The organism is Labrenzia sp. 011, from assembly GCF_003075075.1.
In the GTDB taxonomy this organism is placed as follows: Bacteria; Pseudomonadota; Alphaproteobacteria; order Rhizobiales; family Stappiaceae; genus Roseibium.
Map to the genome: position 1 here is coordinate 1 of NZ_QCYM01000013.1, position 56,141 is coordinate 56,141.

General features: G+C 60.3%; 60 protein-coding genes, 1 tRNA gene and 1 pseudogene (1 of these 62 running past the window's edge). 53 read left to right on the top strand and 9 right to left on the bottom strand.

Features of this window, described 5'->3' with window-relative positions; all coding sequences use genetic code 11:
* Positions 1-3: 3 nt before the first annotated feature.
* From tuf (DCO57_RS14330) to DCO57_RS14550, 45 genes are all read left to right on the top strand, one after another.
* A complete protein-coding gene (tuf, locus tag DCO57_RS14330) occupies positions 4-1,194 on the top strand; it encodes an elongation factor Tu (RefSeq protein WP_116699613.1) in 1,191 nt (396 codons plus the stop codon).
* A gap of 107 nt (positions 1,195-1,301) precedes the next feature.
* Positions 1,302-1,377 (top strand) — tRNA-Trp (locus DCO57_RS14335).
* 103 nt (positions 1,378-1,480) lie between these two features.
* Entirely contained in the window at positions 1,481-1,678 is a 198-nt protein-coding gene (gene secE, locus DCO57_RS14340) for a preprotein translocase subunit SecE (protein ID WP_116699603.1), read from the top strand.
* 54 nt (positions 1,679-1,732) lie between these two features.
* The gene (nusG, locus tag DCO57_RS14345) at positions 1,733-2,263 is read left to right on the top strand and encodes a transcription termination/antitermination protein NusG (protein ID WP_116699604.1); all 531 of its coding nucleotides are present in this window, start codon (positions 1,733-1,735) and stop codon (positions 2,261-2,263) included.
* Positions 2,264-2,528: 265 nt separating this feature from the next.
* Complete coding sequence (gene rplK / locus DCO57_RS14350) at positions 2,529-2,957, top strand: 50S ribosomal protein L11 (RefSeq protein ID WP_116699605.1); 429 nt, start codon at positions 2,529-2,531, stop codon at positions 2,955-2,957.
* Between the two features lie 4 nt (positions 2,958-2,961).
* Positions 2,962-3,660, top strand: a complete 699-nt coding sequence (gene rplA / locus DCO57_RS14355; RefSeq protein WP_116699606.1) for a 50S ribosomal protein L1 — start codon at positions 2,962-2,964, stop codon at positions 3,658-3,660.
* A 323-nt stretch (positions 3,661-3,983) separates the two neighbouring features.
* Positions 3,984-4,502 (top strand): 50S ribosomal protein L10, encoded by a 519-nt coding sequence (gene rplJ / locus DCO57_RS14360; RefSeq protein WP_116699607.1) that lies wholly within the window; start codon positions 3,984-3,986, stop codon positions 4,500-4,502.
* A 60-nt stretch (positions 4,503-4,562) separates the two neighbouring features.
* Positions 4,563-4,940: a 50S ribosomal protein L7/L12 gene (gene rplL / locus DCO57_RS14365; protein ID WP_116699608.1), complete on the top strand. Its 378-nt coding sequence runs from the start codon at positions 4,563-4,565 to the stop codon at positions 4,938-4,940.
* 289 nt (positions 4,941-5,229) lie between these two features.
* Positions 5,230-9,369: a DNA-directed RNA polymerase subunit beta gene (rpoB, locus tag DCO57_RS14370; protein WP_116699609.1), complete on the top strand. Its 4,140-nt coding sequence runs from the start codon at positions 5,230-5,232 to the stop codon at positions 9,367-9,369.
* Between the two features lie 92 nt (positions 9,370-9,461).
* Positions 9,462-13,661 carry a DNA-directed RNA polymerase subunit beta' gene (gene rpoC, locus DCO57_RS14375; RefSeq protein ID WP_116699610.1) on the top strand — a complete coding sequence of 1,400 codons (4,200 nt, stop codon included), beginning with the start codon at positions 9,462-9,464 and terminating at the stop codon, positions 13,659-13,661.
* A gap of 84 nt (positions 13,662-13,745) precedes the next feature.
* Complete coding sequence (locus DCO57_RS14380; protein ID WP_116699611.1) at positions 13,746-14,039, top strand: regulator; 294 nt, start codon at positions 13,746-13,748, stop codon at positions 14,037-14,039.
* Between the two features lie 576 nt (positions 14,040-14,615).
* Positions 14,616-14,987, top strand: a complete 372-nt coding sequence (rpsL, locus tag DCO57_RS14385) for a 30S ribosomal protein S12 (protein ID WP_006936459.1) — start codon at positions 14,616-14,618, stop codon at positions 14,985-14,987.
* An 11-nt stretch (positions 14,988-14,998) separates the two neighbouring features.
* Entirely contained in the window at positions 14,999-15,469 is a 471-nt protein-coding gene (gene rpsG / locus DCO57_RS14390) for a 30S ribosomal protein S7 (RefSeq protein WP_068419973.1), read from the top strand.
* A 25-nt stretch (positions 15,470-15,494) separates the two neighbouring features.
* The gene (gene fusA / locus DCO57_RS14395; RefSeq protein WP_116699612.1) at positions 15,495-17,570 is read left to right on the top strand and encodes an elongation factor G; all 2,076 of its coding nucleotides are present in this window, start codon (positions 15,495-15,497) and stop codon (positions 17,568-17,570) included.
* 47 nt (positions 17,571-17,617) lie between these two features.
* Complete coding sequence (tuf, locus tag DCO57_RS14400) at positions 17,618-18,808, top strand: elongation factor Tu (protein WP_116699613.1); 1,191 nt, start codon at positions 17,618-17,620, stop codon at positions 18,806-18,808.
* A 72-nt stretch (positions 18,809-18,880) separates the two neighbouring features.
* The gene (gene rpsJ, locus DCO57_RS14405; protein ID WP_006936455.1) at positions 18,881-19,189 is read left to right on the top strand and encodes a 30S ribosomal protein S10; all 309 of its coding nucleotides are present in this window, start codon (positions 18,881-18,883) and stop codon (positions 19,187-19,189) included.
* A 23-nt stretch (positions 19,190-19,212) separates the two neighbouring features.
* On the top strand, positions 19,213-19,923 hold the full coding sequence (rplC, locus tag DCO57_RS14410; protein WP_116699614.1) for a 50S ribosomal protein L3: 711 nt from the start codon (positions 19,213-19,215) through the stop codon (positions 19,921-19,923).
* Positions 19,923-20,543: a 50S ribosomal protein L4 gene (gene rplD, locus DCO57_RS14415; RefSeq protein WP_116699615.1), complete on the top strand. Its 621-nt coding sequence runs from the start codon at positions 19,923-19,925 to the stop codon at positions 20,541-20,543. The genes rplC and rplD overlap by 1 nt, the downstream gene beginning before the upstream one ends.
* On the top strand, positions 20,540-20,833 hold the full coding sequence (locus DCO57_RS14420; protein ID WP_068416180.1) for a 50S ribosomal protein L23: 294 nt from the start codon (positions 20,540-20,542) through the stop codon (positions 20,831-20,833). The genes rplD and DCO57_RS14420 overlap by 4 nt, the downstream gene beginning before the upstream one ends.
* Positions 20,834-20,851: 18 nt before the next feature.
* Complete coding sequence (gene rplB / locus DCO57_RS14425) at positions 20,852-21,685, top strand: 50S ribosomal protein L2 (protein ID WP_116699616.1); 834 nt, start codon at positions 20,852-20,854, stop codon at positions 21,683-21,685.
* Between the two features lie 12 nt (positions 21,686-21,697).
* Positions 21,698-21,976, top strand: coding sequence for a 30S ribosomal protein S19 (gene rpsS, locus DCO57_RS14430; protein ID WP_116699617.1), 279 nt, complete (start codon positions 21,698-21,700; stop codon positions 21,974-21,976).
* Positions 21,977-21,978: 2 nt separating this feature from the next.
* Positions 21,979-22,359: a 50S ribosomal protein L22 gene (gene rplV, locus DCO57_RS14435; RefSeq protein WP_116699618.1), complete on the top strand. Its 381-nt coding sequence runs from the start codon at positions 21,979-21,981 to the stop codon at positions 22,357-22,359.
* On the top strand, positions 22,359-23,087 hold the full coding sequence (rpsC, locus tag DCO57_RS14440; protein ID WP_116699619.1) for a 30S ribosomal protein S3: 729 nt from the start codon (positions 22,359-22,361) through the stop codon (positions 23,085-23,087). Before rplV ends, rpsC begins: the two co-directional genes overlap by 1 nt.
* Positions 23,088-23,134: 47 nt before the next feature.
* Positions 23,135-23,548, top strand: coding sequence for a 50S ribosomal protein L16 (gene rplP, locus DCO57_RS14445; protein ID WP_103222488.1), 414 nt, complete (start codon positions 23,135-23,137; stop codon positions 23,546-23,548).
* 20 nt (positions 23,549-23,568) lie between these two features.
* The gene (rpmC, locus tag DCO57_RS14450) at positions 23,569-23,769 is read left to right on the top strand and encodes a 50S ribosomal protein L29 (RefSeq protein WP_116699620.1); all 201 of its coding nucleotides are present in this window, start codon (positions 23,569-23,571) and stop codon (positions 23,767-23,769) included.
* A 10-nt stretch (positions 23,770-23,779) separates the two neighbouring features.
* Positions 23,780-24,010 (top strand): 30S ribosomal protein S17, encoded by a 231-nt coding sequence (gene rpsQ / locus DCO57_RS14455; RefSeq protein WP_116699621.1) that lies wholly within the window; start codon positions 23,780-23,782, stop codon positions 24,008-24,010.
* 69 nt (positions 24,011-24,079) lie between these two features.
* A complete protein-coding gene (gene rplN, locus DCO57_RS14460; RefSeq protein ID WP_116699622.1) occupies positions 24,080-24,448 on the top strand; it encodes a 50S ribosomal protein L14 in 369 nt (122 codons plus the stop codon).
* Complete coding sequence (rplX, locus tag DCO57_RS14465) at positions 24,448-24,765, top strand: 50S ribosomal protein L24 (protein ID WP_116699623.1); 318 nt, start codon at positions 24,448-24,450, stop codon at positions 24,763-24,765. Before rplN ends, rplX begins: the two co-directional genes overlap by 1 nt.
* Positions 24,758-25,315 carry a 50S ribosomal protein L5 gene (gene rplE, locus DCO57_RS14470; RefSeq protein WP_116699624.1) on the top strand — a complete coding sequence of 186 codons (558 nt, stop codon included), beginning with the start codon at positions 24,758-24,760 and terminating at the stop codon, positions 25,313-25,315. The genes rplX and rplE overlap by 8 nt, the downstream gene beginning before the upstream one ends.
* A gap of 21 nt (positions 25,316-25,336) precedes the next feature.
* Positions 25,337-25,642, top strand: a complete 306-nt coding sequence (gene rpsN, locus DCO57_RS14475) for a 30S ribosomal protein S14 (protein ID WP_116699625.1) — start codon at positions 25,337-25,339, stop codon at positions 25,640-25,642.
* A 12-nt stretch (positions 25,643-25,654) separates the two neighbouring features.
* Positions 25,655-26,053 (top strand): 30S ribosomal protein S8, encoded by a 399-nt coding sequence (rpsH, locus tag DCO57_RS14480; protein WP_068416152.1) that lies wholly within the window; start codon positions 25,655-25,657, stop codon positions 26,051-26,053.
* A gap of 41 nt (positions 26,054-26,094) precedes the next feature.
* Positions 26,095-26,628: a 50S ribosomal protein L6 gene (rplF, locus tag DCO57_RS14485; RefSeq protein WP_068416150.1), complete on the top strand. Its 534-nt coding sequence runs from the start codon at positions 26,095-26,097 to the stop codon at positions 26,626-26,628.
* Between the two features lie 12 nt (positions 26,629-26,640).
* Positions 26,641-27,003, top strand: coding sequence for a 50S ribosomal protein L18 (gene rplR / locus DCO57_RS14490; RefSeq protein ID WP_116699626.1), 363 nt, complete (start codon positions 26,641-26,643; stop codon positions 27,001-27,003).
* Between the two features lie 41 nt (positions 27,004-27,044).
* Positions 27,045-27,611, top strand: coding sequence for a 30S ribosomal protein S5 (rpsE, locus tag DCO57_RS14495; protein WP_103222481.1), 567 nt, complete (start codon positions 27,045-27,047; stop codon positions 27,609-27,611).
* Positions 27,612-27,652: 41 nt separating this feature from the next.
* The gene (gene rpmD / locus DCO57_RS14500; RefSeq protein ID WP_116699627.1) at positions 27,653-27,850 is read left to right on the top strand and encodes a 50S ribosomal protein L30; all 198 of its coding nucleotides are present in this window, start codon (positions 27,653-27,655) and stop codon (positions 27,848-27,850) included.
* Between the two features lie 23 nt (positions 27,851-27,873).
* Complete coding sequence (gene rplO, locus DCO57_RS14505) at positions 27,874-28,341, top strand: 50S ribosomal protein L15 (protein WP_116699628.1); 468 nt, start codon at positions 27,874-27,876, stop codon at positions 28,339-28,341.
* Between the two features lie 50 nt (positions 28,342-28,391).
* The gene (secY, locus tag DCO57_RS14510; RefSeq protein ID WP_116699629.1) at positions 28,392-29,723 is read left to right on the top strand and encodes a preprotein translocase subunit SecY; all 1,332 of its coding nucleotides are present in this window, start codon (positions 28,392-28,394) and stop codon (positions 29,721-29,723) included.
* Positions 29,720-30,316 carry an adenylate kinase gene (locus DCO57_RS14515; protein ID WP_116699630.1) on the top strand — a complete coding sequence of 199 codons (597 nt, stop codon included), beginning with the start codon at positions 29,720-29,722 and terminating at the stop codon, positions 30,314-30,316. Before secY ends, DCO57_RS14515 begins: the two co-directional genes overlap by 4 nt.
* Positions 30,317-30,496: 180 nt before the next feature.
* Complete coding sequence (rpsM, locus tag DCO57_RS14520; RefSeq protein ID WP_116699726.1) at positions 30,497-30,865, top strand: 30S ribosomal protein S13; 369 nt, start codon at positions 30,497-30,499, stop codon at positions 30,863-30,865.
* A gap of 71 nt (positions 30,866-30,936) precedes the next feature.
* Positions 30,937-31,326 (top strand): 30S ribosomal protein S11, encoded by a 390-nt coding sequence (gene rpsK / locus DCO57_RS14525; protein ID WP_068416131.1) that lies wholly within the window; start codon positions 30,937-30,939, stop codon positions 31,324-31,326.
* A gap of 87 nt (positions 31,327-31,413) precedes the next feature.
* Entirely contained in the window at positions 31,414-32,436 is a 1,023-nt protein-coding gene (locus tag DCO57_RS14530; protein ID WP_116699631.1) for a DNA-directed RNA polymerase subunit alpha, read from the top strand.
* Positions 32,437-32,622: 186 nt separating this feature from the next.
* The gene (gene rplQ, locus DCO57_RS14535) at positions 32,623-33,048 is read left to right on the top strand and encodes a 50S ribosomal protein L17 (protein ID WP_116699632.1); all 426 of its coding nucleotides are present in this window, start codon (positions 32,623-32,625) and stop codon (positions 33,046-33,048) included.
* 363 nt (positions 33,049-33,411) lie between these two features.
* Positions 33,412-35,415, top strand: a complete 2,004-nt coding sequence (locus DCO57_RS14540) for a methyl-accepting chemotaxis protein (RefSeq protein WP_208977954.1) — start codon at positions 33,412-33,414, stop codon at positions 35,413-35,415.
* A gap of 165 nt (positions 35,416-35,580) precedes the next feature.
* Positions 35,581-37,008: a DegQ family serine endoprotease gene (locus DCO57_RS14545; protein ID WP_116699633.1), complete on the top strand. Its 1,428-nt coding sequence runs from the start codon at positions 35,581-35,583 to the stop codon at positions 37,006-37,008.
* Positions 37,009-37,080: 72 nt separating this feature from the next.
* Positions 37,081-38,322: a replication-associated recombination protein A gene (locus DCO57_RS14550; protein WP_208977962.1), complete on the top strand. Its 1,242-nt coding sequence runs from the start codon at positions 37,081-37,083 to the stop codon at positions 38,320-38,322.
* A gap of 42 nt (positions 38,323-38,364) precedes the next feature.
* Here the strand turns inward: DCO57_RS14550 and DCO57_RS14555 are convergent.
* Positions 38,365-39,207, bottom strand: a pseudogene (locus tag DCO57_RS14555) (adenylate/guanylate cyclase domain-containing protein); the annotation flags it as partial.
* 377 nt (positions 39,208-39,584) lie between these two features.
* Here DCO57_RS14555 and DCO57_RS14560 point away from each other — a divergent pair.
* From DCO57_RS14560 to DCO57_RS14585, 6 genes are all read left to right on the top strand, one after another.
* The gene (locus tag DCO57_RS14560) at positions 39,585-41,978 is read left to right on the top strand and encodes a patatin-like protein (protein ID WP_116699636.1); all 2,394 of its coding nucleotides are present in this window, start codon (positions 39,585-39,587) and stop codon (positions 41,976-41,978) included.
* Positions 41,979-42,088: 110 nt separating this feature from the next.
* Positions 42,089-42,868: a sterol desaturase family protein gene (locus DCO57_RS14565; protein ID WP_116699637.1), complete on the top strand. Its 780-nt coding sequence runs from the start codon at positions 42,089-42,091 to the stop codon at positions 42,866-42,868.
* The gene (locus DCO57_RS14570) at positions 42,865-43,647 is read left to right on the top strand and encodes a sterol desaturase family protein (RefSeq protein WP_208977955.1); all 783 of its coding nucleotides are present in this window, start codon (positions 42,865-42,867) and stop codon (positions 43,645-43,647) included. Before DCO57_RS14565 ends, DCO57_RS14570 begins: the two co-directional genes overlap by 4 nt.
* A 58-nt stretch (positions 43,648-43,705) precedes the next feature.
* Entirely contained in the window at positions 43,706-44,494 is a 789-nt protein-coding gene (locus DCO57_RS14575) for a sterol desaturase family protein (protein ID WP_116699638.1), read from the top strand.
* Positions 44,495-44,642: 148 nt separating this feature from the next.
* Complete coding sequence (crcB, locus tag DCO57_RS14580; protein WP_116699639.1) at positions 44,643-45,026, top strand: fluoride efflux transporter CrcB; 384 nt, start codon at positions 44,643-44,645, stop codon at positions 45,024-45,026.
* Positions 45,027-45,151: 125 nt separating this feature from the next.
* A complete protein-coding gene (locus tag DCO57_RS14585) occupies positions 45,152-46,171 on the top strand; it encodes an RluA family pseudouridine synthase (RefSeq protein ID WP_165814746.1) in 1,020 nt (339 codons plus the stop codon).
* Positions 46,172-46,199: 28 nt separating this feature from the next.
* Here the strand turns inward: DCO57_RS14585 and DCO57_RS23550 are convergent, their stop codons facing one another.
* The 3 genes from DCO57_RS23550 to DCO57_RS14600 all read right to left on the bottom strand — a co-directional run bounded on the left by DCO57_RS23550 (position 46,200) and on the right by DCO57_RS14600 (position 48,431).
* A complete protein-coding gene (locus DCO57_RS23550; RefSeq protein ID WP_165814747.1) occupies positions 46,200-46,370 on the bottom strand; it encodes a hypothetical protein in 171 nt (56 codons plus the stop codon).
* Between the two features lie 72 nt (positions 46,371-46,442).
* The gene (locus DCO57_RS14595; protein ID WP_133192684.1) at positions 46,443-46,937 is read right to left on the bottom strand and encodes a hypothetical protein; all 495 of its coding nucleotides are present in this window, start codon (positions 46,935-46,937) and stop codon (positions 46,443-46,445) included.
* Positions 46,938-47,141: 204 nt separating this feature from the next.
* A complete protein-coding gene (locus DCO57_RS14600) occupies positions 47,142-48,431 on the bottom strand; it encodes a DUF2778 domain-containing protein (protein WP_205756164.1) in 1,290 nt (429 codons plus the stop codon).
* 440 nt (positions 48,432-48,871) lie between these two features.
* Between DCO57_RS14600 and DCO57_RS14610 the strand changes: the two genes are divergently transcribed.
* Both DCO57_RS14610 and DCO57_RS14615 read left to right on the top strand, forming a co-directional pair.
* Positions 48,872-49,552: an HAD-IA family hydrolase gene (locus DCO57_RS14610; RefSeq protein WP_116699645.1), complete on the top strand. Its 681-nt coding sequence runs from the start codon at positions 48,872-48,874 to the stop codon at positions 49,550-49,552.
* On the top strand, positions 49,552-50,325 hold the full coding sequence (locus DCO57_RS14615) for an ATP12 family protein (RefSeq protein ID WP_116699646.1): 774 nt from the start codon (positions 49,552-49,554) through the stop codon (positions 50,323-50,325). Before DCO57_RS14610 ends, DCO57_RS14615 begins: the two co-directional genes overlap by 1 nt.
* A 116-nt stretch (positions 50,326-50,441) precedes the next feature.
* On the opposite strand, the gene mgtE is transcribed toward DCO57_RS14615, so the two are convergent.
* The 5 genes from mgtE to DCO57_RS14640 form a co-directional block, all read right to left on the bottom strand.
* On the bottom strand, positions 50,442-51,866 hold the full coding sequence (gene mgtE / locus DCO57_RS14620; RefSeq protein WP_116699647.1) for a magnesium transporter: 1,425 nt from the start codon (positions 51,864-51,866) through the stop codon (positions 50,442-50,444).
* Positions 51,867-52,096: 230 nt separating this feature from the next.
* Positions 52,097-52,828, bottom strand: a complete 732-nt coding sequence (locus DCO57_RS14625; protein ID WP_116699729.1) for a proteasome-type protease — start codon at positions 52,826-52,828, stop codon at positions 52,097-52,099.
* Positions 52,829-53,000: 172 nt separating this feature from the next.
* Positions 53,001-53,819: a transglutaminase family protein gene (locus DCO57_RS14630; RefSeq protein WP_116699648.1), complete on the bottom strand. Its 819-nt coding sequence runs from the start codon at positions 53,817-53,819 to the stop codon at positions 53,001-53,003.
* A gap of 30 nt (positions 53,820-53,849) precedes the next feature.
* The gene (locus DCO57_RS14635; RefSeq protein ID WP_116699649.1) at positions 53,850-54,800 is read right to left on the bottom strand and encodes an alpha-E domain-containing protein; all 951 of its coding nucleotides are present in this window, start codon (positions 54,798-54,800) and stop codon (positions 53,850-53,852) included.
* Positions 54,801-54,807: 7 nt separating this feature from the next.
* Positions 54,808-56,141 carry the 3' portion of a circularly permuted type 2 ATP-grasp protein gene (locus DCO57_RS14640; protein ID WP_116699650.1) on the bottom strand. The gene runs 91 nt beyond the window's last position, so only the last 1,334 of its 1,425 coding nucleotides appear in the window; the start codon falls outside the window, past its right edge; its stop codon occupies positions 54,808-54,810.

Here is a 56,141-nt window from a genome sequence, read left to right on the forward strand (position 1 = left end):
CCGATGGCGAAAGAAAAATTTGAGCGCACGAAGCCGCACGTTAACATTGGCACGATTGGCCACGTTGACCACGGCAAGACGACGCTGACAGCTGCAATCACCATGACGCTGGCTGAGACCGGCGGTGCGACAGCGAAAGCTTACGACGAGATCGACGGCGCGCCTGAAGAAAAGGCACGCGGTATCACGATCTCGACGGCCCATGTCGAGTACGAGACGGAAAACCGTCACTATGCTCACGTCGATTGCCCGGGTCACGCCGATTATGTGAAGAACATGATCACCGGCGCGGCGCAGATGGACGGCGGCATTCTTGTGGTGTCCGCAGCCGATGGCCCGATGCCGCAGACCCGCGAGCACATCCTGCTTGCCCGTCAGGTCGGCGTTCCGGCACTGGTCGTCTTCATGAACAAGGTTGACCAGGTCGACGACGAAGAGCTTCTCGAGCTCGTCGAAATGGAAATCCGCGAGCTTCTGTCTTCCTACGAGTTCCCGGGCGACGACATTCCGATCGTCAAGGGCTCCGCGCTGGCAGCCGTGGAAAATCGTGATCCGGCCATCGGCCGTGACGCGATCCGCGAGCTGATGGCTCAGGTCGACGCCTACATCCCGACCCCGGAGCGTCCGAAGGACCTTCCGTTCCTGATGCCGATCGAAGACGTGTTCTCGATCTCCGGCCGTGGCACGGTTGTCACCGGTCGTGTGGAGCGCGGCATCGTCAAGGTTGGCGAGGAAGTCGAGATCGTCGGCATCAAGGACACCACCAAGACGACGGTTACCGGCGTTGAGATGTTCCGCAAGCTGCTGGACAGCGGCGAAGCAGGCGACAACATCGGTGCGCTGATCCGTGGTGTTGCCCGTGAGGACGTCGAGCGCGGCCAGGTTCTTTGCAAGCCGGGTTCGGTTACGCCGCACACGAAGTTCAAGGCAGAGGCCTACATCCTGACGAAGGAAGAGGGCGGTCGTCATACACCGTTCTTTACCAACTACCGTCCGCAGTTCTACTTCCGCACGACGGATGTGACGGGTGTTGTTTCCCTGCCGGAAGGCACGGAAATGGTCATGCCGGGCGACAACGTGTCCGTTGACGTCGAACTGATCGTGCCGATCGCCATGGAAGAAGGCCTGCGCTTCGCTATCCGCGAAGGTGGTCGTACCGTCGGCGCCGGCGTCGTCGCATCCATCATCGAATAAGATGAAACGGACTGCCGGGCTTGCGCCCGGCAGTTTGCCCTCTTAAATGTTGCGGTACGCGGCATCAGGGGGTATCAGGAGCGGGTCGCCGCAGGCGGTCCTTTTGAAGGGGTATAGCTCAGCTGGTAGAGCGACGGTCTCCAAAACCGTAGGTCGCGGGTTCGAACCCTGCTGCCCCTGCCAATTTGCTCTTGATTAATCGCCCTCGAGGGCTTAAGAGTTTCCTCGAGTGAGGCGCGCGAAGGTTTTTCGCGCGCCCACTCGTATTTAACAGACCGGAACCGGAATGGCGAAGACCAATCCCTTCAAATTCATCCAGGAAGTGCGCTCTGAAACGTCCAAGGTGACTTGGCCGACGCGCCGCGAGACCGCCGTGACCACCATCATGGTGTTCATCATGGTGTTGATCGCCTCGATCTTCTTTCTCGTGGCGGATCAGTTGATGAGCCTCGGGATAGGCTATCTGCTGGGTGTGGGCGGCTAGTTGCAGCACGCCGCCGGCTTTGAAGACAAAGAACAAGAAACGGAACTGAGATCTATGGCCAAGCGCTGGTACATTGTGCACGCCTATTCCAATTTTGAGAAGAAGGTCGCCGAGTCCATTCGCGAAAAGGCCGAGCAGAAAGGTCTGTCCGATCTGTTCGAGGAAATTCTCGTTCCGATGGAAAAGGTCGTCGAGGTGCGCCGAGGCCGCAAGGTCGATGCGGAGCGCAAGTTCTTCCCGGGCTATGTCCTGGTGAAGATGGAGATGACCAACGAGGCGTTTCACCTGATCAAGGACACGCCGAAAGTCACCGGGTTCCTGGGGTCGGACCAGAAGCCGATGCCGATCCCGGAAAAGGAAGCCCTGCGCATCCTGAACCAGGTTCAGGAAGGCGTGGACCGGCCGAAGCCGTCCGTTACCTTCGAGGTGGGCGAGCAGGTGCGCGTGTCCGACGGGCCGTTCGCCTCCTTCTCCGGCCTTGTCGAGGAAGTGGACGACGAGCGTGCGCGTCTCAAGGTGGCCGTGTCCATCTTCGGTCGGGCGACGCCGGTGGAACTGGAATTCGGTCAGGTCGACAAGCTCTGACTGTTTGACCGTCTGTCGATCGTCCCGTCCTCACCTGCTATCGGATGAAGACGGAGAATCGGTCGAATCGGGGTGGCGCGGCGTTCTGCCGAATGCGCGATGCCCCGAAGGCGGTTTGAGTGCCCGACGGATTGCCCGCGAGGGTGGCGCCGGGATTGAAACGGGTGGAAGGTCCTGATGCTCTTCGCCGGGCATCGGCACGGACCGGACCACCAGCTCCCATGCAGACGGATTGCCGTCCGGATGCAAATGACTGGAGACAGATATGGCGAAGAAAATTGATGGTTTCCTGAAGCTTCAGGTGCCGGCAGGATCCGCGACGCCGTCGCCGCCCATCGGGCCAGCGCTCGGTCAGCGTGGTCTGAACATCATGGAATTCTGCAAGGCGTTCAACGCGCAGACCCAGGATGTGGAAAAGGGTGCTCCGTGCCCGACCGTGATTACCTATTACTCCGACAAGTCCTTCACGTTCGAAGTGAAGACGGCTCCGGTTAGCTTCTTCCTGAAGAAGGCCGCCAAGCTGCAGAAGGGGTCGGCGACTCCGGGCCGCGGTGTTGTCGGGTCCGTGACCCGGGCTCAGGTAAAGGAAATCGCCGAAGCCAAGATGAAGGACCTGAACGCCAACGACATCGATGCAGCAATGCTGATGGTCGAAGGTTCCGCCCGGTCCATGGGCCTGGAGGTATCGGAGTAAGATCATGGCTAAAGTTGGAAAACGCATCAAGGCAGCGCGTGAAGGCCTGGACCGCAACAAGGAATATTCCCTGGATGAGGCCATCGGTCTCGTAAAGGGACGTTCCAAGACGAAATTCGACGAGACCGTCGAAGTCGCGATCAATCTCGGTGTCGACCCGCGCCATGCGGACCAGATGGTCCGTGGCGTATGTGTGCTTCCGAACGGCACCGGCAAGAACGTTCGCGTTGCCGTGTTCGCTCGTGGCGACAAGGCCGACGAAGCCAAGGCTGCCGGCGCGGATGTGGTCGGTGCGGAAGAGCTGGTCCAGGAAGTCCAGGGCGGCAAGATCGATTTCGATCGCTGCATTGCGACTCCGGACATGATGCCGCTGGTCGGCCGTCTCGGCAAGGTGCTTGGCCCGCGCGGCCTGATGCCGAACCCGAAAGTCGGTACGGTCACACCGGACGTGACCGCCGCGGTGAAGGATGCCAAGGGCGGCGCTGTCCAGTTCCGCGTCGAGAAGGCCGGTATCGTGCATGCGGGCGTCGGCAAGGTGTCTTTCTCCGAGGAAGCCATCTCGCAGAACGTCAGGGCCCTGATCGACGCCGTCCAGAAGGCCAAGCCTTCCGGCTCGAAAGGTTCCTACCTGAAGCGCATCGCCGTTTCCTCGACGATGGGCCCGGGTCTGAAAGTGGATCTGGCCAGCATCGCTGGCGAATAATCCGGGGTTTCCGGATTGAAACCAAGATTTCGGCCGAAAGGCCGGAACGACCCGGCGGCTCGCCGCCGGGTTACCCTGTCCGAGACTGCAGGTGCCGGGAAACCGGCTTAAGCCGCAAAGGCCTGCATAGATGGGTGAGAACCGAATTCTCCGCGCAAGCGGAAACCGAGGTTCGAACCAGACCTTGCCGCACGCCTCATGGGTGTGAAGGTGAGGGGACAGGACCCTGAGCGTCGTCCAGCGGGACGGTACCGGGTTCGGGACCATCCGCCTGGCGGCAAAGGTAAACCGGCGGCGGCAACGCCGCCAAATGGAGAAGGCAAGTGGAAAGAGCGGAAAAGCACGAGTTCGTGACGTCTCTCAACGCCGAACTGGGTAACACCGGTGTTGTTGTCGTTGCGCACTATGCAGGTCTTTCGGTTGCCCAGATGACCGCGTTGCGGGCATCTGTGCGCGAAGCCGGCGGCACTGTGAAAGTCGCAAAGAACCGCCTTATCAAACTCGCCCTTCAAGGCACTGACCTTGAGCACATCTCCGACCTGTTTCAGGGCCCGACCGTACTCGTCTACTCCGACGATCCGGTAGCAGCTCCGAAAGCAGCCGTCGATTTCGCCAAGGCAAACGACAAGTTTGCAATCCTTGGCGGTGCTCTTGGCACGACCAACCTGAACCCGGACGGGGTCAAGTCTCTGGCAACCATGCCGTCGCTCGATGAGCTGCGCGCGAAACTGGTTGGCATGATTCAGACCCCGGCATCCCGGATTGCCCAGGTTGTCAACGCACCGGCCGGGCAGCTCGCCCGCGTCTTCGGCGCGTATGCCAAGAAGGACGAGGCCGCGTAAGGCGTCCAGATACATTGTCTTATGAAACCGTTACTGGTTCGAACTTAAGGTACTTAGAAAATGGCTGATCTTGAAAAGCTCGTTGAAGAACTGTCCGCACTGACCGTGATGGAAGCTGCTGAACTTTCGAAGCTTCTGGAAGACAAGTGGGGCGTTTCCGCCGCTGCTCCGGTTGCAGTTGCTGCTGTTGCCGGTGGTGCCGGTGAAGCTGCCGCTGCTGAAGAGAAAACCGAATTTGACGTTGTTCTGACCGCCGCCGGCGACAAGAAAATCAACGTCATCAAGGAAGTCCGTGCAATCACCGGTCTTGGCCTGAAAGAAGCCAAGGAGCTCGTTGAGTCCGCTCCGAAGCCGGTCAAGGAAGCTGTCAGCAAGGACGAAGCTGAAGAGCTGAAGAAAAAGCTGGAAGAAGCAGGCGCTTCTGTCGAGCTGAAATAACAAAGGCTTATTGCCTTTCAGGCGGTCCCGGGTTTCCCGGGACCGTTACTTGCCCCGGCGGGTTCCACCCGTTTCCGGGGCAAAAGTCCCACTAGGGCATCCTGTGTTCGCGAGGACGCAGACCAAGGTGCCCTGGACCCCTTAGACCGATCAACCGGTCCGCCTTAGAGTGATGGCACTTCAAGGCAGGTTGATCTAGGGGGACGGTTTTCCGAAGCGCCCGGGCGGTGGCCCGATTGGACAAGGGGCGTTTCGGGAAGCCGTTACCCGGCCGATACGAGGAGCGACAATGACCCAAACGTTCAACGGTCGCAAAAAGGTCCGTAAATATTACGGATCGATCCGCGATGTCGCGGCTATGCCCAATCTCATCGAGGTTCAGAAAGCATCCTACGACCAGTTTCTGCAGGTCGACGAGATGCCCGGTGGCGGCCGCAAGATTGAAGGCCTTGAAGCGGTCTTCCAGTCCGTATTTCCCATTTCCGATTTTGCGGGCACCTCCCTTCTGGAGTTCGTGTCCTACGAATTTGAAGCTCCCAAATACGATGTCGACGAGTGCCGCCAGCGCGACATGACCTTCGCTGCGCCGCTGAAAGTCACCCTGCGCCTCATCGTGTTCGACGTCGACGAAGATACCGGCGCCAAGTCCGTCAAAGACATCAAGGAGCAGGATGTCTACATGGGCGACATGCCGCTCATGACCGACAACGGCACGTTCATCGTCAACGGCACCGAGCGCGTGATCGTCTCCCAGATGCACCGCTCCCCGGGCGTGTTCTTCGATCACGACAAGGGCAAGACCCATTCGTCCGGCAAGCTGCTGTTCGCCGCCCGCGTGATTCCCTATCGCGGTTCCTGGCTCGACATCGAGTTCGATGCCAAGGACATCGTGCATGCCCGCATCGACCGCCGCCGCAAGATCCCGGTCACCTCGCTGCTGATGGCTCTGGGCCTGGACGGCGAAGAGATCCTGAACACCTTCTACAAGCGCGTCGACTATACCCGTCAGAAGGACGGGGCCTGGCGCATGCCGTTCGACGGCGCCCGTCTGAAGGGCACCAAGGCCTCCTATGACCTGATCGACGCCGACAGCGGCGAAGTCGTTGTCGAAGGCGGCCGCAAGATCACCGCGCGGACCATCAAGCAGCTCGATGAGAAGGGCGTCACCGCCCTGAAGGTCACCGATGAGGATCTGCACGGGCAGTATCTCGCCGAGGACATCGTCGATGCGACCAGCGGCGAGATCTACGCCGAAGCCGGTACGGAAATCACCGAAAAGCTGCTGGAAGAGCTTGTCGAACGCGGCTATCACGAGCTGTCGATGCTCGACATCGACCACGTCAACACCGGTGCCTATATCCGCAACACGCTCGCGGTCGACAAGAACGAGTCCCGCGAAGACGCGCTGTTCGATATCTACCGCGTGATGCGTCCGGGCGAGCCGCCCACCATCGATACCGCCGAAGCGATGTTCCAGTCGCTGTTCTTCGACGGGGAACGCTATGATCTGTCCGCGGTCGGCCGCGTGAAGATGAACATGCGTCTCGATCTCCAGTGCGAGGACACGGTCCGCACGCTGCGCAAGGAAGACATCCTGGAAGTTATCCGGGTTCTTCTCGACCTGCGCGACGGACGGGGCGACATCGATGACATCGACAACCTCGGCAACCGCCGTGTGCGGTCTGTCGGTGAGTTGATGGAAAACCAGTATCGCGTCGGCCTTCTGCGCATGGAACGTGCGATCAAGGAGCGGATGAGCTCCGTCGAGATCGACACGGTCATGCCGCAGGATCTGATCAACGCCAAGCCGGCGGCTGCCGCCGTGCGCGAGTTCTTCGGATCCTCGCAGCTGTCGCAGTTCATGGATCAGACCAACCCGCTGTCGGAAGTCACCCACAAGCGCCGCCTGTCGGCACTTGGGCCGGGCGGTCTGACGCGCGAACGCGCGGGCTTCGAAGTCCGCGACGTTCACCCGACGCACTACGGCCGTATCTGCCCGATCGAAACGCCGGAAGGCCCGAACATCGGTCTGATCAACTCCCTGGCGACCTTTGCGCGTGTCAACAAGTACGGCTTCATCGAAAGCCCGTACCGCAAGGTGAAGGACGGCACCGTTACCAACGAGGTCGTCTATCTCTCCGCCATGGAAGAGGCCAAGCACTACGTTGCGCAGTCCAACGCCGTCTACAACGACGAGGGGCACTTCACCGAAGAGCTGATCACCTGCCGTCACGCCGGTGAAAACATGATGGTCCCCTCTGAAAAGGTGGACCTGATGGACGTGTCGCCGAAACAGCTTGTCTCGGTTGCCGCCGCGCTCATTCCGTTCCTGGAAAACGACGATGCGAACCGCGCCCTGATGGGCTCGAACATGCAGCGTCAGGCCGTGCCTCTGGTGCGCGCCGAAGCGCCGTTCGTGGGAACCGGCATGGAGCCGATCGTGGCACGCGATTCCGGGGCCGCCATCGGCGCCCGCCGTGCCGGCGTGGTCGACCAGGTGGACGCCACCCGTATCGTCATCCGGGCGACGGAAGATCTCGATCCGGGCAAGTCCGGCGTCGACATCTACCGCCTGCAGAAGTTCCAGCGTTCGAACCAGAACACCTGTATCAACCAGCGTCCGCTGGTGCGTGTGGGTGACCGGATCAACAAGGGCGATATCATCGCGGATGGTCCGTCGACCGACCTCGGCGATCTGGCGCTCGGCAAGAACGTGCTCGTCGCGTTCATGCCCTGGAACGGCTACAACTTCGAGGATTCCATCCTCCTGTCCGAACGCATCGTCTCCGACGACGTGTTCACCTCCATCCACCTGGAAGAATTCGAGGTGATGGCGCGCGACACCAAGCTTGGGCCTGAGGAAATCACCCGCGATATTCCGAATGTTTCGGAAGAAGCGCTGAAGAACCTCGACGAAGCCGGCATCGTCTATATCGGCGCCGAACTTCATCCGGGCGATATCCTCGTGGGCAAGATCACGCCGAAGGGTGAAAGCCCGATGACGCCGGAAGAAAAGCTTCTGCGTGCCATCTTCGGTGAGAAGGCCTCCGATGTCCGCGATACGTCCCTGCGTCTGCCGCCGGGAGTTTCCGGCACGGTCGTCGAAGTGCGCGTCTTCAATCGCCACGGCGTTGAAAAGGACGAGCGCGCGATGGCGATCGAGCGCGAGGAAATCGAGCGTCTCGCGAAGGACCGCGACGATGAACAGGCGATCCTCGACCGCAACGTCTACGGCCGTCTGGCCGAGATGCTGATGGGCAAGTCGGCCATTGCCGGTCCCAAGGGCTTCAAGAAGGACACGGAACTGACCGGGGACGTTCTCAACGACTTCCCGCGCTCGCAGTGGTGGCAGTTTGCCTGCGACGACGAGAAGTTCATGTCCGAAATCGAAGCCCTGCGCGGCCAGTATGACGACAGCCGCAAGCGCCTCGAGCAGCGGTTCATCGACAAGGTCGAGAAACTGCAGCGCGGAGACGAACTGCCGCCGGGTGTCATGAAGATGGTCAAGGTTTTCGTTGCCGTGAAGCGCAAGCTTCAGCCGGGCGACAAGATGGCCGGCCGTCACGGCAACAAGGGTGTGGTGTCCAAGATCAATCCTTGCGAGGACATGCCGTTCCTGGCGGACGGCACCCATGTCGACATCGTGCTCAACCCGCTCGGCGTTCCCTCGCGCATGAACGTCGGCCAGATCCTGGAAACCCATCTGGGCTGGGCCTGCCGCGGCATGGGCAAGCGGATCGGTGAACTCTACGAAGAGTACCGCAAGTCCGGCGAGATCAACGAGCTGCGTGGCAAGATCGTCGAGATCTACGGCGACAACCTCAAGGGCGATCCCGTCCAGGAATATGATGACGAGAGCATCGTGCGCCTGGCGGACCAGCTGAAGAAGGGCGTTTCTATCGCGACGCCGGTCTTCGACGGAGCCCGCGAACCTGACGTTGTCGATGCGCTCAACATCGCCGGCTACGATACGAGCGGCCAGTCCGTGCTCTACGACGGGCGGACCGGTGAGGAATTCGACCGCAAGGTGACCGTGGGCTACATCTACATGCTCAAGCTCCACCACCTGGTCGATGACAAGATCCATGCCCGTTCGATCGGTCCGTACTCGCTCGTTACCCAGCAGCCGCTGGGAGGCAAGGCGCAGTTCGGTGGTCAGCGCTTCGGGGAAATGGAAGTCTGGGCGCTTGAAGCTTACGGTGCGGCCTACACGCTGCAGGAAATGCTCACTGTCAAGTCGGACGATGTTGCCGGCCGTACGAAGGTCTATGAGGCCATCGTTCGCGGCGACGACACGTTCGAGGCGGGCATACCGGAAAGCTTCAACGTGCTCGTGAAGGAAATGCGGTCGCTGGGTCTCAACGTTGAACTGCAACGTAATGACAAACCCATGATTGCCGGGGAAGAAACTGCTGACGCAGCGGAATAACCCCGGCAACGGACCCCGAATGACTTGGTATGCCGGAGACGGGGAGGGGCAACAACGCCCGCTTCCCGCCCGTGCATCGAAGGAGATGGACCATGAATCATGAGGTCATGAACCTGTTCAATCAGCAGGCTCCCGCACAGACCTTCGACAATATCCGGATTTCGCTCGCGAGCCCGGAGAAGATTTTGTCATGGTCTTTCGGCGAAATCAAAAAGCCGGAGACCATCAACTACCGTACGTTCAAGCCGGAACGCGACGGTCTGTTCTGCGCACGCATCTTCGGTCCGATCAAGGACTACGAATGCCTGTGCGGCAAATACAAGCGCATGAAATACAAGGGCGTCATCTGCGAGAAGTGTGGCGTCGAAGTCACCCTGTCGCGGGTTCGCCGCGAGCGCATGGGCCATATCGAGCTGGCCGCTCCGGTCGCTCACATCTGGTTCCTGAAGTCTCTGCCGAGCCGCATCGGCCTGCTGCTCGACATGACGCTGAAGGATCTGGAGCGCGTGCTCTATTTCGAGAACTACGTGGTTCTCGAGCCGGGTCTGACGCCGCTCAAGCAGCATCAGCTTCTGTCGGAAGAAGACTTCGCCGTTGCTCAGGAAGAGTATGGCGAGGATGCCTTCACCGCGATGATCGGTGCCGAAGCGATCCGCGAGATCCTGATGAGCATGGATCTGGAGCGTGAAAGCGAGAAGCTTCGCCAGGAGATCGCCGAGGCGACCACCGAGCTGAAGCCGAAGAAACTGGCCAAGCGTCTGAAGGTCATCGAAGCCTTCATGGAATCGGGCAACCGTCCGGAATGGATGATCATGACCGTGGTTCCGGTCATCCCGCCGGATCTTCGTCCGCTGGTTCCGCTTGACGGCGGCCGGTTCGCGACCTCGGATCTGAACGATCTGTACCGCCGCGTGATCAACCGTAACAACCGTCTGCGCCGGCTGATGGAACTGCGTGCTCCGGACATCATCATCCGGAACGAGAAGCGCATGCTGCAGGAGTCCGTGGACGCCCTGTTCGACAACGGCCGCCGCGGCCGCGTTATCACCGGTGCCAACAAGCGTCCGCTGAAGTCGCTGTCCGACATGCTCAAGGGCAAGCAGGGCCGCTTCCGTCAGAACCTGCTCGGCAAACGTGTCGACTATTCCGGCCGTTCGGTGATCACCGTGGGTCCGGAACTGAAGCTGCATCAGTGCGGACTGCCGAAGAAGATGGCGCTCGAGCTGTTCAAGCCGTTCATCTATTCGCGCCTCGACGCCAAGGGCTTCTCCTCTACGGTCAAGCAGGCCAAGAAGCTGGTGGAAAAGGAACGTCCGGAAGTCTGGGATATCCTCGACGAGGTGATCCGCGAGCATCCGGTTCTTCTTAACCGTGCTCCGACCCTGCACCGTCTCGGCATCCAGGCGTTCGAACCGACGCTCATCGAGGGCAAGGCGATCCAGCTGCATCCGCTCGTGTGTTCGGCGTTCAACGCCGACTTCGACGGTGACCAGATGGCCGTTCACGTGCCGCTTTCGCTGGAAGCCCAGCTGGAAGCGCGTACGCTGATGATGTCCACCAACAACATTCTGCACCCGGCGAACGGTGGTCCCATCATCGTTCCCTCGCAGGATATTGTTCTGGGTCTCTACTATCTGTCCATCATGGCAGAGGGCGAGCCTGGCGAGAACATGGCCTTCGGCGACATCGGCGAGATCCACCATGCGCTGGCCAACAAGGTCATCACGCTGCACACCAAGATCAGAGGCCGCTACAAGAACATCGATGCGGACGGCAATCCGACGTCCGAGATCATCGAGACCACCCCTGGCCGCATGCTGATCGCGGAACTTCTGCCCAAGCATCATGAAGTGCCCTTCGACGTCTGCAACAAGCTGATGACCAAGAAGGACATCTCCAAGATGATCGACACGGTTTACCGTGCCTGCGGTCAGAAGGAGACGGTCATCTTCTGTGACCGGATCATGCAGCTCGGGTTCCGCAATGCCTGCAGAGCCGGCATTTCCTTCGGCATGGACGACATGGTCATCCCGGACACCAAGACCAAGCTGGTCGCCGAGACGACCGCGCTCGCCACCGAATACGAGCAGCAGTACAACGACGGTCTGATCACTCAGGGCGAGAAGTACAACAAGGTTGTCGATGCCTGGGCGAAATGCACGGACAAGATCGCCGACGAGATGATGGCCCGCATCAAGGCGGTCCAGATCGACGAGGAGACCGGACGCCAGAAGCCGATGAACTCGGTCTACATGATGTCCCACTCCGGTGCGCGTGGTTCGCCCCAGCAGATGAAGCAGCTGGCCGGCATGCGTGGCCTGATGGCCAAGCCGGACGGGTCGATCATCGAGAACCCGATCATCTCGAACTTCAAGGAAGGCCTGTCGGTTCTGGAGTACTTCAACTCCACCCACGGTGCCCGTAAGGGACTGGCCGACACGGCGCTGAAGACCGCGAACTCCGGTTACCTGACCCGTCGTCTGGTGGATGTCGCACAGGATTCGATCATCCTGGAGCCGGATTGCGGTTCCGAACGCGGTATCACCGTGGCACCGATCGTCGATGCCGGTAACGTCATTGCCACACTGGGCATGCGCGTTCTCGGCCGCACGACCGCCGAAGACGTCTTCAACAATCTGACCGGCGAATTGCTTGTTCCCAAGGGCAAGCTGATCGACGAGAAGGATGTGGATGCCGTCGAGGCCGCCAAGGTTCAGCAGATCAAGATCCGCTCGGTTCTGACCTGTGAAACCGAAACGGGTGTGTGCGCGACCTGCTACGGCCGTGACCTTGCCCGCGGGACACCGGTCAACCTCGGTGAGGCCGTCGGCGTTATCGCCGCGCAGTCCATCGGCGAACCGGGTACCCAGCTGACGATGCGGACGTTCCACATCGGCGGTACGGCGCAGGTGGTCGACAGCTCCTTCATCGAGTCCAATGTCGACGGCACGATCAAGATGCGCAACCGTTCGGTTCAGCGTGATTCCGAAGGCAACCTGATTGCCATGGTCCGCAACATGTCCATCGTTGTCATCGACAGCGACGGCAATGAGCGCGCCGTGCACCGTGTTGCCTATGGTTCCAGGCTGCATGTGGACGAGGGCGATGCGGTCAAGCGCGGTCAGCGGATTGCCGAATGGGATCCCTATACCCGGCCGATGCTTGCGGAAGTCGACGGTATCGTGGACTTCGAGGATCTGGTCGACGGTGCATCCGTGCAGGAAACGGCCGACGAGGCGACCGGCATCACCAAGCGTGTCGTCATCGACTGGCGTTCTTCCCAGCGCGGTGCCGATCTGAAGCCGGCCATCGTCGTCAAGAACGAGAAGGGCGAGATCTCGAAAACTCAGCGTGGCTCCGATGCCCGTCTGATGCTTTCGGTAGATGCGATCCTGTCCGTCCAGCCCGGCGCCACCGTCAAGGCTGGTGACGTTCTGGCCCGTATCCCGCTGGAAAGCGCCAAGACCAAGGACATCACCGGTGGTCTGCCGCGTGTGGCCGAGCTGTTCGAGGCCCGTCGTCCGAAGGATCACGCGATCATTGCCGAAATCGACGGCACGATCCGCTTCGGCCGCGACTACAAGAACAAGCGTCGCGTCATCATCGATCCTTCCGAGGAAGGTGCGGAGCCCGTCGAATACCTCATCCCGAAAGGCAAGCACTTCCATCTGCAGGAAGGCGATGCCATTGAAAAGGGCGAGTATATTCTCGACGGCAATCCGGCACCGCACGACATCCTGGCCGTCAAGGGCGTGGAGGCGCTGGCCGCCTATCTCGTCAACGAGATCCAGGAAGTCTACCGTCTGCAGGGTGTGACCATCAACGACAAGCACATCGAGGTGATTGTCCGTCAGATGCTGCAGAAAATCGAGATTACCGATCCGGGCGATACGGAGTTCTTCTCCGGCGAACAGGTCGACAAGCTCGATTTCGAGGATGCCAACCGCCGGGCGATCGACAATGCCCGCGATCCGGCCAAGGGCTCTCCGGTCCTGCTCGGGATCACCAAGGCGTCTCTGCAGACACGGTCCTTCTTCTCCGCCGCCTCCTTCCAGGAGACGACCCGCGTTCTTACCGATGCGGCTGTCAACGGAAAGGTCGACCCGCTTGTCGGCCTGAAGGAGAATGTCATCGTGGGTCGCCTGATCCCGGCCGGTACGGGCGGGGTCATGAAGCGGATCCGCAAGATTGCCGCGCATCGCGACGACCTGATCCAGGAAGCGCAGCGCCAGCAATCCTCGGAAAGCGCCGCGGAAGGCCTTCTGGAAGACATGACCGGGCCTGCCGAGTAAAGGGCGGCATGACGACCGACATGATAACAAAGGCCGCCTCCGGGCGGCCTTTCTTGTCTCAAGCGAGAAAAAGAGGTCCGTGACATGAACGACAATGACGTTGAAATGGAACCGGTGGTCTACATCGTGATCGGCAGGGTCTGGGAGAAGGAGAACGCCTTGCCGGACGACGCCATCACGATCCATGCGCTGCTGAGTGCGGCGGATGAGGACGATGCCGTCCGCAAGACGCTGGAATCGCTGTCCGCCCAGGGCTTCGCCGAGGCCGAACTCGACCAGATCGGCGTCATGGACGGAGAACCGGACGATGCGGTCTATGAAGGGGCCTATCAGGATGCGCTCGCCGGCAATGTGGCAGTGGTCACCTTTACCGCCTGACGCCTGAATGGCGCGGCGGACCCGCGGGGAGGGAGTGAGCCTGCGCGCAATCGCGCCGGTTTGCGAATCCGGCGCAGGGGCCTTTGAACGGCAAGGCGATTCCCGCCGGGAGATGTCGGCGGGGAATCAATGAATCCGGCCGCGAAATAAAATTACAAAATACCCGCCCTGTTGTTGCGATAAGTTGGCCTTTCCGGCGGAAATAGGCTTCAAAACAGGGTGACAAGACCGGCTTTGCCGGAAATGCGGTTTTTTCGATAAATCGCTTGACGCAATGGGTGCATATGGGTAGTTTCCGCGCATCCCAAGGGCAGGCGGTAAGAGTGAACCGTCCAGCGCGACCTTAAGCGCAGGACCCAATCCTTTTAAACGCTGCCGGGTTACATAGGCGAATAAGCGTCGATTGCATGACCGCGAGGTAACTCGTGGTCCTCTGGTTTTTCGCAGCGCCGGCCGCTCTTCGGAGCGCGCGGGCGCGATTCTGCATGTCTTGAAAGGGTCCGCTTTCAGGATGCAGGTCAGCGCAGGACTGCAGTTGCATACGAATTTTTGGATGGACAAGGTAAAGGGCAAAGAATGCCGACCATCAACCAGCTGATCCGCAAGCCGCGGAAAGATCCGCCGAAGCGGAACAAGGTGCCGGCCATGGAGGCCTGCCCCCAGAAGCGTGGTGTTTGCACCCGCGTTTACACGACGACGCCGAAGAAGCCGAACTCGGCTCTGCGTAAGGTGGCCAAGATCCGCCTGACCAACGGTTTCGAAGTCATCGGTTATATCCCGGGTGAAGGCCACAACCTTCAGGAACACTCGGTGGTCATGATCCGTGGCGGCCGCGTGAAGGATTTGCCGGGTGTGCGTTACCACATTATCCGTGGTGTGCTCGATACCCAGGGCGTCAAGGATCGTAAGCAGCGCCGTTCGAAATACGGCGCCAAGCGGCCGAAGTAAGGAGCACACAGATGTCCCGTCGTCACCGCGCTGAAAAACGCGAAATCAACCCGGATCCGAAGTTCGGGGATGTTGTCGTCACCAAGTTCATGAATTCGATCATGTACGACGGCAAGAAGTCCGCCGCCGAACGCATCGTCTACGGTGCCTTCGATGTCGTCGAAAACAAGGCGCGCGAAAACCCGATCGAGGTGTTTCACGCTGCTCTTGAGAACGTCATGCCGCAAGTGGAAGTGCGCTCCCGCCGTGTTGGTGGTGCAACCTACCAGGTGCCGGTCGAAGTTCGCACCGAGCGCCGTCAGGCGCTGGCGATCCGCTGGTTGATCACAGCTGCGCGCAACCGTAACGAAACCACAATGGTTGATCGTCTGTCCGGCGAGCTGCTCGATGCGGCCAACAACCGTGGTACTGCAGTGAAGAAGCGCGAAGACACGCACAGGATGGCCGATGCCAACCGCGCGTTCTCGCACTATCGCTGGTAATTTGTGACTTCGAAGGGCTGACGCAATGGCGCGCACGCATAATATCGAGGACTACCGCAACTTCGGCATCATGGCTCACATCGATGCAGGGAAGACCACCACGACGGAGCGGATCCTCTACTACACTGGTAAAAGCCACAAGATCGGTGAAGTCCATGACGGCGCAGCCACCATGGACTGGATGGAGCAGGAGCAGGAGCGTGGCATCACGATCACCTCTGCTGCGACGACCGCTTTCTGGAAAGAAAAGCGTCTGAACATCATCGACACCCCGGGCCACGTCGACTTCACTATTGAAGTTGAACGTTCCCTGCGTGTGCTCGATGGCGCTGTCGCTCTTCTGGATGCGAACGCCGGTGTGGAGCCGCAGACCGAGACTGTCTGGCGTCAGGCCGACAAGTATCACGTTCCGCGGATGATCTTCGTCAACAAGATGGACAAGCTCGGCGCCGATTTCGATCGCTGCGTCAAGATGATCAAGGAACGCCTCGGTGCGATCCCGCTTGTGATGCAGATCCCGGTTGGTGCCGAAAACGAATTCCAGGGTTGTATCGACCTTCTGAAAATGAAGGCGCTCATCTGGCAGGCCGAAAACCTCGGCGCCGCATGGGACGAAGTCGATATCCCGGCCGATCTTGCGGACCGCGCACAGGAAATGCGTGATCTTCTCATCGAGACCGCCGTGGAAGCCGACGAAGCGTCCATGGAAGCCTATCTGGAAGGCGAGGAGCCTTCCTTCGAGAAGCTCCAGGAGATCATCCGCAAGGGCACGATCAACAACGAGTTCGTTCCCGTCTTCTGCGGTTCCGCCTTCAAGAACAAGGGCGTCCAGCCGCTTCTTGATGCGGTTGTTGATTATCTGCCGAACCCGATCGAAGTTCCGTCGATCAAGGGTGTCGACCCGAAGACCGAAGAAGAAGTCGAACGCGTTTCTTCCGATGACGAGCCGCTCAGCCTTCTGGCCTTCAAGATCGCCAACGATCCGTTCGTCGGTTCGCTGACCTTCTGCCGGATCTATTCCGGTGTGCTGAACAAGGGCATGTCCCTGCTCAACACGGTCAAGGACAAGCGCGAGCGTGTCGGCCGGATGATGCAGATGCATTCCAACTCCCGCGAAGACATCGAAGTCGCCTATGCTGGTGACATCGTTGCCATCGCAGGTCTCAAGGACACCACGACCGGCGACACCCTGTGTGATCCGCTGAAGCCGGTGATCCTGGAACGCATGGAATTCCCCGAGCCGGTCATCGAGATCGCCGTGGAGCCGAAGACCAAGGGTGACCAGGAAAAGATGGGCCTTGCCCTGAACCGCCTGGCTGCCGAAGATCCGTCCTTCCGCGTGAAGACAGACGAAGAATCCGGTCAGACCATCATCGCCGGCATGGGCGAGCTGCATCTGGACATCATCGTCGACCGCATGAAGCGCGAATTCAAGGTCGAGGCCAACATCGGTGCGCCGCAGGTGGCCTACCGCGAGACCATCACCAAGGTCGCCGAAGTGGATTACACCCACAAGAAGCAGTCCGGTGGTTCCGGCCAGTTCGCACGCATCAAGCTCGTTATCGAGCCGGGTGAGTCGAACGAAGGCTTCGTCTTCGAAAGCAAGATTGTCGGCGGTAACGTTCCGAAGGAATATATCCCGGGTGTTGCCAAGGGTATCGAAAGTGTCATGTCCTCCGGTCCGATTGCCGGGTTCCCGATGCTCGATATCAAGGCGACCCTGATCGACGGTGCTTATCACGACGTCGACTCGTCGGTCCTGGCCTTCGAAATCGCCGGTCGTGCCGGTTTCCGCGAAGGCATTCAGAAGGCCGGCCCGAAACTGCTCGAGCCGATCATGAAGGTCGAGGTTGTCACCCCGGAAGACTACATGGGTGATGTGATTGGTGACCTGAATTCCCGCCGCGGCCAGATTGCTGGCACCGAAAACCGCGGTGTTGTCACGGTCATTACCGCCATGGTTCCGCTGGCCAACATGTTTGGTTACGTGAACAACCTGCGTTCCATGTCTCAGGGCCGCGCGCAATACTCGATGGTGTTCGATCACTACGAGCAGGTGCCGCAGGCTGTCGCCGAAGAGGTTCAGGCGAAATACGCCTGACCCCAACCTCTTGATGTCATAAAGAAATAGAGAAACGGAGTAATCCGATGGCGAAAGAAAAATTTGAGCGCACGAAGCCGCACGTTAACATTGGCACGATTGGCCACGTTGACCACGGCAAGACGACGCTGACAGCTGCAATCACCATGACGCTGGCTGAGACCGGCGGTGCGACAGCGAAAGCTTACGACGAGATCGACGGCGCGCCTGAAGAAAAGGCACGCGGTATCACGATCTCGACGGCCCATGTCGAGTACGAGACGGAAAACCGTCACTATGCTCACGTCGATTGCCCGGGTCACGCCGATTATGTGAAGAACATGATCACCGGCGCGGCGCAGATGGACGGCGGCATTCTTGTGGTGTCCGCAGCCGATGGCCCGATGCCGCAGACCCGCGAGCACATCCTGCTTGCCCGTCAGGTCGGCGTTCCGGCACTGGTCGTCTTCATGAACAAGGTTGACCAGGTCGACGACGAAGAGCTTCTCGAGCTCGTCGAAATGGAAATCCGCGAGCTTCTGTCTTCCTACGAGTTCCCGGGCGACGACATTCCGATCGTCAAGGGCTCCGCGCTGGCAGCCGTGGAAAATCGTGATCCGGCCATCGGCCGTGACGCGATCCGCGAGCTGATGGCTCAGGTCGACGCCTACATCCCGACCCCGGAGCGTCCGAAGGACCTTCCGTTCCTGATGCCGATCGAAGACGTGTTCTCGATCTCCGGCCGTGGCACGGTTGTCACCGGTCGTGTGGAGCGCGGCATCGTCAAGGTTGGCGAGGAAGTCGAGATCGTCGGCATCAAGGACACCACCAAGACGACGGTTACCGGCGTTGAGATGTTCCGCAAGCTGCTGGACAGCGGCGAAGCAGGCGACAACATCGGTGCGCTGATCCGTGGTGTTGCCCGTGAGGACGTCGAGCGCGGCCAGGTTCTTTGCAAGCCGGGTTCGGTTACGCCGCACACGAAGTTCAAGGCAGAGGCCTACATCCTGACGAAGGAAGAGGGCGGTCGTCATACACCGTTCTTTACCAACTACCGTCCGCAGTTCTACTTCCGCACGACGGATGTGACGGGTGTTGTTTCCCTGCCGGAAGGCACGGAAATGGTCATGCCGGGCGACAACGTGTCCGTTGACGTCGAACTGATCGTGCCGATCGCCATGGAAGAAGGCCTGCGCTTCGCTATCCGCGAAGGTGGTCGTACCGTCGGCGCCGGCGTCGTCGCATCCATCATCGAATAATCGACAGCCGGGCCTGCCGGTGATTTTGAATGAAACGCGGGCAGGCCCGCAGTCTTGTTGGGAACAATAACAATGAACGGTCAGAATATCCGGATCCGCCTGAAAGCGTTTGACCACCGTATTCTGGACGCCTCCACCAAGGAGATCGTCAATACGGCAAAGCGGACCGGTGCTCAGGTACGGGGTCCCGTACCGCTGCCGACGCGGATTGAGAAGTACACGGTGCTTCGCGGTCCGCATATCGATAAGAAAAGCCGGGATCAGTTCGAGATGCGTACGCATAAGCGCCTTCTCGATATCGTTGATCCGACGCCCCAGACGGTGGACGCGCTGATGAAGCTCGATCTTGCCGCTGGTGTCGACGTCGAGATCAAGCTCTAAAGCGGGTCAAAGGGGACACATCCATGCGTTCTGGAGTGATCGCTCAGAAAGTGGGCATGACCCGCATTTACAATGATGCGGGCGAGCATGTTCCGGTCACTGTTCTGCGGCTGGAAAATTGCCAGGTGGTTGCCCACCGGACTGACGAAAAAAATGGTTACACTGCGCTGCAGCTCGGCGCCGGTATCCGTAAAGTCAAGAATACACCGAAGGCCTTGCGCGGCCACTTTGCCGTCGCAAAAGTCGAACCGAAACGAACCGTCGCAGAGTTCCGCGTTTCCGCGGACAATCTGATCGACGTTGGCGCGGAACTGACCGCTGACCATTACGTCGAAGGCCAGTTCGTCGACGTGACGGGCACGTCCATCGGTAAAGGTTTTGCCGGTGCGATGAAGCGCCACAACTTCGGTGGTGGCCGTGCGACGCACGGTAACTCTGTCTCGCACCGTTCACACGGTTCCACCGGTCAGTGTCAGGACCCGGGCCGCGTGTTCAAGGGCAAGAAGATGGCCGGTCACATGGGCGACGCCCGCGTGACCACGCAGAACCTCAAGGTTGTGCGCACTGATGTTGAGCGTGGCCTGATCATGGTCGAGGGCTCTGTTCCGGGCGCCAAGGGCGGCTGGATCCTGGTCCGCGACGCGATCAAGAAGGCGCTGCCGGAAAATGTTCCGGTTCCGGGAGCCTTCAAGGCATCCGAAGCGACTGAAGCCGCCGGGAAGGAGAGTGAGTGATGGAACTCCAGGTCAAGACCCTCGAAGGCGGGGCGGCCGGTTCGATCACGGTGTCTGACGAGATCTTCGGTCTCGAGCCGCGCACCGATTTGATCCACCGTGTGGTGCGTTGGCAGCTGGCGAAACGCCAGGCCGGCACCCACAAGACGCTGGGCCGTTCCGAAGTTTCCGGCACGACGAAGAAATTCGTCCGCCAGAAGGGTTCGGGCGGTGCACGTCACGGCAACAAGAAGGCCCCGCAGTTCCGCGGTGGCGGCAGAGCATTCGGTCCGGTCGTTCGCGACCACGGCCATGAGCTGCCCAAGAAGGTTCGCGCCCTCGGCCTGAAGCATGCGCTGTCGGCGAAAGCCAAGGCGGACGGCATCGTCATCGTGGAAGACGCCAAGGCGGCGGAAGCGAAGACCAAGGCCCTGAAGGCTCAGCTCGAAAAGCTCGGCCTGACCAGTGCCCTGGTGATCGACGGTGCCGAAGTCGATACCAATTTCGCACTGGCATCGCGCAACATTCCGCATCTGGATGTGTTGCCGGTTCAGGGCATCAACGTCTACGACATCCTGCGGGCTCACACCCTGGTGTTGACCAAGGCAGCGGTGTCCGCACTTGAGGAGCGCTTCAAATGAGCAAACTTCCTCACTATGACAAGATCGTCGGCCCGGTAATCACCGAGAAGGCGACAATGGCTTCCGAAGAGAACAAGGTTGTCTTCAAAGTTGCCAATGATGCAACGAAGCCGGAAATCAAGGCCGCAGTCGAAGCGCTGTTCGGTGTCAAGGTCACGGCGGTGAACACCCTCGTCCGCAAGGGCAAGGTCAAGCGCTTCCGCGGACGTCTGGGCCGTCAGTCTGACTTCAAGAAGGCCGTCGTAACGCTGCAGGAAGGTCACGCAATCGACGTGACCACCGGGCTCTAAGACGGGGACTTAAGAAAAATGGCACTTAAGACATTCAACCCTACGTCCCCAGGCCGCCGTCAGCTGGTTCAAGTTGATCGCTCCGGTCTCTGGAAAGGCAAGCCGGTCAAGACCTTGACCGAAGGCCTGTCCAAATCCGGCGGACGCAACAACACCGGTCGTCTGACGTCTCCGAACCGCGGTGGCGGTCACAAGCGGTCCTACCGTCTTGTCGACTTCAAGCGGCGCAAATGGGACGTGCCGGCAACGGTCGAGCGCCTGGAATACGATCCGAACCGGACCGCATTCATCGCTCTGATCCGTTACGAGGACGGCGAACTCAGCTACATCCTGGCGCCGCAGCGCCTGGCTGTCGGAGATACCGTGGTTGCCGGCGAAAGCGTCGATGTGAAGCCGGGCAATGCCGCGCCTCTGTCGCGCATTCCGGTCGGCACGATCGTACACAACATCGAACTGAAGCCGGGCAAGGGCGCCCAAGTCGCCCGCTCCGCAGGCGCATTCGTTCAGATCGTTGGCCGTGATCAGGGCTACACCACGCTTCGCCTGATGTCAGGTGAGCAGCGCCGTGTGCTCGGTACCTGCATGGCAACCGTTGGCGCAGTGTCCAATCCGGACCATTCCAACGTGAACCTGGGTAAAGCAGGCCGCTCCCGCTGGCTTGGCATTCGTCCGCATACTCGCGGTGTTGCCATGAACCCGATCGACCACCCGCATGGTGGTGGTGAAGGCCGGACTTCCGGCGGACGTCATCCGGTTACTCCCTGGGGTAAACCGACCAAAGGCAAACGCACGCGGCGTAACAAGCAGACCGATAAGTTTATCGTCCGCAGCCGCCACGCGCGTAAGAAGTAAAGGACAAGGATCGTGGCACGTTCGATCTGGAAAGGTCCGTTTGTCGACGGGTATCTGCTGAAGAAGGCGGACAAGGTTCGTGAGTCCGGCCGGAACGAGGTCATCAAGACCTGGAGCCGCCGCTCAACGGTTCTCCCGCAGTTCGTAGGTTTGACCTTCGGCGTCTACAACGGTCAAAAGCACGTTCCGGTGCAGGTGTCTGAAGAGATGATTGGTCACAAGCTCGGTGAGTTCTCGCCGACCCGGACCTATTACGGACACGGCGCCGACAAGAAGGCGAAGAGGAAGTAACGATGGGCAAGCCGAAGCGTGAGCGGACGCTCGCTGACAACGAGGCCCGGGCAATGACCCGCATGCTGCGCGTTTCGCCGCGCAAGCTGAACCTCGTTGCGGCTTCGATCCGTGGTAAAAAAGTCGGTTCCGCGATTGCGGATCTGACATTCTCCCGCAAGCGCATCGCGCAGGACGTCAAGAAGACGCTGATGTCCGCAGTCGCCAACGCGGAAAACAACCATGACCTGGACATCGACAACCTTGTGGTTGCCGAGGCTCATGTTGGCAAGGCCTTTGTCATCAAGCGGTTCCAGGCCCGTGCACGCGGACGTGTCGGCCGGATCGAGAAGCCGTTCTCGAACCTGACCATCGTCGTTCGTGAAGCTGAGGAGATTGCCTGATGGGACACAAGACAAACCCGATCGGCATGCGCCTCGGGATCAACCGTACCTGGGATTCCCGCTGGTATGCGAACAAGAACGAATACGGCGATCTTCTTCATGAAGATTTCCGCATCCGTGAGTTCCTGCTGAAGGAACTGAAGCAGGCGGCTGTGTCCAAGGTGGTTATCGAGCGCCCGCACAAGAAGTGCCGCGTGGCCATTCACTCCGGTCGTCCGGGTGTGGTCATCGGCAAGAAGGGTGCCGATATCGAACGTCTTCGCAAGAAGATTGCCGATATCACGAATTCGGAAGTGCATCTCAACATCGTTGAAGTGCGCAAGCCGGAAATCGACGCGACCCTGGTTGCCGCTTCGATCGCTCAGCAGCTGGAACGCCGCGTTGCCTTCCGTCGTGCCATGAAGCGGGCCGTTCAGTCGGCCATGCGTCTTGGCGCCCAGGGCATCCGGATCAACTGCGGCGGCCGTCTCGGTGGCGCGGAAATCGCGCGTATCGAATGGTACCGTGAAGGCCGTGTGCCGCTTCACACCTTGCGTGCGGACATCGACTACGGTGTTGCAAGCGCTCACACGGCTTATGGCGTGTGCGGTGTGAAGGTCTGGATCTTCAAGGGTGAAATTCTGGAGCACGATCCGATGGCGTCTGAACGCCGGGCGACTGCTGCTTCCGAAGGACATCAGGGTGATCGCGGCGGACGCCGGGATCGGGGCCGCGAGCGCGCAGCTTAAGTCAAGCTGCCTGCCGCTCGTAAGAAAAGAAAGACGAGAGAAGAACGATGCTGCAACCGAAGCGCACAAAGTTCCGCAAGCAGCACAAAGGCCGCATCCACGGCTTGTCGAAGGGAGGCACCGACCTCAACTTCGGCGCATTCGGTCTGAAGGCTTTGGAGCCCGAACGTGTGACAGCACGTCAGATCGAAGCGGCCCGTCGTGCTATGACCCGTCACATGAAACGTGCAGGTCGTGTCTGGATCCGTATCTTCCCGGACGTCCCGGTTTCTTCGAAACCTGCCGAAGTCCGTATGGGTAAAGGTAAGGGATCCCCGGATTTCTGGGCTTGCCGCGTCAAGCCTGGCCGGATCATGTTTGAAATCGACGGTGTGCCGGAAGACATTGCGCGTGAAGCCATGCGTCTTGCCGCCGCCAAGCTGCCGATCAAGTGCCGGTTCGTTCAGCGTATCGGCGAGTAGGCAGGCGAGGAGTTACAGCCATGAAGGCTTCCGATGTACGAGCCAAGACCCTGGACGAGCTCCGCAGTGAGCTTGAGGGCCTGAAGAAAGAGCAGTTCAACCTGCGCTTCCAGAAGGCCACGGGTCAGCTTGAAAATACTGCGCGTGTCCGGCAAATCCGCCGTGACATCGCGCGCATCCAGACGATCATGCGCGACAAGCGTGTGACGGCGAACGCGTAAGGAGACGGCAATGCCGAAGCGTATCCTGCAGGGCACCGTTGTCAGCGACGCCAATGACAAGACGGTGACGGTGAACGTGGAGCGCCGCTTCACGCACCCGCTTTTGAAGAAGACTGTGCGCCGGACGAAGAAGTACCGGGCGCATGACGAAACCAACCAGTACAAGGTTGGCGACTCTGTTCAGATCGAAGAGTGCGCGCCGATCTCGAAAAACAAACGTTGGACCGTGGTCACCCAGTGATCGCGCTCCATTCAGTGAGCATCAGGCGCACGTGACCCGTGCGCCGCTAGAAGAACAAGGCAGCCAGTCATGATTCAGATGCAAACAAACCTCGACGTCGCCGACAATTCCGGCGCCCGTCGTGTCATGTGCATCAAAGTGCTCGGCGGCTCCAAGCGCAAATACGCCTCTGTGGGAGACATTATCGTCGTCTCCGTCAAAGAGGCTATTCCGCGGGGGCGCGTCAAAAAGGGCGACGTGATGAAGGCTGTCGTCGTGCGCACGGCTAAGGATATCCGCCGTCCCGATGGCAGCGTGATCCGGTTCGACCGCAATGCGGCCGTGCTGGTCAACAACAACAAGGAGCCCGTCGGCACCCGTATCTTCGGACCGGTGCCGCGCGAACTCCGTGCAAAGAACCACATGAAGATCATTTCGCTCGCGCCGGAGGTGCTCTGATGGCTGCGAAAATCAAAAAAGGCGACACGGTGGTCGTATTGACCGGCCGTGACAAGGGCAAGTCCGGCGAAGTCGTTCAGGTTCTGACGTCCGACAACAAGGCGCTGGTACGGGGCATCAATATGGTCCGCCGTCACCAGAAGCAGACCCAGGCGCAGGAAGCCGGCATCGTGGCGAAGGAAGCTCCGATCCACATGTCCAACATCGCGCTCGCCGATCCGAAGGATGGCAAGGCGACCCGCGTCGGCTTCAAAGTTCAGGACGATGGCACCAAGGTTCGTGTGGCCAAGCGTTCGGGAGACCTGATCGATGGCTGAGACCACTTACGTGCCGCGTCTTAAGACGCATTACAATGAAGTCGTGCGCAAGCAGCTTCTTGAAAAGTTCCAGTACAAGAACGTCATGCAGGTTCCGCAGCTGGAAAAGATCGTCTTGAACATCGGTGTCGGTGAAGCCGTCGGCGATTCCAAGAAGGCCAAGACTGCTGCCGAGGATCTGGCGGCGATCGCCGGCCAGAAGCCGGTCATCACCAAGGCGAAGAAGTCCATCGCGACCTTCAAGGTCCGTGAAGGCATGCCGCTCGGTGTCAAGGTCACGCTGCGCAGCCAGCAGATGTTCGAGTTTCTCGATCGTCTGATCACCATCGCGCTGCCGCGCGTTCGTGACTTCAGGGGCCTGAACCCGAAGAGCTTCGACGGTCGTGGCAACTATGCCATGGGCATCAAGGAACACATCGTGTTCCCGGAAGTCGAATACGACAAGGTCGACCAGATCTGGGGCATGGACGTTATCGTTTGCACCACGGCGCCGACCGATGACGAAGCACGCGAGCTGCTGCGCGCGTTCAACTTCCCGTTCACGAAGTAACGGGCAAGGAAGGGATCGACGATGGCGAAGAAAAGCGCAATCGAGAAAAACAAGCGCCGCGAGAAGCTTGTGAAGAAATACGCAGAGAAGCGCGCTGCTCTGAAGGCAATGGCGAAAGATGAAAGCCTGTCCCTGGAAGAGCGGTACAACGCCCGTCTGAAGCTGGCAAAACTGCCGCGGAATTCCGCGCCGAACCGCGTTCGCAACCGTTGCGAAGTGTCCGGCCGTCCGCGCGGTTTTTATCGCAAGCTGAAGATGTCGCGTATTGCGCTTCGTGAACTGGGTTCCCTGGGCAAGATCCCGGGCCTGGTCAAGTCGAGCTGGTAAGGAGAAACTCCGATGGCAATTTCTGATCCGTTGGGGGATATGCTGACCCGGATTCGCAACGCTCAAATGCGTCGCAAGAACAAGGTCAGCTCACCAAATTCCAAATTGCGCGCGCACGTACTTGATGTGCTCGCCAAAGAGGGGTACATCCGTGGCTACACCACGGTTGAATACGAGGGCGGCAAGTCCGAGTTGGAAATCGAGCTGAAGTATTTCGATGGCGAGCCGGTCATCCGCACGATTGAGCGGGTTTCCAAGCCGGGCCGTCGCGTGTACTCGTCGGTGAGAAATATCCCGCATGTCTCCAATGGCCTGGGCGTGTCGATCATATCGACCCCGCGCGGCGTCATGAGCGACCATCAGGCGCGGGACGAAAACGTAGGTGGTGAGGTTCTTTGCCGCGTCTTCTGATGCGTCATCCTCGCTTTTGAAACAACGACAAGGTTGGTCAAATGTCTCGTATTGGCAAAAAGCCAGTCCCCGTGCCAAGCGGGGTAACGGCATCGATCGACGGTCAGACAGTTACGATCAAGGGCCCGAAAGGCGAAAAGTCTTTCATGCTCAACGATCTTGTTCTGGCCGAAATGACGGATGACGGTATCAGGATTGATCCGCGCAACAACACCAAGCCGGCCCGCTCCATGTGGGGCATGAGCCGGACGATGGTGGCGAATCTGATCACCGGCGTGACCGAGGGCTTCAAGAAAGACCTCGCCATGACCGGTGTCGGTTACCGCGCACAGATCCAGGGCAAGAATCTTCAGCTGGCGCTGGGTTTCTCGCACGACGTCATTTATCCGATCCCCGAGGGGATCGATATCGCGTGCCCGAAACCGACGGAAATCAGCATCTCCGGTACCGACAAACAGCGTGTCGGCCAGGTTGCTGCTGAAATTCGTGAATTCCGCCCGCCGGAGCCCTACAAGGGCAAAGGCGTTCGATATGCTGGCGAGTTCATCGTCCGCAAAGAAGGCAAGAAGAAGTAACGGACCAGGATCATGGCGAACAGCAAACAAGCTTTCGAGCGCCGCCGCGATCGCGTGCGCCGTTCGATCCGGAAAGCCGCAGGAGAACGTCCGCGTCTTTCCATCTTCCGCTCGTCGAAGCAGATCTACGCCCAGATCATTGACGACGCGAAGGGGCATACGATTGCCTCTGCTTCAACGATCGAAAAAGATCTCAAGGGCAACCTGAAAACGGGCGCCGACGTAGCTGCAGCTGCAGCCGTTGGCAAGCTTGTCGCCGAACGCGCAGTCGCGGCCGGTGTCAAGCAGGTCGTGTTCGACCGAGGCGGGTACATGTATCATGGGCGCGTCAAGGCGCTTGCTGATGCAGCTCGTGAAGGTGGACTTGAATTCTGACCAGCGCCCGCTGGCGCTCTTAAGAACGGAAGACGTATAATATGGCGAGACAGGAACATCGCGATCGCGACGAGCGAGACAGCGAATTCGTCGACAAGCTCGTTCACATCAACCGCGTTGCCAAGGTGGTCAAGGGTGGCCGTCGCTTCGGCTTCGCAGCCCTGGTTGTGGTTGGTGATCAGAAGGGCCGTGTCGGCTTCGGTCATGGCAAGGCACGTGAAGTGCCGGAAGCCATCCGGAAGGCAACAGAAGCTGCAAAGCGCACGATGATCCGTGTGCCGCTGCGCGAAGGCAGAACGCTGCACCACGACGTCGAAGGTCGTCATGGTGCCGGCAAGGTGCTGCTGCGGGCGGCTCCGGCCGGTACCGGGATCATCGCCGGTGGCCCGATGCGTGCCGTCTTCGAAACGCTCGGCGTTCAGGACGTTGTGGCCAAGTCGCTGGGGACATCCAACCCCTACAACATGGTTCGCGCGACGTTCGCTGCGCTGACCAAGGAAGACAGCCCGCGTTCGGTTGCTGCCCGCCGTGGCCTCAAGGTCTCTGTGTTGCAGTCCCGGCGTCGTGACAACAACGAAGAGGCGGCTCCGGCTGCCGCTGAGGCTTGAACTTAGCGGTTCCGGTTCCCAGCTGAAAGAGGGTAGGTTCCATGGCGAACACCGAAAAGACTGTCACGGTCGAACAGATCGGCAGCGCGTTGCGCCGTCCTAAGGACCAGCGCGCGACGCTTGTCGGCCTCGGCCTGAACAAGATGCACCGCCGTAAAACACTGAAGGACACTCCTGAAGTGCGCGGCATGATCAATAAGGTCCAGCATCTCGTTCGTGTTGTCGAAGACAACGCGTAACAACGGGGTGAGGAGAGAAAAACATGAAGCTCAACGAACTTCGTGACAACGAAGGTGCCGTGAAAGACCGCACCCGCGTTGGCCGCGGTATCGGTTCCGGCAAGGGCAAGACCGGCGGCCGTGGCGTCAAGGGTCAGAAGTCCCGTTCCGGCGTCGCGATCAAAGGCTTTGAAGGCGGTCAGATGCCGCTTCACCGCCGCCTGCCGAAGCGCGGGTTCACGAACATTTTTGCCAAGGACTACAGCACCGTGTCCGTCGGCCGTGTTCAAAAGGCCATCGATGCGGGCAAGCTCAATGCGTCCGAGACGGTCACCGTCGAAGCGCTCAAGGCTGCCGGTGTCGTCAAGCGGATCCGCGATGGCGTTCGTCTCGTTGCCAACGGTGAGCTCACCGCGGCAGTGACCTTTGAAGTTGCCGGTGCCTCCAAGGGCGCCATCGCAGCGATTGAAAAAGCGGGCGGCAAGGTTGCCGTTCTGGGAGCTCAGGCTTAACAGCCTGGGCTTTTCCCATTTTGTCAGCAAGTATCTGACCGGAGTAGGGCATGGCATCGGCCGCCGAGCAACTGGCGTCAAATCTCAATTTCTCAGCTTTCGCCAAGGCTGAAGAACTCAAAAAGCGCATCTGGTTCACACTGGGGGCGCTTTTGGTTTATCGACTGGGCACCTATATTCCGATGCCCGGTATCAATCCGGAGGCTTTCGCACAGGCCTTCAACCAGGCCCAGTCCGGCATCATCGGCATGTTCAACATGTTCTCCGGTGGTGCGGTTCAGCGCATGGCGATCTTCGCCCTCGGCATCATGCCGTATATTTCCGCGTCCATCATCATGCAGCTCATGACGACGGTTGTTCCGTCGCTCGAGCAGCTGAAGAAGGATGGTGAGCAGGGCCGGAAGGTCATCAACCAGTACACCCGCTACGGTACGGTGATTCTGGCGGCGTTCCAGGCATACGGCATTGCTGTCGGTCTGGAAGGGGCGGCGAGTGTCGTCACCGATCCGGGCTGGTTCTTCCGCGCTTCCACCGTCATCACGCTGGTGGGCGGAACCATGTTCCTGATGTGGCTGGGTGAGCAGATCACCTCGCGCGGCATCGGCAACGGCATTTCGCTGATCATTTTCGCCGGCATCGTGGCAGGTCTTCCGGCCGCCATCGTGCAGACGCTGGAACTGGGGCGTCAGGGGTCGCTTGCGACCTGGATCATCCTGCTGGTCATCGTTCTGGCCGTGGTCGTGATCGCCTTCATCGTGTTCATGGAACGGGCTCAGCGCAGGCTGCTGATCCAGTATCCGAAGCGGCAGATGGGCAACCAGATGATGCAGGGACAGACATCGTTCCTGCCTCTGAAGCTGAACACCGCCGGTGTGATTCCGCCGATCTTCGCCTCTTCGCTCCTGCTTGTGCCGGCAACGGTCGCCGGGTTCGGTCAGGGGTCGGGCAACGAGTGGCTGACCTATATCACCGCGGCGCTCGGCCACGGACAGCCCCTCTACATGATCTTTTACGCGGCCATGATCATCTTCTTCTGTTTCTTCTATACGGCCATCGTCTTCAATCCGAGCGATACAGCCGACAATCTGAAGAAGCATGGGGGCTTTATACCGGGGATCCGTCCGGGAGAACGGACCGCTCAGTATATCGACCATGTGCTGACACGCATCACCACCGTCGGCGCAATCTACATCACCATCGTTTGTCTATTACCCGAATTCCTCATATCGGCGACGGGCGTTCCGTTCTATTTCGGGGGGACCTCATTGTTGATTGTCGTGAGCGTGACAATGGATACCGTATCCCAAATCCAGGGCCACCTGCTTGCGCATCAATATGAGGGTCTGGTGAAAAAAGCGAAACTAAGTGGGAGGCGTCGATGAGGCTGATTCTGGTAGGACCGCCAGGAGCGGGGAAGGGGACACAGGCCGCGCGCCTTGTCGAGAAATACGGCATACCGCAACTCTCCACCGGAGACATGTTGCGTGCCGCCGTGGCCGCCCGGACCCCGATCGGCCTCAAGGCCAAGGAAGTCATGGATGCCGGTGGTCTCGTTTCCGATGAGATCGTCGTCGGCATTATTCGTGACCGGATCGGTGAAGACGACGCGAAGACGGGCTTCATTCTGGATGGCTTTCCGCGGACCATTGCCCAGGCGGAAGCGCTTGAGCAGATGCTTCAGGCGGGCGACCAGAAGATCGACGCTGTTATCGAACTGCGTGTCGACCAGTCCCGGCTTGTCGACCGGATCGTCAAACGGGCCGAAGAGGCCAAGAACGCCGGCCAGCCGGTGCGCAAGGATGACGATCCCGAAGTTTTCAAGCAGCGCCTCGAAGCTTACAACCGCGATACGGCAGTTGTGGTGCCTTATTACGAAAAGACGGGCCTGTTGTCGGTGATCGACGGAATGCAGTCCATTGACGATGTGGCGGCGTCCATAGATTCCGTGCTGCAAGGACTTGACGAAAAGGTTTAGAGTCGTTAAACGACGCGCTCTACCTTACAGTTTAGCCGGTTCCATGCCAATGGGACCGGCATTCTCTGTGCCGGGGCCGCCCCGGCATTTTCGTACCCCGCAAGGGCCGGACTCCACCGGACGCGGGTTTTTTCTCTCTGCGGCTGGGCCTTGCGGCTGCCGCTCAACATGGAGACGAACGTGGCACGTATTGCTGGCGTTAACATCCCGACGAACAAGCGCGTGGTTATCGCGCTTCAGTATATTCATGGCATTGGCAAGAAGTTCGCTCAGGAAATCATTGAGAAGAACAACATCGATGCCGCTCGCCGCGTCAATGAACTTTCCGATGCGGAAGTTCTCTCGATCCGGGAAACGATCGACCGCGATTACATGGTTGAAGGTGACCTTCGCCGTGACACCGCAATGAACATCAAGCGTCTGATGGACCTCGGTTGCTACCGTGGTCTGCGTCACCGCCGCGGCCTTCCGGTTCGCGGTCAGCGCACCCATACGAACGCCCGTACCCGCAAAGGTCCGGCGAAGCCGATCGCAGGCAAGAAGAAATAATCAGTACACGGCGATTGGTGGTGGAGCTGCCGGCATTACGGCAGTGAAGAGATCAAGACAAGGACAAGAAAATGGCTAAAGAAACGACGCGCGTGCGTCGCCGCGAACGCAAGAACATTTCTTCCGGCGTTGCGCATGTGAACTCCACGTTCAACAACACGATGATCACGATTACCGATGCGCAGGGCAACACGATCTCGTGGTCGTCCGCCGGTGCTCTCGGTTTCAAGGGCTCGCGCAAGTCCACGCCGTATGCAGCCCAGGTTGCCGCGGAAGACGCTGCAAAGAAAGCCGCCGAACACGGTATGCGTACGCTGGAAGTCGAGGTTCGTGGTCCCGGTTCGGGGCGTGAGTCCGCACTGCGTGCCCTGCAGGCCGCCGGTTTCCTCATCACGTCGATCCGCGACGTGACGCCGATTCCGCACAATGGCTGCCGTCCGCGCAAGCGCCGCCGCGTCTAAGGCTTCCCGCTTTAGTTACTTGTTTCTCCAAATGGCAAAGAATGGCTCGGCCTTCAAGCCGGGCGGGATAGCCGAAGGGACGAAAACGTGACCATTCAAAAAAACTGGCAAGAACTGATCAAGCCGACCAAACTCGAGATCAAGCCGGGTGACGATCCCCGCTTTCTGGCGACCGTTGTTGCCGAGCCTCTCGAGCGCGGCTACGGCCTGACCCTGGGCAACGCGCTGCGTCGTATCCTGCTGTCCTCCCTGCAGGGTGCCGCCGTGACCGCAGTCCAGATCGACGGTGTTCTGCACGAATTCTCGTCGATCCCGGGTGTGCGCGAAGATGTCACCGACATCGTTCTCAACATCAAGGAAATCGCCATCCGCATGGAAGGCGAAGGTCCCAAGCGCATGGTTGTGCGCAAGCAGGGGCCGGGTGTGGTGACCGCCGGTGACATTCAGACCGTTGGCGATGTCGAGGTTCTCAATCCGGACCTGGTGCTCTGCACGCTCGATGAAGGCGCTGAAATCCGCATGGAATTCACCGTCAACACGGGCAAGGGCTATCACTCCTCCGATCGTAACCGCCCGGAAGACGCGCCGATCGGTCTCATTCCGGTCGACAGCCTGTATTCACCGGTCAAGAAGGTCTCCTACAAGGTGGAAAACACCCGTGAAGGCCAGGTTCTCGACTATGACAAGCTGACCCTGACCGTCGAAACCGATGGGTCCGTCAAGCCGGATGATGCGGTGGCCTTTGCTGCACGCATTCTGCAGGATCAGCTCTCCATCTTCGTCAATTTCGAAGAGCCGCAGCGCGAAGTTGCCGAGGACTCCGTCCCGGAACTGGCGTTCAACCCGGCGCTTCTCAAGAAGGTGGACGAACTGGAACTGTCCGTGCGGTCTGCAAACTGCCTGAAGAACGACAATATCGTATATATTGGCGATCTCATTCAGAAGACCGAGGCGGAAATGCTGCGGACGCCGAATTTCGGCCGCAAGTCGCTCAACGAGATCAAGGAAGTTCTTGCCCAGATGGGTCTCCATCTCGGCATGGAAGTCGCCAACTGGCCGCCCGAGAACATCGACGATCTCGCCAAGCGCTACGAAGACCATCAGTATTAAGGGACGTACGCGTCCCCAGAGCATCCCGCGCCCTTGAGGGACGCGGGCAAGATGCTCGCCGACGAAGGAATCGAGCGACTTGTCCGTATTCAGGCGATCCGCCTGAATACGGGTTGCTCTTGAGGAAAAACCGGGCAAGTGCTTCAATGGTTCAAGCAGACTGCCTGACAGAAAAAGGAGAGGGCCATGCGCCACGGTAAATCCGGCCGCAAGCTCAACCGGACATCCAGCCACCGCAAGGCTATGTTCGCAAATATGGCAGCTTCGCTGATCAAGCACGAGCAGATCGTCACCACCTTGCCGAAAGCCAAGGAAATGAAGCCGATCATCGACAAGCTCATCACCCTGGGCAAGCGCGGCGACCTTCATGCACGCCGTCAGGCCATTTCGCAGATTCGCGATACGGCTATGGTCGCAAAGCTGTTCGAGACGCTCGGTGAGCGCTACAAGGACCGCAGCGGCGGGTATTCCCGCGTGCTGAAAGCCGGCTTCCGTTATGGCGACAACGCGCCTCTGGCCGTTATCGAGCTGGTCGACCGGGATCCGGAGGCGCGCGGCGCCGAGGATCGCGCTCGCGCCGAGGCTGCCGAGGCAGCTGAAAACGCAGCGTAAGCATAGCTTCGCACAGCGATTGAAAGAGGCGGGCCATCGGCCCGCCTTTTTTGTTCTTCCGGCAATCCGGTTGTACCCGGTAGGTTTATATCCCTAATTAGTTTTCACATTATCATTGATTTAAGAAGTACCGATTATCTTGCCGCCCAGTGCCTTTGAAATGTTTGAATGAGGCTGGGGAGATACACTGTGATTGGCAAAAATAAAATCGGCGCGAAGAGAAAACTACCGTCCCTTCGTCTGTCCATTGTCATTCCGGCTTTGATGATTGTGGTCACGGTTGCGGCTTGTGCCGCAGTTGGCGTGATCGGTTATATTACGGGTCGGGATGGTCTGCAGAAGGCTGCAGAAGCGGAACTTGGAATGGTGATTACGGCAAGGTCCGCCCTGCTGGAATCGCGGTTGCAGTCCGCTCAGGCAGAGATCGTCAATCTGGCTTCGAGCGTCGCGGACCCTTTGGGCAATCTGGGCAATGCGGCCATGAACCTTGCCAAGGAAAAGGAAGAGATCCTCAGCCTGTTCCACGGGCCGCGGACGCCTGAAGAGCGCGCGGCCATCACCGGCGAAGAGCAGAAGACCATGTATGCCTGGCGTCACTCCGAGGCGCATGGAGCATTCTACAACGTCTGGAAGAACGGCGGTTATGCGGACATCTATCTGATCGACGCAGACGGGCTCATTCTTTATTCGGTGACCAAGGGTGGCGAGTTCCTGTCCAAAATCGGGGAGGGAAGCGTCGTGGAAGGCTCCGGTCTGGAAGCTGTCTACAATGCGGCCCGGGACATGAATGACGGCGAAATCGCCGCCAGCACCTTTGAAACCTACAATCCGGCCAATGGCGAAAGTTCGCTTTTCCTTGCGTCTCCGGTCTTCATGAATTCCTTCGGGTCCGTCAGCCTGACCGGCGTGGTGGTCATGCGGCTCGATGCCTCCTTCATCAACAATGTCGTGGCCAGCCGGGATGACCTCGGAGAAACCGGCCAGGTTTATGTTGTCGATCAGGACGGCCGTCTGCTCAGCGACATGCCGCTTGCCAGCGAACGGACGGCGCTGGTCATGCAGACGTCCGCGGAACCTGCTCTTGCTGCTGCCGGCGGTGTGGAATCCGCAGCGATGGTCAACGGTGCAGATGGTGTGGCCGACCTGATGGTCGCGCGTCCTCTGTCCTTCCAGGGGCAGAAATGGGCGATTGTCGCCGAGAAAAGCGTCGAAGAGACACTTGCTGCCGTAACCAACATGCGTAACCAGATGTTCATGTGGTCGCTGATGACGATTGCTGTTGCCGCTGTCATCGCTCTCCTGTTCTCCCGGTCCATCACCGGGCCGCTTTCCACGCTGGTCGGTGCGCTGAATGCGATTGCCTCCGGGGACCTGGGAACCGAAATCACCGCGGCGAACCGCAAGGACGAAATCGGTGACATCGGTCGGGCTGTGGTACAGATCCGCCAGAATGCGGCCGAGGAAAACGAGCGGCGTGCGGCAGAGGAAGCCGACGCGGCCCGGCGCCAGGCGGAGCAGCGTCAGGAGATGCTGTCGAGCCTTGCCGGTGACTTCGAGGCAACGGTCGGTACCGTGGTCGACAAGGTTGCCCGCTCCGCCGCCAAGCTGCGTGAATCGGCAACCAACATGCGCGCCATGACCGACAGTGCCGGCGAGACATCTGCCAATGCGGCAACAATGTCGGAAAACACGCTGGCCGAGGTGGAATCCATCGCTGCCGCATCCGACCAGCTGTCGAGCTCTATCCAGGAAATCTCGACCCTGATCGAACGGTCCTCGAGCGTTGCCGCCGCCGCCACCAAGCGGGCAGAAACGACCAATGAGACCGTCAAGTCGCTTGCGGAAGCAGCAAACCGGATCGGTGAGGTCATCACCTTGATCAGCGACATCGCCGATCAGACCAACCTGCTGGCCCTGAACGCCACCATCGAGGCGGCGCGTGCGGGCGAGGCGGGAAGGGGCTTCGCGGTCGTGGCGTCCGAGGTCAAGGACCTTGCGTCCCAGACCGGCAAGGCGACCGGAGAGATCCAGCAGCAGATCGATGCGATCCGCGGTGCAACCGACGATGCCGTCGACGCGATCGGCGATATCCAGAAGACCATCGACGAGATCACCAAGTCTGTGAGCGAAGTTGCCGCCGCTGTCACCGAGCAGAGCTACGCAACTCAGGGAATTGCGGAGAATACCCAGCGGGCCGCTGGCGGAACCTCCAAGGTTACCGAGGATATCCGCAACGTGTCCCAGCTTTCCAACGACACCAACATGGCTGCGCAGAACTTCTCCGAAGAAGCCGCGGACATGGCCGTGGAAGCCGATCAGCTGGACAAGGAAGTGCGCAGCTTCCTGGATCAGGTCCGCTCGGCCTGACACCGAAACCGGTAAACTGACCGAAGCCGCCGGATTTCCGGCGGCTTCCTGCTTTTGTGATTGCCTCTTTTCCTCCCTATCTGCCATGTATCGCAAGGATACTTGGTAGATTCGAAGGTAAGGGGTCCGGCGATGCGCCTGACGATTTCTGGAAACACTGTGCGCATGACGCGCGTTCTCCTGACGGGACTGCTTGGTCTCTGGACGGCCGTGGCGGCCGCACAGACCGCGCAACCCTCTCCGGCCGACCTGCGGCTTGTTCCGCAAAACGAGGCGCAGATCCGGCTGTCCTTCGCGCCGATCGTCAAAAAGGTGGCCCCGGCGGTGGTCAATGTCTATGCCAGCCGCAAGGTGGTGCAGCGCCGGCAGGTCTCGCCCTTCTTCGACGATCCCTTCTTTCGCCGGTTTTTCGGCCAGCAGGGCGGCTTCGATCGCCCCCGGCAGCGGGTGGAATCCTCGCTGGGGTCGGGCGTGATCATTTCCGCCGACGGCACGGTGATCACCAACCACCACGTCATCAAGGATGCGGATGAGGTGCGGGTGGCCCTGAGCGACAGGCGCGAATTCGATGCGGATATCGTCCTCCTGGACGAGCGGACCGATCTCGCAGTGCTCAAAATTCGCGGTGAAGGACCTTTCGAGAATGTGGCCTTCGCCGATTCCGACAGTCTGGAGGTCGGCGATATCGTTCTGGCGATCGGCAATCCCTTCGGCGTCGGACAGACCGTGACGCAGGGCATTGTCTCCGCGACGGCCCGCACCCAGGTGGGCGTGACGGATTTCCAGTTCTTCATTCAGACCGATGCGGCGATCAATCCGGGCAACTCCGGCGGTGCGCTTGTCGACATGACCGGAAGGCTCGTGGGCATCAACACCGCGATCTTCTCCCGGTCGGGCGGCTCCAACGGCATAGGCTTCGCCATTCCCGCGCATATGGCGCGGTTCGTGGCCCAGGCGGCGGACCAGGGTGGCAAGGTGCAGCGGCCCTGGCTGGGGGCAACCGTTCAGAACGTCAATGCCGAAATCGCCGAGGCCCTGTCCCTTGACAGGCCGCGGGGCGTGCTGGTGACCGCTGTCTTCGAGGGTTCGCCGGCTGAAGAGGCAGGTCTCAAGGTCAGCGACCTGGTGGTCGCCGTGGACGGCAAGGAAGTGATCGACCCGAATTCCTTCGGCTACCGCTTCGGGACCAAGATGATCGGTGAGACGACGGAATTCACCGTATTGCGTGACAGCAAGGAACTGAAACTGTCCATCGCGCTGAGACCAGCGCCGGAGGTTCCGCCGCGCGATACCCGCGAGCTGAACGAATATTCCCCCTTCGAGGGAGCCACGGTGATGAACCTGTCTCCGGCGGTTGCCGAGGAACTCGGGCTTCAAGGTGGTGTCTTCGACGGAGTCGTGATTGCGGATGTCAAGCAGGGCAGTACGGCGGACCGGGTCGGTCTGCGTGCCGGGGATATTGTGCGTGCCGTCAACCGGAGCAAGATCGAGACGACGCGCATGCTTGAGACGATCACCAAGACGCCACCACGGGTCTGGCAGCTCGATATAGAGCGGGACGGCAAGGTTTCGCAGATCATCCTGCGCACTTAGGAGAGCAGGGTGAACGATCTGTTTCAAGCCTCCGGTCTGCAGCACTCGGGTCCGAGGCCGCTTGCGGACCGGATGCGTCCGAACCGGCTTGCCGATGTCGTCGGCCAGGATCATCTCCTGGGGCCGGAAGGAACGCTTTCGCGGATGCTCAAGACCCGAACCCTCGGGTCGCTGATCTTCTGGGGACCTCCGGGAACCGGAAAGACCACCATTGCCCGGCTGCTGGCCAATGAAACCGACCTGGCCTTCGAGCAGACCTCTGCGATCTTTTCCGGTGTGGCCGACCTGAAAAAGGTGTTCGAAGCCGCCCGCGCCCGACGGATGGGCGGGCGGGCGACTCTGCTTTTCGTCGACGAGATCCACCGCTTCAACCGCGCCCAGCAGGACAGTTTCCTGCCGGTAATGGAGGACGGCACGATCACGCTTGTCGGCGCCACGACGGAAAATCCCTCATTCGAGCTGAATGCGGCGCTGCTGTCGCGCTCCCATGTGATGACCTTCCATTCGCTCTCCCAGGAAGCCATCGACAGTCTGCTGAGCCGGGCGGAAGAGACCGAGGAAAAGCGGCTGCCGCTGGATGCGGATGCCAGGCAGGTGCTGATCCGCATGGCGGACGGGGACGGGCGCTCGGCGCTGACGCTGGCGGAGGATGTCTGGCGGGCCGCGGCGGAAGACGAGGTCTTCGACGCGGAGCGCCTGCAGGAGATCGTGCAGCGGCGGGCTCCGATTTACGACAAGAGCGCCGATGGCCATTACAATCTGATTTCAGCACTGCACAAATCCGTGCGCGGGTCCGATCCCGACGCCGCGCTTTACTGGTTCTGCCGCATGCTGGACGGGGGCGAGGATCCGATGTATCTGGCGCGCCGGCTCATCCGCATGGCTGTCGAGGATATCGGCCTGGCCGATCCCAATGCGCTTGTCCAGGCGAATGCCGCCCGGGACGCCTATCAGATGCTCGGGTCGCCGGAGGGCGAGCTGGCCCTGGCGCAGTCGGTGGTCTATCTGGCGACCGCCCCCAAATCCAACGGCGCCTATGTGGCCTACAAGGCGGCCATGCGGGATGCGAAGACCAGCGGGTCCCTGCTGCCGCCCAAGCATATCCTCAATGCGCCCACGAAGCTCATGAAGCAGGAAGGCTACGGCGACGGCTATCAGTATGATCACGACGCGCCGGAAGGTTTCTCCGGGCAGGACTATTTTCCCGAGAAACTGGGGCGTCAGACCTATTACGATCCGCCGCAACGGGGTTTCGAGCGGGAGCTGCGAAAGCGTCTGGACTATTGGGACAAGCTGCGCAGGGAGCGTGGCTGACAGGCGGGGCCATGGCCCCGTTGCAGGCCGGGGCCGGCGGCGTCAGGCCGGTGTCCTGTTGAGCCGGTCCAGCGCATTGCGGAGGGATGCGGTAAGCTGTTCGCGTTCCCTTGTCCCCACCGTTCCCGGCAAGCTGAGAGCGAGCTGATCCAGCTGCCGTGAAACCGCCGCCAGATCCAGATCCGGTCCGTCCGCCGTATCGGTCCGCAGGCCGATGACTTCATAGGTGGCCACCGGATAGGCGATGCCCTTCACGGTCACTTCGCCGGTATCGATGCACTGGATCTGGTCCTTCACCTGGGAAAAGGTTTCGAAGGAAATCAGGATCGATCCCGGTGCCGCGAGGCTCTCCAGGCGGGACGCCGTATTCACGCCCCGGCCGATGATGGTGTAGTCCAGCCTGTCGTTGCTGCCGAAATTTCCGACGGTGCAATAGTCCGTGTGAATGCCCATCCGGCATTTCAGGGGTTTTGAGATGCCGGCTTCGCGCCAGACATCCTGCAGTTCCGCCATCCGGTCCTGCATCTCGATGGCCATCCGGACGCAGGCCAGCGCATCTTCCATGACACCCTGGGTTTCCGGGTCACCGAAGAAAATCAGGATGGCATCGCCGACGTATTTGTCGATGGTGGCGCCGTACTTGAGGGCGATTTTCGACATTTCCGTCAGATACTGGTTGAGGATGGACGTCAGTTCCTCGGACTCGAGCCGCTCCGCGGTTTCCGTGAATCCGGCGATATCGGAGAAGAAGACGGTCAGTTTCTTGCGGGCCGAGGTGATCTTGACTTCCTGGCGGCCCTCGAAAATAGACTTGTAGACCTGCGGAGAGAGATATTTTGCAAGCTGCTTGGACAGAGCTTCCATGCGGCTCGACTGATCCGCCAGCTGATCTTCAACCGCCTCGCCATGCTCGATGGTGGCTTCATACAGCATGCGAAGATCTTCGAGTTCGGAGCGCAGATACTTGTTTTCTTCCTGCAGAGAGCGCAAGGCCGGTTCCTGATCGGAAGGGTCCCCGGACGGGAGCGATTGCGTCTTGTTTTCCAAACTTTCCGTCATTTCAAATCGAAGTCCGTATCCGCGGGCGTTGCTGTCAGCCTTCAGGAATCACTGTTCGCCGCGTGAGGCATCCTATCGTAATATCCGTAAGTCTTTCGGGAAAAAAGCATCCTTTTGGGACCGTTGCCGGGTTGTCCGGAGCTGTAACCATTTCTTATGCGGATTTGCCGTAAAAATACCGGAAGGATCATTTCGGCGGCTTCATGAAGGAAATTGAACTCAGACTGGGCCTTGTCTTCTACGGAGGGGTTTCACTTGCCATCTACATGCATGGGGTGAGCCGCGAGTTGCTGAATCTGGTCCGCGCTTCGAGCTTCCGTCTTGACCGCAATGGAAGCGGGTCGGGCGAGGGGGCTTCGGACCGGGATCTGCCGCCTGTCCAGTCAGCCTACAAGGATCTGCTCGACGTCCTGTCTCCGGTGGCCGACGTGCGCGTGGTGGTCGACGCCATCGCCGGGGCTTCCGCGGGCGGTGTCAACGGCATCATGCTGGCCAGGGCGATCGCTCATGACCTGCCTCTCGACAGTCACAGCCGGCTGTGGCTAGAAAACGCCGATGTCACCCGTCTGGCGCGGCCGCAGTCCGGTCTGTCGCGCTATCTCAAGATCTCGGTTTCGCCGGTTCTGGACCGGTTGATCTCCTCCCGGCTGAACAAGCAGGTCGAAAGCACGGAAACCCGTGAAAAACTGCGCCATTTCATGCAGGCAAGATGGTTTTCTCCGCCGTTTTCCGGTGACAGGTTCATCGGCTGGATGCTCGATGCCTGCAAGCAGATGGAAGACAGCGCCGAAACCGGCCGGACACTCATTCCGCGCGGACAGACGCTGGATCTCTTCGTGACCATCACGGACTACAACGGCATCAAGCGGCGCATTCGCCTTGATGATCCGGACCACGTGGAGGAATGGGATCACCGGCGCATTCTGAATTTTCACGCGGTTCATCGGGCTCCGGGGCTCGTCGACAGCCAGTTTGCCGCCGACAACATTCCCGAACTGGTCTTTGCCGCCCGGGCGACGTCGTCCTTTCCCGGTGCCTTTCCTCCCGCCACGATTGCCGAGATGGATCGGGCTCTTGCCAGGAAAGACCTGACCTGGCCGCATCGGGAGCGTTTTCTGGCGAAGGGGCTGGACCTGAGCCCGGAGGCAATCGCGCGGCACTGTTTCGTTGACGGCAGCGTGGTGATGAACAAGCCGTTCGCGCCGGTCATCAAGGTGATCCAGGACCGGCCGGCGACAAAGGAAGTCGCCCGGCGGCTGATCTATATCGATCCGTCGCCGGTCGAACCGGCGGAGGCCGATGGACGGCTCGTGGAACTGCCCGGCTTTTTCAGGGTCATTCTCGCGTCTCTTGCACATATCCCCCGGAACGAGCCGATTGGCGACGATCTGAAGGAACTGGAGCAGAACAACCGGCGGAGCCGCTGGCTGGCGCAGCTGATCGACTCGACCGGGCCGATGGTCGAACAGGCGGTGAAGGGCCTGTTGCCGAAACGCAGGACGGTTACGCCGGAAATCCTGGCCAGATGCCGCCGGGACGCGACCGAGGCGGCCTTCCGGCAGGCCGGGTTTGCCTTTCTCAACTACCAGTCGCTGAAGCTGCATGCCCTCGGTGAGCGTCTTGCGGGGCTGACGACCCGCTTGAGCGGCATTCCCGGAGCCCGGAAACAGGAAGAGCCCGTTCTGGCGCTGCTGGCCCGGCATTTTTCCATGCTGACAGAGGACAGCAAGGAGCTGCTCGGCCGTAACGACCCGCATGTGCTGGCGCTGCTGCGCGGGTTGGATGTCGATTACCGCATCCGGCGTCTGCGCTTCGCGATCCGCAAGCTCAACGGCTTCTATCATTACGATCCCGCCTCCGGTCTGCCCTTGCCGAATACGGATGCCCTCGATCACATGAAGGGCCTGCTCTACGATCAGATCGACCATTTGAGCTGGCGCTGGACGGAGCGTTTTTTCGGCAAGCGGTGCCGGGAGGATGCGGAACGTCTCGTGACAGGACTGGCAGCGGGGGAGGGACGCGCGGGCGAGCGGGTCGTGCCGTTGCTTGACAGCATGTCCGAGATGATGGGGCTGGGGGACCTCGACCGGCTTCAGGACGAGCTTTTCGCCGTAACCGCCCGTGGCCTGCTGGACAAGGACCGTCATGCGTCGCTGATGCGCTCCTATATCGGTTTCGGCTTTTACGACCTGATCACGTTTCCGGTGCTGCAGCGGAACGATTTTTCGGAGGTGACGGAAATCCTCGTCGACCGGATCAGTCCCCGGGATGCGGAAAGCCTGACCACGGAAGGTTTCGAGCTCAAGGGAAAGTCGCTGAATTCCTTCGGAGCGTTCTTCAATCGCGGCTGGCGGGAGCACGATTACCTGTGGGGACGGCTCAATGCCGCCGACAGGCTGGTGAGCATCGTTCTGTCGGCCACCGGCAAGGGCACTTTGCCGCAGATGCAGGTCAATCAGGCCCGCGCCCGGATCTTTCTGGCGATCCTGGAGGAGGAACGGGGCAAACTCACTGAGATCCCTGATGAATTGGCCCGGATTGATGATCTGGTGCGCGCGGTCTATCCTGACTTTGCTCATGTTGCGCAAGACGTGTAGACTGGCTCCGGCCGAAAACCGGCAAGTGTCTCCTTGACGCGACGACCGCTGGTTCGCTACGCATTTCTGTACGGCATGGCAATTGTCCCGCGAGCGGAATGTAAGAGTTTATGGATTTTCTGACTGACTACACAGGGAACGGGCCGGCGGCCTTTCTGGCGATGTTCGCCGGACTTTATGCCATCAGCCTCGTCGTGCTGTTCACGACCGGCCTGACGATGACGGCCCTGAACCGGCGTCATCCGGACCGCAAGATCCAGAAACGGCAACCGACCCATGACGCGCTCCGTGATATCCGCTCCTCCATGAAGCAGCTGGCGATCACCAGCTGCTGCCTGTCGATCGGCCTTTACGCGCAGATGCGCGGCTGGACGCTCTTCTCACCGGTGGCGCTGTCCTGGTGGTCCGTTCCGGTCTTTTTCCTGGTGTCCCTGATGCTGCATGACACCTGGTTCTACTGGGGACACAGGATCCTGCACACGAAACTGTTCTACCGGTTTCACAAACCGCACCACATGACGGTCACGCCCACCGTGTGGTCCAATGATGCCGGGTCGAGCGTCGACACGTTGTTCGCGCATTCCTATTATGCGCTGGTGCTATTCGTGGTGCCGATCCCGCCGCTGGTCTTTCTGGGGCACCGGCTGTTCGATCAGGTCTCGGCGGCCATCGGCCATTGCGGTTACGAGCATTTCGCCAGTCCCACGGCTCGCAAGCCCTGGCCGCTGCTGTGCACGCTCTACCATGACCAGCATCACCAGTATTTCGTCTATAACTATGCCAATTATTTCTCTTTCTGGGACCGGCTGTGCGGCACGATTCACCCGACCTATGACGAAAGGGTGGAAGGCTTCGAGGTGCTTTATTCCGGCGAGCGGGACAAGGCATGATGGCACTCCTGGCCGATTATCTCGTGATTGTCCTGCTGACCTATGCAGCGATGGTGGCCGTCTATTTCGCGACCGGATTTACCGTGATGGCGATCAACGCGCGGCATCCGGAGCGGCGTATTCAGAAGCACCGGGACGGACTGAAGCGTCAGGCGGTTGAGATCCGCGCCTCGATGAAGGCGCTGGCGACATCCTCCGTGCTGCTGTCGTCCGGCTTTTTCGCGCAGCTGCAGGGCTGGACCCTGTTCGCGCCGCTGGAGCTGTCCTGGTGGTCCTTTCCGCTGATGTTCGCGGTGTGTTTCGTGCTCTTCGACGGCTGGTTCTACTGGGGGCACCGCATCCTGCACCTGCCGGTGCTCTACAGGTTCCATGTGCCGCACCACCGTTCCATCGCGCCGACCGTGTGGAGCAACGACAGCTCGACCACGGTGGACACGTTGATCGAGCATTTCTTCTATTTTCTGGTATGGTTCGTTCTGCCGGTTCCGGCGCTCAGTGTTTTCGCCCTGCGCCTGTTCGACCAGATCTCCGGCATGGTGGGTCATTCCGGCTTCGAATATTTCGCGTCCAGGTCGTCGCGGTTTCCGTCGCCGCTGATTTGCACGACCTTCCATGATCTGCATCATTCCCAGTTCCATTATAATTACGGAAACTTCTTTTCGTTCTGGGACCGGGTTTGCGGTACAGTACATCCGAAATACGATGACCTTGTGCGTTCGATGGAAGAAACCGGCGAGATTCCGGAAACGGAAGAGACCAAGGTCAAGGCAACCGGGTAAGCCCGCAGGCGTTTTCACGCCGTGTCAGCCAACCGACCAAATGACTTGAAGGAATACCATGCTGGATCAGGCGATCTCCGTTCTGCTCGAATTTCTGCCGATATACGCGGCGGTCTACGTGATCAACGTGTTTCTGTATTTCGCGACCGGCTGGGTGCTGGTCCAGATCCAGAACCGGCATCCGGAGCGGCGCATCCAGCCGAACCGGCGCGGTGAAAAGCGCATGTGGAAGGAAATCCGCGCCAGTGTCCTGTCCCTCACGGTGACAGCAGGCTGTCTTGCGGGCGGCATCTTCCTGTCGCTCAAGGGCTGGACCCTGGTGGCGCCGCTGGAGCTTTCCTGGTGGTCCGCCCTGCTGATGTTCGCAGTGTCCATCCTTGCCTTCGACACCTGGTTCTACTGGGGCCACCGCTTCATGCACACCAAGGCGATGTACCGCTTCCACGCCGAGCATCACCGGTCCGTCGCCCCGACCGTGTGGAGCACCTATTCGGACGATCCGGTCGACGCCTTCGTCATGCAGAGCTATTACCTGTGGGCGGTGATCTTTCTGCCGATCCCGATCCCGGTTCTGATCGTCCACCGCCTGTGGGACCATTTCAACGGCACCATCGGCCATTCCGGCTTCGAGTTCTGGGCTTCGCCGATGTCGCGCATGCCCTCGCCGATGGTCTGCGTGACCTTCCACGACCAGCACCATTCCCGTTTCCGCTACAACTTTGCCAATTTCTTCTCCTTCTGGGACCGGGTCTGCGGCACGATCGATCCGAAATATGACGAGCAGGTCAAGGTGTTCGAGCAGTTGGGGCAGGACGACGAGGCAAAATCCGTGGCGCCCGGAGAATAGGATTTGCGGTCATCGTCCCGGCCTGGCGCACAGTGGCAAAGTCTGGGGCCGATGACTTGGATACCTGCGGGTGGACCGCGATGCTCCGGCATCGCCGGATCTGTGCCTTCGCGGGAATGACAGGGACGGTCGAGGGGCGGGCTGCGGTTTGAAACATCTTCTTCTTGTGATGCTCGGCGGCGGAATCGGGGCTGGCGGGCGGCATCTGGTCTCGCTGGTCACGCTCAGACAGTTCGGCCCGGGATTTCCCGTGGGAACCATCACCGTCAACATCATCGGCTCGCTGGTCATGGGGCTCTTCATCGGATGGCTGGTGAAGCATGAAAGCGGCGGTCTGCAGTCGCTGCGCTATTTCTTTGCCACCGGCATACTTGGCGGCTTTACCACCTTTTCGGCCTTTTCTCTCGATACCGCCATCCTGTGGGAGCGCGGGGATACGCATCTGGCGCTGATCTATGTGACCGCCTCGGTACTCGTGTCGATCGTCGCTGTCTTCGCCGGGCTGATGGTCATGCGCCACGTGGTCTCCTAAGTTTCCCTTCCATTTGGCGGCAATTCCGCCTATACGCACCGGAATGATTTTTCGCCCCGGAGGCTTCAGGCACGGGGCATGGGATGCGCCGGACCTCAGGTCACGGGTGCATGAATGAGAACAAAATGTCAGCGATTGAACAGAAACAAGTGACCGCCGATGAGGCGGGCATGCGCCTGGACCGTTGGTTCAAGAGCCATTATCCGGGTCTGGGCTTTGGCCGTCTGCAGAAACTTCTGCGGACCGGACAGGTGCGGATCGACGGCAAGCGGGTGGAATCGAACACGCGTATCGCCAAAGGCCAGATGGTCCGCATTCCGCCGCTCGGGGTGGAACTGCCGGCGGATGACAAGAAGAACGCCAGACCGAAATCCACCAAGCTGACTTCCGATGACCGCAAGGCGGTCGAGGACATGCTGCTGTTCGAGGACAGCCACGTGATGGTCCTCAACAAGCCGGCGGGCCTCGCGGTGCAGGGGGGATCCGGGCTCAGCCGGCATCTGGATGGCATGCTGGACGCCTTCACCGACAGCAAGGGCAACAAGCCCCGCCTTGTCCACCGGCTCGACCGGGAGACTTCCGGCATCATCCTTGTGGCGCGGACCCGCAAGGCGGCGCAGGAGCTCACAAAGTCCTTCCGCCACCGCAACACCCGCAAGATCTACTGGGCGATGCTGGCCGGCGTTCCCAAGCCGTATCAGGGCCGGATTTCGACCTTCCTGGCGCGGAACGAGGGCGAGGAGCGCATGCAGGTGGTCCGTCAGGGCGATGACGAGGCCCAGCACGCCGTCTCGCTCTATTCAGTGTTCGAGAAATCCGCCCAGAAACTGTCCTGGGTGACCATGAAGCCGGTGACGGGGCGGACGCACCAGCTGCGCGCTCATGCGGCCCATATCGGCCATCCGATCATCGGCGACGACAAATATTTCAATATCGAGAACTGGGAACTGCCGGGCGGCATCCAGAATCGCCTGCATCTGCTGGCACGCCGGATCGTCATCCCCCATCCGTCCGGTCACGGCGTGATCGATGTCTCGGCGCCGCTGCCGCCGCATATGCAGCAGACCTGGAACCTTCTGGGGTTCAATGCCAAGGATTACGATCCGGAAGCGGACGATCCGGACGAGACGCTGATCAAGCGGTGAGGCCCGCTTTGAGAGTGTCGCGGCCGGTCTAGAAACCCTGAAACATGGCACTCAGGACCACGGAAGCGAAGGTGACGGCCACGACGCCGGCAACCAGCTTCCAGGCGTCGGCACGCTTTTTCAGCCCTGGCCAGCCGAGCGGCTTGATCACCTGGACGGCGGCGATCAGGAACAGCAGCAGCATGAGAATCTTGATCAAGGGCGTGTCCGGCAAGTGGTGAGCATGGCTGCTTCCCTTAACCCTTGTTGCAGGTGATGTCGAGCAGTCCGCTCAAGGAGATGGCAACTCCACTGTGTCCAGCCACTCGTAACGGGTCGTTGCCTCGATTTCCTGTCCACCTGTGAGGGTCTTCATGTGCCGCTGTTGCGGCAGCGAGGTTTCGGGATCCACCCACAGCGTGACGACGGAGACGGCTGCGACGGGGGCCGTTGTCTCCTGCGTGTACATGTATGTGTTGAAGCTTTTGTCGCCGAGCATTTCCGTCGAGCACGAGACGTCCTTGATTGCGGCGCGTGTTTCCGCGTTCCGCTCCAGCGTCTTTTCAAGCCAGTCCGCATCACGCTTCTGGCTGGCGGTCCAAGTGTTGCCGTCGCTCGACGTATATTCCTGATCATCAAGGACAAGCCAGTGGACGCCGGTCTGCTTGACGACCTGGTAAAAGTGGCTGTAGTCCCTGTAATATTGCTCGCTGTCTTGTATGATCCGGCCCCCCATACCCAGCTCTACAAGCAGCTTGTAATTCTCCGCCGTTTCCCCAGCCTTCATGATGGCCTGAATATCTTGCCTGCAGTCGGCGCGGGCAGAAAGTCCGTGAGCCGTAACGCCGAAGAATGCGGTTGCGAAAAAAGCGCCATAATTCAAACAGGATAAAATACGCACTTCGCCCTCCGTGGAAATGGTCCGGGTCAGCACCATACCATCAGGGTTCCCGCACACGAAAGCGGAACGGGCAAATCGGGAGAGTGAGGGTCAGACGCCGGCGCTGCGATGCAGTTTGGCCATGTAGGTGGGAAGTTTTTCCATCGACGGGACGACGATCAGGGTCTTGATCTTGCCGGCCTTGAAGGCGTTCAGGAACTTGTTGTAGTCCTTGAAGGCGACGCAGCCGTGGGAGCCGATCGAACGGCGCAGAAGCCTCGTATGCGTCAGCATGCCGTCACGGCCTTTCATGGCCGCCCGGTCGTGCGGCAGCATCCGGATTGCCTCGACGCCGTGGAACAGCCGCTCACGCATGCGCAGCTTGTAGATATTCGGCGGGGTCGGCCCGTAATTCTTCACATGAGCGTATTTCGGATTGTCCATCTTGGCCCCGATACCGGAATGGGCTTCCAGTTTGGTGCCGTCCGGCATATGGACCGTCGCTGCGCTGATGTCATAGACCGCGACCTTGCTGTTCCGGCCGGGACGTGTGGGCTTGCCGCCGCCAAACAGTTTGCCCAGCCCGCTGAAGACACCGTTTTCACCCTCTTGCGGATTTCCCGGGGTTGCATAGGCAAGAACGGGGGCCGGTGTCTGCGGTTTTTCCAGGTTCGGTTTCGTGGCGGCCGGTGCGGAACGGCGTGCAATCTCGGGTTTGATGCCGGGGATGCGGGCCGGAACGGCGTCCGGCTCGAAGAGACTGCCGGTTCCGGCAAGAGATGCCGGGTCAAGTGAAGCGACCTGAACCGGAGGGATGGGGGACTGCGTGGAGCTTTCCGGATTTTCGGTCAGTGCGCCCGGCAGGGCTGCGGCAGGGGCTTCGGCGAATGCGCGTACCCTGTCCCTGGCTGCGAGCGTACGGGCGTTTGCCGCCAGGAGCGTGCGTGCCAGCTGGAGCTTTGCCAGTTTGCCGGCCAGAGCGATCTTGGCCGTGTGACGGGCGCCGGCGACTTCCTCAGCGGCGCTTTCCTGCGCCCGAAGAGCGGCCTCAACCATCGCGGTCCGAGCCGGGAGAGCTGTTTCCGGATCGTCTGCCTGAACCGGAAGTGCGGACGGTGCGGGTTTGGCGGGAAAGCGGGTTGCCGGCAAGCCGGTTGAAGGCCTGGAGAATTTCGCGGTCCTGGCCTGAACGGTCCCGTTCTCGCGGCCGTTGGCGGATGCGGGCAGCCCGGCAGAAACATGGGCAAGCGCCAGCGGGGCGGGTGTTGCGGCCGATGAGGAAAATTCCGAAGGCACCAGCGCGGAACCGAAGAGGGTCGCGGAGGCGGCCAACCCGGCAATGAGCAGGGTCGTACCTGCGAGAAGGGTAAAGAACGTCCGCTGTCTTTTCGGAGCCGTCATCCCGTTCTTCTCGCCAATCCGTCTGTTTTTCTGCTGCATTCAGGCAAAACCACTCTTGTATCCTCAGCCTTGCGGCTGCGGGCCAACTCCGATTTCTCTGGCGGCAAGCTTGCCTCAAACGATCATGCCCACCCGAAGACCCCAATATCGCAAAACATGGTAACCAACATGTTTACGAGCCGGTGCGTCTTTGATCCTCTCATCGAGAAACACCTTAAAGCGGCGATTTTCGGGCGCGTCGGCCAATTCGTCGATATCCAGAAATAACCGGTCGATATGCCGCAAGCTGTGGATTGCCCCGGCCCGTGACGTGCCAAGGGAGGTGTTCCGCGGGACAGGTATTTCCCGGTCTCGGCGGCTTATGGCGCGGCAATGTCTTGACCGAGACGCCAAAACCCGGCACATGCGGGCCTTGAGCACAGGCTTCGATAGGGCCCGCAATGTATCTGATCATTTTTGACGTCGACGGCACGCTGGTGGACAGCCAGAACACCATCCTGCACGGTCTGCAGGTCGGCTTCGATGCCGTCGGCCTGCCAATGCCGGACCGGCGAACCGCCCTGTCGATCGTCGGGCGATCCCTTGAGGAAGCCTTCACGGATCTGGTCGGGCCCGCCCATAAGGACAAGGTCCAGATGATGGCGGACGCCTACCGCACGTCCAAGATTTCCCGTCGCGAGCAGGGGCTCGATATGGATCCGCTTTATCCCGGCGCCCGGGAGACCATTGAAAGGCTTCACGGACGGGACGACATTCTGCTCGGCATCGCAACCGGCAAGGCGTTGCGCGGGGTGACGCACATGCAGGACAGCCACGATCTGCACGGCCGTTTCGTTACGATCCAGACGGCCGATACTTCGCCCTCGAAACCGCATCCGGACATGATCTTGCGCGCTATGGCGGAGACAGGCGCCGAACCGCATCGCACGCTGATGATCGGCGATACGGGGTTCGACATGGCGATGGCAAGGGCAGCCGGCGCGCATGCGATTGGTGTTACCTGGGGCTATCACGATGTCCCGCAACTGTTGGCAGGAGGCGCCAGCCGGATCGTCCATGGGTTCGGTGAACTCGATTCAGCCTTGAGCGACATTCTCAATTTATCCGAGGTACCAGTCTGATGCGCGAATTTCTTGAAGTTATGGAGGAAGACGCGGCGCGGGATCCGGAGCAGCGCGCGCGCGATCTTTCGCGGCGTGAGCTGCCCAAACGCTTCTACAAGGAAGCGACCCATCAACCGGCGGACGGTGGCTTCTCCATCCATCTGGATGGCCGTCCGGTCAAGACGCCCGGCAAGACGACGCTGCTCCTGCCGAACGAGACGCTCGGGGCGGCGGTCGCGGCCGAATGGATGGCGCAGGAAAAGGTGATCAACCCGGCGGCCATGCCGCTGACACGTATCGCCAACTCGGCGCAGGACGCGGTTTCCGTCCGCTTCGGGGACGTTGCAGACGACATCACCCGTTTTGCTGGCACGGATGCGCTGTGTTACCGCGCCGGCGATCCGCAAAGCCTTGTCGAGACACAGCGCCGCCTGTGGGATCCTGTCGTGGACTGGGCGGGTGGCCTGCTCGGCGGGCGCTTCGTTCTGATCGAGGGCATCGTTCATGCGTCTCAGCCGGAGACGCTTCTTGAGGCCTACCGGCAGCGGCTCGATGCGGAGACGCCCCTGCGGCTTGCGGCGCTGCACACGGTTACCGGTCTGACCGGTTCGGCCATCCTGGCGCTGGCGCTCAGGGAGAGGCATCTGGACCCGGACCGGGTCTGGGCGGCGGCGCATGTGGAAGAGGACTTCAACATCGCGCGCTGGGGAGAGGACGCGGAAGCGGCACGCCTGAGAGCCTACAAGCGCACGGAATTCGACGCCGGAGCCCTGATCCTGCAGGCGGGCTGATCCGTCCGGACAATCGGCCTGCATCGGCCGAGGCAGGCCGATTGTTCCCCGCACAGATGAACCGGGCCGGGCTTGGATATGCGTTTTGGCGGGGGGCGACGACAGGAACCGCCAGGTCAGCCCAGATAGAATGTCGTTGCCATCAGGAAGAAGATCAGCACGCCGAGCACGTCGTTCGACGAGGTGATGAACACGCCGATGGCCATGGCCGGATCGATGCCGATCTTGTCGAGAATGATGGGAATGCTCGCCCCGACCATGGCGGCCAGGGTGGTCACGCACAGCAGCGACAGGGAAGTGGCCAGCGCCAGGTGCAGCGGCGCCTCCAGCGGCACGACCAGCGAGGCAACAAGCACGAGGCACGCCAGGACGGTTCCGGCGATCGCACCGTTGAACAGCGCGGCGAGAAATTCCTTCATCAGACGGAACACGATATCGCCGGACCAGAGTGCGCCGGTGGCGATGCCCTGGACCGCCACAGCCGAAGCCTGAAGGCCCGCATTGCCCGCCATGGACATGGTGACCGGGATGAAGGCCGCGAGGATGGCGGCCTCGGCGAGCTGATCCTCGTAGGACCCGACGACGGTCGCGGCGACGCTTGAGCCTACGAGTCCGGCCAGAAGCCAGGGCAGGCGGCCCCTGACGATCCTGAAGACGGTGTCGTCCGCGCGCGATTCAGCCGAAACACCGCTCATCAGCAGCATGTCCTCATTGGCCTCGTCGGACGCGATCCGGGTGAGCTGCTTGGGCGTGATGCGTCCGAGCAGCTGGCCGTCGCCAGAGACCACGGGAACCGTGCGCATGTCCCGCTTGCGGGCGAGGCGCAGCACCTGTTCCTGATCGGTATCGGCGGAAACGGCGAGCACGTCGCGGTTCATGATCTCGCTGAGCGGTGTGTCGTGCGGTGCAAGCAGCAGTTTGCCGACTTCGACGGTGCCCGTCAGCTTGCCGTGGGCATCGGTGACATAGACCGTGAAGATCTTGCGGATACGTTCGGCCTGCTCGCGCATCTGCGACACTGCTTCCCCCGCCGTGCAGTCTTCGGGCAGAGCGACGAACTGGCGCGCCATCACCCGTCCCGCGGTGTCATCGGCGTAGCTGGCAAGGGTGGCAATGTCTTCCAGATCCGGAAGGCGGGCGATCAGTTCGTCGGCAACGTCATCGGGAAACTCGTTGAGGATTTCGGTGGCGTCCTCCGGATCGAGCCCAGCGAGGATGTCGCGGAACTGCTCGAGCGTGGATTCCTCCATCAGGATGGACCGGAATTCCGGGCTCAGTTCGGCGACGACCTTGATCGAGGGGTTGGCCGGAAGCCACTGGAACAGCTTGCGGGCATGCTTGAGCCGCAACCGGGTGAGGAGTTGCATCACATCCGCAGGATCCCAGCGTTTGAGCAGATCCACGACCTGTTGGCGCCGGCCGGCCTTGATCATGTCGCGCACCGCCCTGAGCGTCGCTTCATTGACCTGCAGCGGTTCCTGCGCCGGTTCTCTTGTCCAGACGATGGTGTCGACTTCGGGTTCGGCGCTGGAACTGCTCATGGGGGTACCTCCGCGATGACCGGTCCGCTTCTAAAGCCGGTTTGTGACGGCGTTCTGACAGGTTGTTGAGCTGGCTGAAATCGACGCCGCCGGGTGATCCACGGGTCGGCAAGGGATGCATAGCGTGTTGCGTTCAGGCGCATTCATGGTTTCAGGCAGTCGCCCGAGGCAGGGTTTGCGCTGCAAATGCCTTCGGTCGATTTTCTCAAGCCCATTCAATGCGCCATGCTTCAGACTTCGAATTCCTCGAGTTCTGCGAAGGCAGTCCGCAATTTGTCCGACCATCCGTGCGACAGTTTCTGGAAATAGGGATCGTCCTGCTCGATCCGGACCTGGCGCTCGGTGTGAAAGGAATCCGTATTGTAGAGGAGCATGTCGATGGGCATGCCGACGGACAGGTTGGAGCGCAAGGTGCTGTCGAAGGACAAGAGAACCAGCTTGGCGGCTTCGCCGAGACGCATGTCGGCACGGGTCACCCGGTCCAGGATCGGCTTGCCGTATTTGTGCTCGCCGATCTGCAGATAGGGCGTGTCCTCGCCCACCTCGATGAAATTGCCGGCGGCATAAACCTGAAACATGCGCGGCTGTTCGCCCTTGATCTGGCCGCCGAGGATGAAGGTCACGGAGAAATTGTCGGCACTGGCCGCGAGCGCTTCGCCGTCGATGGCCTTGACCTCGCGCACTGCGCTGCCGACCAGACGGGCGACCTGGAACATGGTCCTGGCGCTCATCAGCGTTGCCCGGTCGTTCTCCGCCGCGGTGATATGTTCGCTCAGCAGGGAAATGACGGCCTGAGTCACGGCCAGATTGCCCGCGGAGGCGAGGGTGATCACCCTTTCGCCCGGCTCTTCCCACACATGCAGCTTCTTGAAGGTGGAAATGTTGTCGAGACCGGCGTTGGTGCGCGTGTCTGCGGCAAAGACCAGGCCACGATCCAGTTTCAAGCCGACACAATAGGTCATTCCCATGCCCTTCTGACATAAATTCGAAACGCCGGATCAACCCGTCTTCAGGTGGGATCACGAGAAAGCGCGCATGTTGATCTGGCATAAGGTTGCGAAGCGTCCGGCCCGGGGTGAGCGCGGATGACTCCGACTTGCCGGGTGTTCCGTTCATTGCGACGGAAGATGACAGCTATTGCTGCTGTTGCAAAGCGGATTGAGCGACGTCGACCTCAACCCGCAGGTTTTCCTCCAGTCCGCCGAAACGGATGCCCCTGATCGGAGCAGCAGAACGGGAGTCGAGCCCGACCGTCAAGCGAATATAGCGTTCCGTCGGGCACATAGCATTGGATATGTCGAAACCGGTCCAGCCGAGGCCGTGGATCATGACTTCGGCCCAGGCGTGATGGGCTTCGGATGCCTGCTCTTCCTCCAGAAGGAGATAGCCGGACACATAGCGGGCGGGGACGCCAAGGGAGCGGGCCGCCGCGATGAATATATGCGCGTGGTCCTGGCACACACCTTCTCCGGCGGCCAGGGCGGCTGTGGCGGTGGTGCTGGTTTCGGTCACGCCGGTCCTGTAGTCGACCTTGTCCCGAATGGCGTGCATGAGTGCGTGGAAACCGGCAATCCTGTCATGGCCTTCCGCATGCGCGGCAAGCTTGCGGATCGCCTGGTTCGACTGGGTCAAAGGGGTAATTCTGGTGAAGAGGCGCGGCGGGGTGCCCGAGTCGAGCTCATGGCCGAGAATACCGTTCGTCTCGACCGTATCGACAATGCCCGACGCCGTGATTTTCACTTCCTGAACCGGCTCGGCGCTGGAGACCATGTGAACCTGGTTGCCGAAGGCATCCTTGTAGGTGGTCGCCCGTTCGATGCCCGGCGTATCGATGGTCCATTCGACGATTTTCTGGGACGGGCCGTCTTCCGGTGTCAGCCTCAGCTGCTGCATGGCATTGGCCAGCGGCGTATCGTATCGATAACGGGTGGTATGTCTGACGGTCAATCGCATGCGGCACCGGGGGTCAGCTTGGTTCGGGGGTCAGGCGAAATTGTAGTCTTCACTGAGTTGTTGTGCGAACTGATTATTTCTCCCGACGAATTCGGTCAGAAACTCGTGCAGTCCCTGCTGATAGATCTCGCGCATCTGTTTTTCGGACAAGTCGCGGGAAATTTCGGCGGCCATGTCGAGACTCGGTTCGCGGGAGCCGTAGAACTTGGCCAGATCCTCCGCCGTTTCCGTGATCCAGTCGTAGCAATGGGCGAGGGAGCGGGGCATCTCGGTCCTCAGGATCAGGAATTCCGCGATGTTGAACGCCTTCAGGCGGGCATTCGGATAGGCGTAACGGTAGCTTCTGCGCCCGGACAGGGCCCTGAGGATCGCCGACCACTGGTAGCGTTCCGCCGTACCGTCCTCGATGATGTCGCTGTCGGGCAGCAGCGTCCAGTATTGTGTGTTGAGGATCCTGGCGGTGTTGTCCGCCCGCTCGACGAAATTCCCCATCTGGCTGAAGAAATAGCCGTCATCGCGCAGAACGGTGTTCAGCAGCGCACCGCGGAACAGATGGGCGCGCTGGTTCACCCAGGCCAGGAAGTCGGGCAGCCTTTCCTGGGTAATGGTCTGCGGATTGACTTCGTTGAATTCGATCCAGGTGGTGTTGATGGCTTCCCAGAGCTCTGCGGTAATGCTGGTGCGCACGGCCCTTGCGTTGTTGCGGGCCAGTTCCAGGCAATGGCGCACGCTGTCCGGATTGTCCTTCGAGAAGATCATGAAGGCGGCGACATTGCGCAGGTTCAATTCGTCGTATTTCTGCGCGAAGCCTTTCTCGCATCCCGAACAGGACAGTGCGAAGGTCCAGTGGGTGCCGTCCTCCTGACCTGAATGGGATATGATCGCGCCGCGAAAGCCCACTTCCAGAAGACGGGTCACATTCTGGGCGCGCTCGTGGTAGCGCGACATCCAAAACAGCGAAGAGGCGGTTCTTCCGAGCATCTAATTCTCAGTCCTCAAGTACCCAGGTGTCCTTGGTGCCGCCGCCCTGGCTGGAGTTGACGACAAGGGAGCCTTTTTTCAGGGCCACGCGGGTCAGGCCGCCCGGCGTGATACGGACCTGATCGCCGATCAGGACAAACGGCCGCAGATCCACGTGACGCGGCGCGACGCCGGAGGCGACATGGGTCGGGCAGGCCGAAAGCGCCAGGGTCGGCTGGGCGATGTAGTTGGACGGGTTGGCCATAAGAACGCGGCGGAATTCGGCGATTTCGCGTTTCGAGGCCGTCGGGCCGATCAGCATGCCGTAGCCACCGGAGCCGTGGACCTCCTTGACGACGATGTCTTCCAGATTGTCGAGCACATAGGCAAGGTCGTCCGGACGCGAACAGTTCCAGGTCGGAACATTGTTCAGGATCGGCTTCTGACCGGTATAGAACTCGATAATATCGGGAACATAGGCGTAGATGGCCTTGTCGTCGGCAATCCCCGTGCCCGGAGCGTTGCAGATGGTGACGCTCCCGGCCCTGTAGGCGTCGAACAGGCCCGGTACGCCGAGCATGCTGTCCGGATTGAAGGTGAGGGGGTCGAGGAAGGCGTCGTCTATGCGTCTGTAGATCACGTCCACCTGTTTGGGAGCCCTTGTGGTGCGCATGAACACCTTGCCGGAATCGACGAAGAGATCCCGGCCCTCGACCAGTTCGACCCCCATGGAATCAGCCAGGAAGGCGTGTTCGAAATAGGCTGAATTATAGATGCCGGGCGTCAGGACGACGATGGTCTGGTTCGACTTGGCCGGATCCGGCGCGACGCTTTCCAGGGTCTGGCGCAGGTTCTCCGGATATTGCTCGACCGGCGAGACCCGGTGGCTCTGGAAGAGCTCCGGGAACAGCCGCATCATCGTTTCCCGGTTCTCCATCATGTAGGAGACCCCGGACGGAGTGCGGGTGTTGTCCTCAAGGACATAGAATTCGTTCTCGGAAACGCGGACCAGATCGGTGCCGATGATATGGGCATAGACCTTGCGGGCCGGTGTGAAGCCGGCCATTTCCGGCAGGAAAGCCTCGTTCTGGAGAATGAGGTCGGCCGGGATCCTGCCGGCCCGCAGGATTTCCTGACGGTGGTAGATATCATGCAGAAAGGCGTTCAGGGCCCGGACGCGCTGGTCGATGCCGGCGGACAGGCGACGCCATTCAGATGCGGAAATGATGCGCGGGATCGGGTCGAAGGGAATGAGCCGCTCGGCTGCATCCTGCGCTCCGTAAACGGCAAAGGTGATGCCGAGCCTGCGGAAAATCATTTCCGCATCGCGACTCTTTTTCGTCAGGAAGTTGGCGGGTTTGT

Bases quoted from the DNA above. Each gene is read 5' to 3' on its own strand.
- tuf (WP_116699613.1), top strand. From the start codon at position 4: ATGGCGAAAGAAAAATTTGAGCGCACGAAGCCGCACGTTAACATTGGC.
- secE (WP_116699603.1), top strand. From the start codon at position 1,481: ATGGCGAAGACCAATCCCTTCAAATTCATCCAGGAAGTGCGCTCTGAA.
- nusG (WP_116699604.1), top strand. From the start codon at position 1,733: ATGGCCAAGCGCTGGTACATTGTGCACGCCTATTCCAATTTTGAGAAG.
- rplK (WP_116699605.1), top strand. From the start codon at position 2,529: ATGGCGAAGAAAATTGATGGTTTCCTGAAGCTTCAGGTGCCGGCAGGA.
- rplA (WP_116699606.1), top strand. From the start codon at position 2,962: ATGGCTAAAGTTGGAAAACGCATCAAGGCAGCGCGTGAAGGCCTGGAC.
- rplL (WP_116699608.1), top strand. From the start codon at position 4,563: ATGGCTGATCTTGAAAAGCTCGTTGAAGAACTGTCCGCACTGACCGTG.
- rpoB (WP_116699609.1), top strand. From the start codon at position 5,230: ATGACCCAAACGTTCAACGGTCGCAAAAAGGTCCGTAAATATTACGGA.
- rpoC (WP_116699610.1), top strand. From the start codon at position 9,462: ATGAATCATGAGGTCATGAACCTGTTCAATCAGCAGGCTCCCGCACAG.
- DCO57_RS14380 (WP_116699611.1), top strand. From the start codon at position 13,746: ATGAACGACAATGACGTTGAAATGGAACCGGTGGTCTACATCGTGATC.
- rpsL (WP_006936459.1), top strand. From the start codon at position 14,616: ATGCCGACCATCAACCAGCTGATCCGCAAGCCGCGGAAAGATCCGCCG.
- rpsG (WP_068419973.1), top strand. From the start codon at position 14,999: ATGTCCCGTCGTCACCGCGCTGAAAAACGCGAAATCAACCCGGATCCG.
- fusA (WP_116699612.1), top strand. From the start codon at position 15,495: ATGGCGCGCACGCATAATATCGAGGACTACCGCAACTTCGGCATCATG.
- tuf (WP_116699613.1), top strand. From the start codon at position 17,618: ATGGCGAAAGAAAAATTTGAGCGCACGAAGCCGCACGTTAACATTGGC.
- rpsJ (WP_006936455.1), top strand. From the start codon at position 18,881: ATGAACGGTCAGAATATCCGGATCCGCCTGAAAGCGTTTGACCACCGT.
- rplC (WP_116699614.1), top strand. From the start codon at position 19,213: ATGCGTTCTGGAGTGATCGCTCAGAAAGTGGGCATGACCCGCATTTAC.
- rplD (WP_116699615.1), top strand. From the start codon at position 19,923: ATGGAACTCCAGGTCAAGACCCTCGAAGGCGGGGCGGCCGGTTCGATC.
- DCO57_RS14420 (WP_068416180.1), top strand. From the start codon at position 20,540: ATGAGCAAACTTCCTCACTATGACAAGATCGTCGGCCCGGTAATCACC.
- rplB (WP_116699616.1), top strand. From the start codon at position 20,852: ATGGCACTTAAGACATTCAACCCTACGTCCCCAGGCCGCCGTCAGCTG.
- rplV (WP_116699618.1), top strand. From the start codon at position 21,979: ATGGGCAAGCCGAAGCGTGAGCGGACGCTCGCTGACAACGAGGCCCGG.
- rpsC (WP_116699619.1), top strand. From the start codon at position 22,359: ATGGGACACAAGACAAACCCGATCGGCATGCGCCTCGGGATCAACCGT.
- rplP (WP_103222488.1), top strand. From the start codon at position 23,135: ATGCTGCAACCGAAGCGCACAAAGTTCCGCAAGCAGCACAAAGGCCGC.
- rpmC (WP_116699620.1), top strand. From the start codon at position 23,569: ATGAAGGCTTCCGATGTACGAGCCAAGACCCTGGACGAGCTCCGCAGT.
- rpsQ (WP_116699621.1), top strand. From the start codon at position 23,780: ATGCCGAAGCGTATCCTGCAGGGCACCGTTGTCAGCGACGCCAATGAC.
- rplN (WP_116699622.1), top strand. From the start codon at position 24,080: ATGATTCAGATGCAAACAAACCTCGACGTCGCCGACAATTCCGGCGCC.
- rplX (WP_116699623.1), top strand. From the start codon at position 24,448: ATGGCTGCGAAAATCAAAAAAGGCGACACGGTGGTCGTATTGACCGGC.
- rplE (WP_116699624.1), top strand. From the start codon at position 24,758: ATGGCTGAGACCACTTACGTGCCGCGTCTTAAGACGCATTACAATGAA.
- rpsN (WP_116699625.1), top strand. From the start codon at position 25,337: ATGGCGAAGAAAAGCGCAATCGAGAAAAACAAGCGCCGCGAGAAGCTT.
- rpsH (WP_068416152.1), top strand. From the start codon at position 25,655: ATGGCAATTTCTGATCCGTTGGGGGATATGCTGACCCGGATTCGCAAC.
- rplF (WP_068416150.1), top strand. From the start codon at position 26,095: ATGTCTCGTATTGGCAAAAAGCCAGTCCCCGTGCCAAGCGGGGTAACG.
- rplR (WP_116699626.1), top strand. From the start codon at position 26,641: ATGGCGAACAGCAAACAAGCTTTCGAGCGCCGCCGCGATCGCGTGCGC.
- rpsE (WP_103222481.1), top strand. From the start codon at position 27,045: ATGGCGAGACAGGAACATCGCGATCGCGACGAGCGAGACAGCGAATTC.
- rpmD (WP_116699627.1), top strand. From the start codon at position 27,653: ATGGCGAACACCGAAAAGACTGTCACGGTCGAACAGATCGGCAGCGCG.
- rplO (WP_116699628.1), top strand. From the start codon at position 27,874: ATGAAGCTCAACGAACTTCGTGACAACGAAGGTGCCGTGAAAGACCGC.
- secY (WP_116699629.1), top strand. From the start codon at position 28,392: ATGGCATCGGCCGCCGAGCAACTGGCGTCAAATCTCAATTTCTCAGCT.
- DCO57_RS14515 (WP_116699630.1), top strand. From the start codon at position 29,720: ATGAGGCTGATTCTGGTAGGACCGCCAGGAGCGGGGAAGGGGACACAG.
- rpsK (WP_068416131.1), top strand. From the start codon at position 30,937: ATGGCTAAAGAAACGACGCGCGTGCGTCGCCGCGAACGCAAGAACATT.
- rplQ (WP_116699632.1), top strand. From the start codon at position 32,623: ATGCGCCACGGTAAATCCGGCCGCAAGCTCAACCGGACATCCAGCCAC.
- DCO57_RS14540 (WP_208977954.1), top strand. From the start codon at position 33,412: ATGGTGATTACGGCAAGGTCCGCCCTGCTGGAATCGCGGTTGCAGTCC.
- DCO57_RS14545 (WP_116699633.1), top strand. From the start codon at position 35,581: ATGACGCGCGTTCTCCTGACGGGACTGCTTGGTCTCTGGACGGCCGTG.
- DCO57_RS14550 (WP_208977962.1), top strand. From the start codon at position 37,081: ATGCGTCCGAACCGGCTTGCCGATGTCGTCGGCCAGGATCATCTCCTG.
- DCO57_RS14560 (WP_116699636.1), top strand. From the start codon at position 39,585: ATGAAGGAAATTGAACTCAGACTGGGCCTTGTCTTCTACGGAGGGGTT.
- DCO57_RS14565 (WP_116699637.1), top strand. From the start codon at position 42,089: ATGGATTTTCTGACTGACTACACAGGGAACGGGCCGGCGGCCTTTCTG.
- DCO57_RS14570 (WP_208977955.1), top strand. From the start codon at position 42,865: ATGATGGCACTCCTGGCCGATTATCTCGTGATTGTCCTGCTGACCTAT.
- DCO57_RS14575 (WP_116699638.1), top strand. From the start codon at position 43,706: ATGCTGGATCAGGCGATCTCCGTTCTGCTCGAATTTCTGCCGATATAC.
- DCO57_RS14585 (WP_165814746.1), top strand. From the start codon at position 45,152: ATGTCAGCGATTGAACAGAAACAAGTGACCGCCGATGAGGCGGGCATG.
- DCO57_RS14595 (WP_133192684.1), bottom strand. From the start codon at position 46,937: ATGAAGGCTGGGGAAACGGCGGAGAATTACAAGCTGCTTGTAGAGCTG.
- DCO57_RS14600 (WP_205756164.1), bottom strand. From the start codon at position 48,431: ATGACGGCTCCGAAAAGACAGCGGACGTTCTTTACCCTTCTCGCAGGT.
- DCO57_RS14610 (WP_116699645.1), top strand. From the start codon at position 48,872: ATGTATCTGATCATTTTTGACGTCGACGGCACGCTGGTGGACAGCCAG.
- DCO57_RS14615 (WP_116699646.1), top strand. From the start codon at position 49,552: ATGCGCGAATTTCTTGAAGTTATGGAGGAAGACGCGGCGCGGGATCCG.
- mgtE (WP_116699647.1), bottom strand. From the start codon at position 51,866: ATGAGCAGTTCCAGCGCCGAACCCGAAGTCGACACCATCGTCTGGACA.
- DCO57_RS14625 (WP_116699729.1), bottom strand. From the start codon at position 52,828: ATGACCTATTGTGTCGGCTTGAAACTGGATCGTGGCCTGGTCTTTGCC.
- DCO57_RS14630 (WP_116699648.1), bottom strand. From the start codon at position 53,819: ATGCGATTGACCGTCAGACATACCACCCGTTATCGATACGATACGCCG.
- DCO57_RS14635 (WP_116699649.1), bottom strand. From the start codon at position 54,800: ATGCTCGGAAGAACCGCCTCTTCGCTGTTTTGGATGTCGCGCTACCAC.